The organism is Ectopseudomonas oleovorans, assembly GCF_003052605.1.
In the GTDB taxonomy this organism is placed as follows: Bacteria; Pseudomonadota; Gammaproteobacteria; order Pseudomonadales; family Pseudomonadaceae; genus Aquipseudomonas; species Aquipseudomonas oleovorans_A.
In genome coordinates, this window is sequence record NZ_QASO01000129.1 from 53,417 (window position 1) to 107,051 (window position 53,635).

The 53,635-nt window shown below is 62.3% G+C and carries 56 protein-coding genes, 1 other RNA gene and 3 pseudogenes (1 of these 60 only partly in view); 39 read left to right on the top strand and 21 right to left on the bottom strand.

The genetic code is table 11. The annotated features are described in order from the left end of the window. The 18 genes and pseudogenes from DBO86_RS22955 to DBO86_RS23040 form a co-directional block, all read left to right on the top strand. Nucleotides 1-401, top strand: the 3' portion of a protein-coding gene (locus tag DBO86_RS22955; protein WP_108234948.1) for a DUF1828 domain-containing protein. Its footprint begins 364 nt before the window's first position; only the last 401 of its 765 coding nucleotides appear in the window; its start codon lies off the left edge, out of view; it ends in the stop codon at nucleotides 399-401. 473 nt (nucleotides 402-874) lie between these two features. After that, nucleotides 875-1,111 (top strand): hypothetical protein, encoded by a 237-nt coding sequence (locus DBO86_RS22960; RefSeq protein WP_108234949.1) that lies wholly within the window; start codon nucleotides 875-877, stop codon nucleotides 1,109-1,111. Between the two features lie 79 nt (nucleotides 1,112-1,190). Then, on the top strand, nucleotides 1,191-1,454 hold the full coding sequence (locus tag DBO86_RS22965; protein ID WP_108234950.1) for a hypothetical protein: 264 nt from the start codon (nucleotides 1,191-1,193) through the stop codon (nucleotides 1,452-1,454). A 10-nt stretch (nucleotides 1,455-1,464) separates the two neighbouring features. Beyond that, the gene (locus tag DBO86_RS22970) at nucleotides 1,465-1,929 is read left to right on the top strand and encodes a helix-turn-helix domain-containing protein (protein ID WP_108234951.1); all 465 of its coding nucleotides are present in this window, start codon (nucleotides 1,465-1,467) and stop codon (nucleotides 1,927-1,929) included. After that, entirely contained in the window at nucleotides 1,904-2,218 is a 315-nt protein-coding gene (locus DBO86_RS22975; protein ID WP_108234952.1) for a hypothetical protein, read from the top strand. The genes DBO86_RS22970 and DBO86_RS22975 overlap by 26 nt, the downstream gene beginning before the upstream one ends. A gap of 61 nt (nucleotides 2,219-2,279) precedes the next feature. Continuing rightward, complete coding sequence (locus DBO86_RS22980; protein ID WP_108234953.1) at nucleotides 2,280-2,630, top strand: hypothetical protein; 351 nt, start codon at nucleotides 2,280-2,282, stop codon at nucleotides 2,628-2,630. Next, nucleotides 2,627-2,755, top strand: a complete 129-nt coding sequence (locus DBO86_RS27110) for a hypothetical protein (protein WP_279630325.1) — start codon at nucleotides 2,627-2,629, stop codon at nucleotides 2,753-2,755. Before DBO86_RS22980 ends, DBO86_RS27110 begins: the two co-directional genes overlap by 4 nt. A gap of 322 nt (nucleotides 2,756-3,077) precedes the next feature. Further along, nucleotides 3,078-3,305, top strand: a complete 228-nt coding sequence (locus DBO86_RS22985) for a hypothetical protein (RefSeq protein WP_108234954.1) — start codon at nucleotides 3,078-3,080, stop codon at nucleotides 3,303-3,305. Further along, nucleotides 3,302-4,003, top strand: a complete 702-nt coding sequence (locus DBO86_RS22990; protein WP_108234955.1) for a phiTE_015 family protein — start codon at nucleotides 3,302-3,304, stop codon at nucleotides 4,001-4,003. The genes DBO86_RS22985 and DBO86_RS22990 overlap by 4 nt, the downstream gene beginning before the upstream one ends. Further along, nucleotides 4,000-4,380: a hypothetical protein gene (locus DBO86_RS22995; RefSeq protein ID WP_108234956.1), complete on the top strand. Its 381-nt coding sequence runs from the start codon at nucleotides 4,000-4,002 to the stop codon at nucleotides 4,378-4,380. The genes DBO86_RS22990 and DBO86_RS22995 overlap by 4 nt, the downstream gene beginning before the upstream one ends. Beyond that, entirely contained in the window at nucleotides 4,380-4,598 is a 219-nt protein-coding gene (locus tag DBO86_RS23000; RefSeq protein WP_108234957.1) for a hypothetical protein, read from the top strand. Before DBO86_RS22995 ends, DBO86_RS23000 begins: the two co-directional genes overlap by 1 nt. 312 nt (nucleotides 4,599-4,910) lie before the next feature. Continuing rightward, nucleotides 4,911-6,083, top strand: coding sequence for a hypothetical protein (locus DBO86_RS23010; protein ID WP_108234959.1), 1,173 nt, complete (start codon nucleotides 4,911-4,913; stop codon nucleotides 6,081-6,083). Beyond that, nucleotides 6,080-6,310 carry a hypothetical protein gene (locus tag DBO86_RS23015; protein WP_108234960.1) on the top strand — a complete coding sequence of 77 codons (231 nt, stop codon included), beginning with the start codon at nucleotides 6,080-6,082 and terminating at the stop codon, nucleotides 6,308-6,310. The genes DBO86_RS23010 and DBO86_RS23015 overlap by 4 nt, the downstream gene beginning before the upstream one ends. 52 nt (nucleotides 6,311-6,362) lie before the next feature. Beyond that, nucleotides 6,363-6,722 carry a hypothetical protein gene (locus DBO86_RS23020; RefSeq protein WP_108234961.1) on the top strand — a complete coding sequence of 120 codons (360 nt, stop codon included), beginning with the start codon at nucleotides 6,363-6,365 and terminating at the stop codon, nucleotides 6,720-6,722. A 195-nt stretch (nucleotides 6,723-6,917) separates the two neighbouring features. Then, on the top strand, nucleotides 6,918-8,138 hold the full coding sequence (locus tag DBO86_RS23025; protein WP_108234962.1) for an Arm DNA-binding domain-containing protein: 1,221 nt from the start codon (nucleotides 6,918-6,920) through the stop codon (nucleotides 8,136-8,138). 61 nt (nucleotides 8,139-8,199) lie between these two features. After that, entirely contained in the window at nucleotides 8,200-8,517 is a 318-nt protein-coding gene (locus tag DBO86_RS23030; protein WP_003460950.1) for an Mpo1-like protein, read from the top strand. 281 nt (nucleotides 8,518-8,798) lie between these two features. Further along, a pseudogene (locus DBO86_RS23035) lies at nucleotides 8,799-9,131 on the top strand (phosphohydrolase); the annotation flags it as partial. Between the two features lie 158 nt (nucleotides 9,132-9,289). Beyond that, a complete protein-coding gene (locus DBO86_RS23040) occupies nucleotides 9,290-10,678 on the top strand; it encodes an adenylate/guanylate cyclase domain-containing protein (protein WP_003460948.1) in 1,389 nt (462 codons plus the stop codon). 122 nt (nucleotides 10,679-10,800) lie between these two features. Here the strand turns inward: DBO86_RS23040 and DBO86_RS23045 are convergent, their stop codons facing one another. Next, nucleotides 10,801-11,829 (bottom strand): glycosyltransferase family 4 protein, encoded by a 1,029-nt coding sequence (locus tag DBO86_RS23045; protein WP_003460947.1) that lies wholly within the window; start codon nucleotides 11,827-11,829, stop codon nucleotides 10,801-10,803. Then, a complete protein-coding gene (locus DBO86_RS23050; RefSeq protein ID WP_003460946.1) occupies nucleotides 11,826-12,638 on the bottom strand; it encodes a UDP-2,3-diacylglucosamine diphosphatase in 813 nt (270 codons plus the stop codon). The genes DBO86_RS23045 and DBO86_RS23050 overlap by 4 nt, the downstream gene beginning before the upstream one ends. Before the next feature lie 134 nt (nucleotides 12,639-12,772). Between DBO86_RS23050 and DBO86_RS23055 the strand changes: the two genes are divergently transcribed. From DBO86_RS23055 to DBO86_RS23065, 3 genes are all read left to right on the top strand, one after another. Beyond that, on the top strand, nucleotides 12,773-13,519 hold the full coding sequence (locus tag DBO86_RS23055; RefSeq protein WP_108234963.1) for a helix-turn-helix transcriptional regulator: 747 nt from the start codon (nucleotides 12,773-12,775) through the stop codon (nucleotides 13,517-13,519). A 303-nt stretch (nucleotides 13,520-13,822) separates the two neighbouring features. Next, a complete protein-coding gene (locus DBO86_RS23060) occupies nucleotides 13,823-14,158 on the top strand; it encodes a tRNA-binding protein (RefSeq protein ID WP_108234964.1) in 336 nt (111 codons plus the stop codon). Next, a complete protein-coding gene (locus DBO86_RS23065; protein ID WP_108234965.1) occupies nucleotides 14,155-15,006 on the top strand; it encodes a DMT family transporter in 852 nt (283 codons plus the stop codon). The genes DBO86_RS23060 and DBO86_RS23065 overlap by 4 nt, the downstream gene beginning before the upstream one ends. Nucleotides 15,007-15,030: 24 nt before the next feature. Here DBO86_RS23065 and DBO86_RS23070 read toward each other — a convergent pair whose 3' ends face one another. Continuing rightward, complete coding sequence (locus DBO86_RS23070) at nucleotides 15,031-15,312, bottom strand: Rdx family protein (RefSeq protein WP_003460942.1); 282 nt, start codon at nucleotides 15,310-15,312, stop codon at nucleotides 15,031-15,033. Nucleotides 15,313-15,383: 71 nt separating this feature from the next. Here DBO86_RS23070 and DBO86_RS23075 point away from each other — a divergent pair, with 71 nt between their 5' ends. After that, nucleotides 15,384-17,570: a patatin-like phospholipase family protein gene (locus DBO86_RS23075; RefSeq protein ID WP_003460941.1), complete on the top strand. Its 2,187-nt coding sequence runs from the start codon at nucleotides 15,384-15,386 to the stop codon at nucleotides 17,568-17,570. A 55-nt stretch (nucleotides 17,571-17,625) separates the two neighbouring features. Here DBO86_RS23075 and DBO86_RS23080 read toward each other — a convergent pair whose 3' ends face one another. From DBO86_RS23080 to DBO86_RS23100, 5 genes and pseudogenes are all read right to left on the bottom strand, one after another. Next, a complete protein-coding gene (locus DBO86_RS23080) occupies nucleotides 17,626-19,620 on the bottom strand; it encodes a FimV/HubP family polar landmark protein (protein WP_482764210.1) in 1,995 nt (664 codons plus the stop codon). Nucleotides 19,621-19,976: 356 nt separating this feature from the next. Continuing rightward, nucleotides 19,977-20,408: a MarR family transcriptional regulator gene (locus DBO86_RS23085; RefSeq protein ID WP_003460939.1), complete on the bottom strand. Its 432-nt coding sequence runs from the start codon at nucleotides 20,406-20,408 to the stop codon at nucleotides 19,977-19,979. A 132-nt stretch (nucleotides 20,409-20,540) separates the two neighbouring features. Next, on the bottom strand, nucleotides 20,541-21,701 hold the full coding sequence (locus DBO86_RS23090; RefSeq protein ID WP_108234967.1) for a GGDEF domain-containing protein: 1,161 nt from the start codon (nucleotides 21,699-21,701) through the stop codon (nucleotides 20,541-20,543). Nucleotides 21,702-21,791: 90 nt separating this feature from the next. After that, entirely contained in the window at nucleotides 21,792-23,924 is a 2,133-nt protein-coding gene (gene recQ, locus DBO86_RS23095) for a DNA helicase RecQ (RefSeq protein ID WP_108234968.1), read from the bottom strand. 633 nt (nucleotides 23,925-24,557) lie between these two features. Continuing rightward, nucleotides 24,558-24,734: pseudogene (locus DBO86_RS23100) on the bottom strand (transposase); the annotation flags it as partial. 120 nt (nucleotides 24,735-24,854) lie between these two features. Between DBO86_RS23100 and DBO86_RS23105 the strand changes: the two are divergent. Then, nucleotides 24,855-25,802, top strand: a complete 948-nt coding sequence (locus DBO86_RS23105) for an AraC family transcriptional regulator (RefSeq protein WP_108234969.1) — start codon at nucleotides 24,855-24,857, stop codon at nucleotides 25,800-25,802. A 105-nt stretch (nucleotides 25,803-25,907) separates the two neighbouring features. Here the strand turns inward: DBO86_RS23105 and DBO86_RS23110 are convergent, their stop codons facing one another. The 5 genes from DBO86_RS23110 to dnaX all read right to left on the bottom strand — a co-directional run bounded on the left by DBO86_RS23110 (nucleotide 25,908) and on the right by dnaX (nucleotide 31,026). After that, nucleotides 25,908-27,056, bottom strand: coding sequence for an acyl-CoA dehydrogenase family protein (locus tag DBO86_RS23110; RefSeq protein ID WP_108234970.1), 1,149 nt, complete (start codon nucleotides 27,054-27,056; stop codon nucleotides 25,908-25,910). Between the two features lie 66 nt (nucleotides 27,057-27,122). Next, nucleotides 27,123-27,701, bottom strand: a complete 579-nt coding sequence (locus DBO86_RS23115; protein ID WP_003460933.1) for an eCIS core domain-containing protein — start codon at nucleotides 27,699-27,701, stop codon at nucleotides 27,123-27,125. Between the two features lie 30 nt (nucleotides 27,702-27,731). Further along, nucleotides 27,732-28,331 carry a recombination mediator RecR gene (gene recR / locus DBO86_RS23120; protein WP_108234971.1) on the bottom strand — a complete coding sequence of 200 codons (600 nt, stop codon included), beginning with the start codon at nucleotides 28,329-28,331 and terminating at the stop codon, nucleotides 27,732-27,734. 202 nt (nucleotides 28,332-28,533) lie between these two features. Continuing rightward, entirely contained in the window at nucleotides 28,534-28,860 is a 327-nt protein-coding gene (locus DBO86_RS23125) for a YbaB/EbfC family nucleoid-associated protein (RefSeq protein ID WP_003460931.1), read from the bottom strand. A 48-nt stretch (nucleotides 28,861-28,908) separates the two neighbouring features. Beyond that, a complete protein-coding gene (dnaX, locus tag DBO86_RS23130) occupies nucleotides 28,909-31,026 on the bottom strand; it encodes a DNA polymerase III subunit gamma/tau (RefSeq protein WP_108234972.1) in 2,118 nt (705 codons plus the stop codon). A gap of 463 nt (nucleotides 31,027-31,489) precedes the next feature. On the opposite strand from dnaX, the gene DBO86_RS23135 reads away from it, so the two are divergent. Both DBO86_RS23135 and DBO86_RS23140 read left to right on the top strand, forming a co-directional pair. Further along, nucleotides 31,490-31,711 carry a hypothetical protein gene (locus DBO86_RS23135; protein ID WP_003460929.1) on the top strand — a complete coding sequence of 74 codons (222 nt, stop codon included), beginning with the start codon at nucleotides 31,490-31,492 and terminating at the stop codon, nucleotides 31,709-31,711. A gap of 54 nt (nucleotides 31,712-31,765) precedes the next feature. Further along, nucleotides 31,766-32,053, top strand: a complete 288-nt coding sequence (locus DBO86_RS23140; protein WP_003460928.1) for a DUF3509 domain-containing protein — start codon at nucleotides 31,766-31,768, stop codon at nucleotides 32,051-32,053. 125 nt (nucleotides 32,054-32,178) lie between these two features. Here DBO86_RS23140 and ffs read toward each other — a convergent pair. Together ffs and DBO86_RS23155 are read right to left on the bottom strand one after the other, a co-directional pair. Further along, nucleotides 32,179-32,274, bottom strand: an RNA gene (ffs, locus tag DBO86_RS23145) — signal recognition particle sRNA small type. Between the two features lie 480 nt (nucleotides 32,275-32,754). Further along, nucleotides 32,755-33,150, bottom strand: a pseudogene (locus tag DBO86_RS23155) (transposase). 155 nt (nucleotides 33,151-33,305) lie between these two features. Between DBO86_RS23155 and pcrP the strand changes: the two are divergent. Together pcrP and DBO86_RS23165 are read left to right on the top strand one after the other, a co-directional pair. Continuing rightward, nucleotides 33,306-34,022: an HAD superfamily inactivated hydrolase PcrP gene (gene pcrP, locus DBO86_RS23160; protein ID WP_003460926.1), complete on the top strand. Its 717-nt coding sequence runs from the start codon at nucleotides 33,306-33,308 to the stop codon at nucleotides 34,020-34,022. A 116-nt stretch (nucleotides 34,023-34,138) separates the two neighbouring features. Next, nucleotides 34,139-34,405, top strand: coding sequence for a DUF4404 family protein (locus tag DBO86_RS23165; protein ID WP_003460925.1), 267 nt, complete (start codon nucleotides 34,139-34,141; stop codon nucleotides 34,403-34,405). A 207-nt stretch (nucleotides 34,406-34,612) separates the two neighbouring features. On the opposite strand, the gene queF is transcribed toward DBO86_RS23165, so the two are convergent. From queF to DBO86_RS23195, 6 genes are all read right to left on the bottom strand, one after another. Next, a complete protein-coding gene (gene queF / locus DBO86_RS23170) occupies nucleotides 34,613-35,443 on the bottom strand; it encodes an NADPH-dependent 7-cyano-7-deazaguanine reductase QueF (protein WP_108234973.1) in 831 nt (276 codons plus the stop codon). A 221-nt stretch (nucleotides 35,444-35,664) separates the two neighbouring features. Further along, nucleotides 35,665-38,733 (bottom strand): efflux RND transporter permease subunit, encoded by a 3,069-nt coding sequence (locus DBO86_RS23175; RefSeq protein WP_108234974.1) that lies wholly within the window; start codon nucleotides 38,731-38,733, stop codon nucleotides 35,665-35,667. After that, entirely contained in the window at nucleotides 38,730-39,752 is a 1,023-nt protein-coding gene (locus DBO86_RS23180) for an efflux RND transporter periplasmic adaptor subunit (protein ID WP_003460922.1), read from the bottom strand. The genes DBO86_RS23175 and DBO86_RS23180 overlap by 4 nt, the downstream gene beginning before the upstream one ends. Before the next feature lie 260 nt (nucleotides 39,753-40,012). Continuing rightward, complete coding sequence (locus DBO86_RS23185) at nucleotides 40,013-40,807, bottom strand: ABC transporter permease (protein ID WP_074860880.1); 795 nt, start codon at nucleotides 40,805-40,807, stop codon at nucleotides 40,013-40,015. Next, nucleotides 40,804-41,736, bottom strand: a complete 933-nt coding sequence (locus DBO86_RS23190; protein WP_003460920.1) for an ABC transporter ATP-binding protein — start codon at nucleotides 41,734-41,736, stop codon at nucleotides 40,804-40,806. The genes DBO86_RS23185 and DBO86_RS23190 overlap by 4 nt, the downstream gene beginning before the upstream one ends. A gap of 154 nt (nucleotides 41,737-41,890) precedes the next feature. After that, nucleotides 41,891-42,553: a transglutaminase-like domain-containing protein gene (locus tag DBO86_RS23195; RefSeq protein WP_090337546.1), complete on the bottom strand. Its 663-nt coding sequence runs from the start codon at nucleotides 42,551-42,553 to the stop codon at nucleotides 41,891-41,893. Between the two features lie 215 nt (nucleotides 42,554-42,768). On the opposite strand from DBO86_RS23195, the gene DBO86_RS23200 reads away from it, so the two are divergent. The 12 genes from DBO86_RS23200 (at nucleotide 42,769) to DBO86_RS23255 (ending at nucleotide 53,460) form a co-directional block, all read left to right on the top strand. Then, nucleotides 42,769-45,216 carry an acyl-CoA dehydrogenase gene (locus DBO86_RS23200; RefSeq protein ID WP_074860874.1) on the top strand — a complete coding sequence of 816 codons (2,448 nt, stop codon included), beginning with the start codon at nucleotides 42,769-42,771 and terminating at the stop codon, nucleotides 45,214-45,216. Nucleotides 45,217-45,408: 192 nt separating this feature from the next. Beyond that, nucleotides 45,409-45,816, top strand: a complete 408-nt coding sequence (locus tag DBO86_RS23205; protein WP_003460917.1) for a PA2817 family protein — start codon at nucleotides 45,409-45,411, stop codon at nucleotides 45,814-45,816. Nucleotides 45,817-45,918: 102 nt separating this feature from the next. Next, on the top strand, nucleotides 45,919-46,467 hold the full coding sequence (locus DBO86_RS23210; RefSeq protein ID WP_003460914.1) for a Tll0287-like domain-containing protein: 549 nt from the start codon (nucleotides 45,919-45,921) through the stop codon (nucleotides 46,465-46,467). Beyond that, complete coding sequence (locus DBO86_RS23215) at nucleotides 46,464-46,748, top strand: metal-sensing transcriptional repressor (RefSeq protein WP_003460913.1); 285 nt, start codon at nucleotides 46,464-46,466, stop codon at nucleotides 46,746-46,748. The genes DBO86_RS23210 and DBO86_RS23215 overlap by 4 nt, the downstream gene beginning before the upstream one ends. A gap of 200 nt (nucleotides 46,749-46,948) precedes the next feature. Then, a complete protein-coding gene (locus tag DBO86_RS23220) occupies nucleotides 46,949-47,812 on the top strand; it encodes an MBL fold metallo-hydrolase (RefSeq protein WP_074860871.1) in 864 nt (287 codons plus the stop codon). Between the two features lie 16 nt (nucleotides 47,813-47,828). Next, nucleotides 47,829-49,598: a SulP family inorganic anion transporter gene (locus DBO86_RS23225; RefSeq protein WP_003460911.1), complete on the top strand. Its 1,770-nt coding sequence runs from the start codon at nucleotides 47,829-47,831 to the stop codon at nucleotides 49,596-49,598. Beyond that, a complete protein-coding gene (locus tag DBO86_RS23230; protein WP_003460910.1) occupies nucleotides 49,582-49,962 on the top strand; it encodes a rhodanese-like domain-containing protein in 381 nt (126 codons plus the stop codon). Before DBO86_RS23225 ends, DBO86_RS23230 begins: the two co-directional genes overlap by 17 nt. 165 nt (nucleotides 49,963-50,127) lie before the next feature. Beyond that, nucleotides 50,128-50,340 carry a cytochrome oxidase putative small subunit CydP gene (cydP, locus tag DBO86_RS23235; RefSeq protein WP_003460908.1) on the top strand — a complete coding sequence of 71 codons (213 nt, stop codon included), beginning with the start codon at nucleotides 50,128-50,130 and terminating at the stop codon, nucleotides 50,338-50,340. Further along, entirely contained in the window at nucleotides 50,337-51,902 is a 1,566-nt protein-coding gene (locus DBO86_RS23240) for a cytochrome ubiquinol oxidase subunit I (RefSeq protein ID WP_003460907.1), read from the top strand. The genes cydP and DBO86_RS23240 overlap by 4 nt, the downstream gene beginning before the upstream one ends. Before the next feature lie 10 nt (nucleotides 51,903-51,912). After that, a complete protein-coding gene (gene cydB / locus DBO86_RS23245) occupies nucleotides 51,913-53,052 on the top strand; it encodes a cytochrome d ubiquinol oxidase subunit II (protein ID WP_003460906.1) in 1,140 nt (379 codons plus the stop codon). Between the two features lie 11 nt (nucleotides 53,053-53,063). After that, nucleotides 53,064-53,177, top strand: coding sequence for a cytochrome bd-I oxidase subunit CydX (gene cydX / locus DBO86_RS23250; RefSeq protein ID WP_003460905.1), 114 nt, complete (start codon nucleotides 53,064-53,066; stop codon nucleotides 53,175-53,177). Further along, nucleotides 53,161-53,460, top strand: a complete 300-nt coding sequence (locus DBO86_RS23255) for a cyd operon YbgE family protein (protein ID WP_003460904.1) — start codon at nucleotides 53,161-53,163, stop codon at nucleotides 53,458-53,460. The genes cydX and DBO86_RS23255 overlap by 17 nt, the downstream gene beginning before the upstream one ends. Nucleotides 53,461-53,635: the final 175 nt, after the last annotated feature.

The window sequence follows — 53,635 nt, forward strand, 5'->3', positions numbered from 1 at the left end:
ACATGCTTGTCGTGCCGGTTCCGAAGTTTGAGCGAGCCGTAGGGAAAATACTGGCCAAGCGATTCGGGCCAAAGGTGAGGCGGTCATACTCATTGGTTGGCGCCAGCGGCCACCAACTGACATTCCCGTTCGTGCTGAACCCTGGAACCAGCAATCAGATGATCATCCAGACAATATCTTCAGGCAGCCACGGCAAGCCCAACTGGGGCAGTATCTATGGCACCGTGGGGAAGATGGGCGATCTGAAGAACTCTGGTGACCGCACCAAGAGAACTGTAATTCTTCAGCGCGGCGAAGAAGACGCCACCAACCAAGCCACTGTTGCGCTTGCCGAGACAGCCTCGATTGTCATCTATACCGGGGATGACGATGAGCTTGAACGAGCACTAAAAGCCGCATAGCCAAGCCCCGCCCCGAGCGGGGCTTTTCATTCCCGTCGCATAACCCAGCCCAAGCCCGCCCCGCGCGGGCTTTTTTGTGCATGGGATTTGGCTCTCCACGCCACGAACAAACAAAATAAACATTTTGTGTTGACGAGGTTATAAACACGTTGTTTAATTCATCCCAACGCCGCCGGAAACGACGACCAGGCCGCAAGGCCACCGCTCTTTAACAACCAGCGCCATGAACAGCTAGCCGGGCAACCGGCGAGGCAGCCCCGGCCATCACCTGTGGGGCGACAGAAAGTCAGGTGAACCAACCGCTACGCCGAACGGCGACCGGCGTTCAGAGGTAGGCCACAGAGGGGCCGAGCCTGACGAGGTGCTGACCGAACCGCGCGAATGACCCGAGAGGCGTAGCGAGCAAGACCCGATTTCACTGGCTGGCCTTCCAACGAGGGCCAGACAGGAAACCAACCAGGGAGAGCACAGCCATGTTCGAGGGCATCCACTACAACCGCCACAGCCAGCCAGGGCACACCTGCTGCACGTACTTCTCCGACGACGTTACGGGCGTCTTCGGCTTTCACGTCAACGAGCAACGCGCAGCCTTGAATTGCCAGCTCGGCCCCATTGAGGCCACCCGCTCAAACAGCAGCAGCCACTACTACAGCCACACCCTTGGCCGTCATGTGGCTCGGACTGAAGACGAAGTGCACGACTTCTCCTGATCACGGTTTCACCGGCAGCCCTTCTCACCAGGGGCTGACGGGAAACCCTTCCCCACCAGCATCCACACAGGTGCCCACCATGAACGCACTCACCAAAGCCCGCGACTCCATCGCCGACCTGCTCGACGCCATGCGCCACACCAACCAGGCCCGCATGGCCACCGAGGCGCGCCAGCGCCAGCAACCAGCGCCAGCGCCGCGCGCCACCACGCTCTACGCCTGCGGCCGCGTGTGGCAGGTGCTCGACGCCGACACCGGCCGCCTGCTGGCCCACCGCCCCAGCATGCACGAAGCCGCCGAACTGGCCACCCGCCTCGAGCTGGGACTGCAACTGCACCACTGAGGGCGCCAGCATGCTCCAGAACCCACACTACAGCAGCCACGCCGAACAGCAGGCCGCCCTGGGCAGCGCTGCAAAGCTCGACCCCGAAAAACACCCGCGGCGCTACAAACTGCACCAGGCGCGCGAGAAGTTCAGGCCAACCAAGCGCTGCCATCAGCCCTCCAGCGAAGAGCGCACACCGGCTCTGCTCGAAAGGGCCGAGGCGCTGGCACACCTGGGCCTGACGGAGGCCGCGCGCGAACTGGGCGTCAGCCGCAGCGTGCTCGACCGCCTACGCGCGGACTATGGCATCGAGTTCGCCAAGCCAGCCAGGCGCAACGGCGCGGGGCGCGTCAAGGCCCTGGCCGGTTCCAATCCGACCATGAAAGAGCTCGCCGCCGCGGCGGGCCTTACCTACAACCACACCTACAAGCTCTGCAAGCTGCACGGCATCGAACCCGGAGTGCCCTATGGCCAAGACCCAAAAGGAACGTGACGATGCCGCCGCCCAGCGGCGCAAGGGCGCCCAAGAGGTCGAACTACGCCACCGCGTGCGCCCCGGCATCCTCGCCATCCTCACCGAGCTGATGGAATGGGGCGAACACACCGAGCGCACCGAATGCCTGCAAACGCTACTGCTCAACGTCCACGCCCTGGGCCGCGACCACGCCGCCGCCCTGCTGCAACCGCCGCGCCACGAAATCCACATATCCCCAACCGTGGCGCGCCAGCTCTACCAGCAAGGCGCCGAACAAGCCGGGCGCCTCGATCGGCAAGAGCAGTAAACCACCACCCACCACACCGGCCGCAGCAGCGGCACGGGATCGTTCGTTCTGGAGAAAGCCCATGCAAAAACTCAATGCAACGCCGCTTTGGCAGTGCAGCGAATGTAACAAGGTGCACGACGACGAAGACGGCGCCCGTGAATGCTGCATGCCGGAAATCTACGAGATTTGGCAGTGCCCGGAGTGCAAGAAGGTGCACGACGAAGAACACCAAGCCCATGCCTGCTGCGAACAGCTGGTGCGCTGCCCGAACTGCCTGCGTGACCACGGCGCCGGCAGCCTGATGGCGTTCGCCATCCGCGTCGCCGGCCATTGCAGCCAGTGCAACCCGTTCTTCAGCATCGAGCACACGCTGCAGATCGAAGACCAGTTTGCCGAGTTCACTGGCGACAGCAGGCGGTTGAACTCATGACCAAAGCCTGCTGGTACGTCTGCCTGCCCTGCGGCAAGCGCTTCCCCATGGTCGGCAGCAAATGCAACCACGACGAAGCGCTGGCCTATGCGCTGGGCATCTGGCCCCACTGCTGGGTGGAGTGAACCAGGCGCCGTGTTCGAGGTGTGCGGAGCGTGGAATCAAAACCCGATCAAATAAGAGGCCGCCATGACCTCACTATCACCTTTGGCGCAGGCCGCACTTGAGCGTGCCCGCGCATCTGCGGCAACCGATAAACCAGCCAGAAGCCGACGAAACTGGTCAGAAGATGAGGAGCAGCTGCTCACCCGGCTCTACCCCGACACGCCCATGCCCGAACTGGTGGCGCGCCTCGGCAGGGATGACCGCGCCATCTACAGCAAAGCACGCGCACTCGGCCTGCGCCGCGCGCCTGCACACCGCCAAGGCCTGACACAGAGGTGAGCGATGCCATGCCTCAACGAAAGTCCTGATGAAAGGCGCGCCAGCAGCCAGCAGCCAAACGCACTGGCGCACTACCAGGCCCAGGCAGTCGCCGCGCAGTTCTACGCCGAAGCCATGGCGTTGCTCGAGCAGGCCAAACCCTACGTCAGCCGCTGCAACAGCATCGGCGCCCAACAGCTGAGCCAGACCATCACCCAGTTTCTGGCGGATAACCGGAGAAAGCAGCCATGAGCGAACAGAGCAAAGATGCGGAGCGGGCGGCGTTTGAGGCTTGGCGGCTGGAAAAATTCTGCGCCGGCGTAGAACGACTGAAGAAATGCAGCAACGCGCCAGACGTTTACTACTACTCGGCAGAGCAGGAGGCCTGGAAGGTATGGAAAGCCCGCGCCAGCCTGCCGGTGGGCGTGCCGGAAGGCTACATGCCAATACCGACAGCCGAACAACTGGCCGATGCGCTGGAGAACGTCCGCTGCTTCCACGATATGAGCGCTGAACTGATTGCGCCTCGACTGCTGGCTAATTTGCTGGCCGCCCCAACCGTCAAGGAATCCTTGTCAGTTGCCCCCTCCCTGCCGGCTGCTGGATCGGCTGAACTGATCGCCGAGGCTGAGCGCTGCCTGTTCGTGCTGCGCGAGATTGGCAGCATGGACGCAGACGACATTACCGGCGATGACGTTGACCTGCGTTTTGAAGATGAAGAAGGGCGCGACACGGGCTGCGACGTATCAATCGTGGACTACGCCGAGAAGTCGGCTGACGTGATCGAGAAGATGATCGCCGCCCTTTCCGCGCAGCAGTCCGCGCATGTGAGCGTGCCAAGGGAGTTGCTGGAGCGCATCTGTTGGTCGGTAATCAGCAGCTCCGATCTGCACACACACAACGAAGCAGTGCGCGAACTCCGCGCCCTTCTCAATGGGGGTGAGGCATGAAGCCAGCAGAGTTACGCGCCGAGCTGAAAAAGATCATGCCCGGCTACAAGTGGACGGTTAAGTCCAAGGGAAGCTCTGAAACCTTCCTTGAAGCCGAAGGCATCCAGAGCAGCGGCTTCAATCGTCTATCAACGCTGCGCGTCACCTGGCGCTGCATCAATGGCACGGCTACATATGAGGCGAAGAGCGCCGGCTATGGCACCAAGTCGCCATGGAAGCATGAGACCAAAGAACGCACGCTGGCCAAGGCGCTGCGCAGCCTGCAAGAGCACTACCGCCGCATGGCCAACGACTACCGAAGCCTTGAGCAGGCTTTGCAGGCAGGCCGTGCGAGCAACGAGCGCCCCGCCACTGCCGCCGATGAAGGAGAGGTGTGATGCCAGCCGATAACGTCACAAGCTTCGACTACACCGACCGCCTTGGCATCCAGAAGATGCCGCCAGGCTATTTGCTGATCGGCCTGGATAGCGGCCACTTCATGTGGGAGCGGACGAGCGACGAAGAAGAGTCAGCCATCCACTGGAACAAATGGGAAGTCTGGCGCTGGGCTTGGCAAGACCACAACGATCGCGCAGCAGGAGTTCAAGATGAGTGAGCAAGTGAGGGCAACGACCGACCGCCTATCGCAAGCTATAGCGATACTCGAACAAGAGCGCGCCCGGATTAGCGGGGCCAAAAAGTTCACGGGGAAAGAGTGCGAGACATGCGGGGAGAGCGTCCGATATACAGCGACAGGCCGCTGCGTTGAGTGTGCGTTTCGTAGCACTGAAGAAAGCAGAAAAGTCGCCGAGCTTGATCGGAAACTGCGTGATGCCCTGGCATCAGAGTCACGCGCCTGGGCGCGTGTAGCTGAGCTTGAGGACAAATACGAGCCGCGCGATGACGCGGATATTGCGAGGGTGGCGCTATGAGTGAGCAAGTGAGGCTAAACCATAGCGCTGATGACGTGGATCAGATGCGTAAAGACTGGGCAGAGAGCTTCCACTTCGACGCGCCTGCTGATTTGCCAGGGTTACTCGACGACTACGACGCCCTGTACGCAGAGGCCGAGGCGCTGCGTGTCGCGCTGCTTGAGATCGCATCCGCAAACCCCGCGGAGCGCGGCATCGAGTGGGCAAAGTCATATGCAAGTGACGGCCTCAGGGGCGCGGGTAGCGAGCTGTATGCGCGCTGGCTTGATACGTTCAAAGAGGCCGAGGCGCTGCGGGCTGAGAATGGGCGGCTGCAGGCTGACAGAGACCGGGCGAACCAGTACGCCAACCAGCAGGCACTTGAGTGCAACAAGCTGAGCACCGATCTGGAGGCGGCGCTGGGATTGCTGTTGGAGGCGGCAGAGGACATTGAGAGCTGGGGCGCATACGCCAGTGCGTACTTCCAAGAGAAGCATGACCTGGCCGGCTGCGCGATGAAGTATCGAATAGCTGGAACTGGCGATCAGGAAGACGGCGGCGCCGAGCAAGCAGCTATCGCTGCCATGCCCATCACCGCCACCCAGGCGCCGGAAGTGCAAGCAAGCGGCCCGTATGCGTCCGTGGCTGATGCACTGGCTCAGCGCTATCCGAAGCCGTCTCTGCTCAAGGACTGCAATGTCAGCTACTCGAACAGTTCGCGACCGCTGGCCGAGCAGGGAGAGCGGCAGGAGGTGTGGGCGCGACAATGCGACCTCGACGAATCCGACCCGGCCCTGTTCGTGTCGCGCGAGCGCGTGGAGGAAAGCGGCTATACGGTTCGGCTGACGACGGCCACGCATCCAGGCCCGGACGTGCGGGCGCTGGCTGCCTCTCTTTACCAAGCATGCGGAGCATACGACATGCCGGAGCGCATTCTCGACGCGCTTAGCGCGGCTGCCAATGGCGAACCGTTCACGCACATGATTGATGGCCTTCTGCCTTGCGTGCCGCCATCAGATCAAGAAGTGCGGTCGCTGGTGGAGGCGCTAGAAGAGTGCGCCGCGTCGCTCGCGTGGAACTGCTTCGGAGAGTGTCGAGCTATACACGCTGGGCCAATCATGCCAGCTGCCATGGCATTAGATACGGCCCGCGCCACCCTCGCCGCCCACCGCCAGGCGCAACGCCAATGACCGCGCCCGAGGAAATCCACAACGTCAGTCAAAGCCAGTTCAGCGTCTCGCGCCACTTCGGCGGCTGCACCTACATGGGGCAGTCGTACATCTACGACGCCGGCCAGGACAGACTGATCCGCCGCGACGTGTACCTGGCCAGGCTGAAAGAAGGCAAGGCCGAAGCAAACGCCCTGCGCAATGCAGAGCGCACGCGCTGGACGGAAGCGCAGAAGCACCTGTTCTAACAACCCCATCCCCTTTTCTATCTGCCCACAACGTAGGGCGGGAGGATTTGTTGTGTCTGAATACATCGTGATCAGCCTTAAACACACCAGCCGCCGGCATAAAGCAATCACGCTCTGGCGGCCTGATGACAAGGGCTACTGCTGGACAATGGATCGTGCTGGCATCTATCAGGAAGCGCGAGTTCTTGAGCGTCTCGGTTACTACAACAGCGGATGCTCAAACATCGCAGTGCCTTTGGAGATGGCCAAAACGCTGGCGAAAGAAGTCGAGTACGACACCAAAGAGCACGGCCTTTGCCTGCCCAATAACGCGGCAACATGGAAGCGCCTGCTGGCCGCAGTCATTCGCCCGACGCAGTACCAGGCTCAGCCTGAATACAGGGGCGCGCCGCGATACAAGGAGGCCGCATGAAACTGATCACGCTTGAGAAGTGGGCGGAGGTGATGCCATGGTTCGCTACAAGACCATAGAGCAGTTCGCCCGCGAGTCGGGCTATACACCAGATGCAATCAGAACCAAAATCCGTGACGGGATTTGGCCAAAGCACCAGGTGTGGAAGAAGGCCCCTGACGGACGGGTTTTAATTGACGTAGAGGGTTATTACACATGGGTAGAGATGGGCGAGGCGTCCGGGCGGCTTCTGAAAGTAGTATCGAAATCACCTTCCAGTACCAAGGCCAGCGCTGCCGCGAGCGCCTCAATCTCAAGCCCACCGCCGCTAACCTGAGGCGCGCCGAGCAGCACAAGGCGGCCATCGAGCTTGCAATCGAGCAGGGCACCTTCGACTACAGCGTCACCTTCCCCGAGTCAAAGCGCGCGGCCAAGTTCGCCAAGCCTGTCGATCGACAGAACCTTGGCGAATACTTGGCGGAGTGGATCGATGGCCGGAAATCGCAGCTCAAGGCAAGCACAGCGGCACATTACGAGCGCCTTATAACTGCGCAACTGGTGCCCATGTTCGGCCACCTTCGCCTGAGCGAACTATCGAAGCGCCACGTGCGCGAGAAGCTGTCAGCGCTCTCAGTGTCGAATAAAACGCTGGCCAACCTGCAGAGCTGCCTGCGCTCTGCCCTGGCGGACGCCGTAGAGGACGAGTTCCTGGAAGCCAACCCCATGGCCGGCTGGAACTATCGGAACAAGGAAGTGCTGAAAGAGGACGACGACGTTGATCCGTTCAGCATGGCTGAACAGGCCGCCATTCTGGCGGCTGCGCCTAAGGATTGCAGACCGCAAATCCAGTTCGCCCTGTGGACTGGCCTACGGCCGAGCGAGCTGATTGCGCTGGAGTGGGGAGACATCGACTGGATCGGCAATGAGATCCGCATCGTGCGGGCGAAGACCAGGGCGGCGACTGAGCCGGAATCGCCGAAGACAACCAGCGGCAGGCGCTCCGTGAAACTCCTAGCGCCAGCGCGAGATGCCTTGCTGCAACAGAAGGCAGCCACGTTTCTGGCCGGTGGCCGCATCTTCACGAACCCGGTAAGCGGCGCGCCGTGGGATCACTCGGAGCAGATCAGGAAACTGCTCTGGGCGCCCGTGATGAAGAAGTCAGGCGTTCGATATCGCCGGCCGTACCAGACCAGGCACACCTACGCCTCGATGATGCTCTCTGCCGGCGAGCATCCCATGTGGGTCGCCAAGCAGATGGGGCACAAGGACTGGACAATGATCGCTCGCGTCTACGGGCGCTGGATGCCTTCGGCCGATCTGGAGGCCGGGCAGAAGGCTGTTCAGCTGTTCGCCGGCAATGACAGCACAATGACAACAATGGGCGTAGACCCCGCGCTGTTAGCTGGTGCGCGCAAGGATACTAGACTGGCACCTTAAGTCAGTGGCCCACGGAGACAGCAGGTCTAGACTCGTAGGTGACAATAACAGGAGGTGCGCCATGACCGCCCAGACCACCGAACGCTACCAGAGCTTCGCCGAGTTCTACCCCTATTACCTGCAGGAACACAGTAACCCCGTGTGCCGCCGACTGCACTATGCCGGCAGCCTGCTGGTGCTGGCGATCCTCGCCTACGCCCTGTTCAGCCAACAATGGCTGTGGCTGCTGGCCATGCCGCTGGCCGGTTATGGCTTCGCCTGGGTCGGCCACTTCGTCTTCGAAAAGAACCGCCCGGCCACCTTCGACTATCCGCTGTACAGCCTGATGGGCGATTGGGTGATGCTCAAGGATGCCTTTACCGGCCGTATCCGTTTCTAAGAACCTGGCTGCTCACACTAGGGTCTGTTGCCGTTTCGACGCGAGCCGCGTTGCTGCGCCAAATTGCGCCACGCGAGGCGCGGGATGCAGGTAATGGTCGTTCCCTTGCCAAATCCCGCAACGACGCATAGCGCAATTTGCCGCGCAACCCGAAGGGACGGGCCAGTTTTTGCGTGGTACGTTGTTACTCGACGGCTCATTTGGGCGACCAAACTTCGCCTCTCGCGCCTAGCCCCACGCAAAAACTGGCTCCGTCGCGGCCGTGCGCGAAACGGCAACAGAGCCTAGGCAGCTACAACCACCCGGACATTGCCACAGCCATCCTCAAGCCTTTCGTCAGTGCCGAGAATCACTGGATGGTCGAGAAGCATGGCATTTTCCAGGGCTATTACTTCTTCCACCACCTGGGCATGGATCGCCACCTGCGCGAGCAATTCAAGGATCACCCGCAATACCAGGCGACCATCGAGTTCTGCGCCAAATACGATGCGGCCGCCTTCGACCCGGACTATGAAAGCCTGCCATTGAGCTTCTTCGAGCCCATGCTGCAGCGCGTATTCGCCCGACCGAAGAACTCCATCTATCTGGCTGCAATGGACAATACCAGCGCCTGACCGCTGGCCACTGTTGCGCCACCGCTCGGCGGCCATGCTTGGCTGGCCTCCACCCCCTTGGTTATGATCCCCGCCCAGCGAGCCTCAGGCTCAGGTCTTGCAGACCAGCCAGGCGTCCAGCAGAGACGCCAGAAATCCAGCAGGGACAGTTCCAGCAGATGAAGCCAGCAACCATCAGCCGTGCCAACGGGCTACCGACGCCGCCGTTGCGCGAATACTATTCGCGCGTACTGGCCTATATCGCCACGGCCGCCAGCATCGCCGCCGGCACCTATGTCGGGCACTTCGCCTACGACATTCTGTGGATGGTGCCCTACGCCCTGCTCTACCCTCATCTGGCGCACAATCTCAGCCGCCGTTTCAAGCGCGACTATCCGCAGCAGACCGACCTCGCCCTGCTGTTCTTCGATGCCCTGCACGCCGGCGCGGCCTGCGTGCTGCTCGGCTTCTCTGCCGTGCCCAGCCTGATGTTCCTGCTGATTCTCTGTTTCAGTGCCCTGGTCGTCGGCGGCATGCGCTATCTCGGCCTGGGCCTGCTGGTGGCCGCCAGCGGCATGGCGCTGTGCGCCGCGCTGGTTGGGATTCATCCCAATACCGACACGCCGACGCTGGTGGCGCTGGTCAGCATCCTCTTCGCCACCCTGTACATCTGCATCACTGCCTACTTCGTCAACCAGCAGGGCCTGCGCCTGGCTCAGGTACGCAGCGAGATCAAGCGTGAACAGGAAAAGGCCGCGCGCCTGGCGCGCAACCTGGCCAAGTACCTGTCACCACAGGTCTGGGAATCGATCTTCACCGGCAAGAAGAGCGTGCGCCTGGAGACTCAGCGCAAGAAGCTCACGGTGTTCTTCTCCGATATCAAGGGGTTTACCGAGCTGTCGGAAGAGCTGGAAGCCGAAGCGCTGACCGACCTGCTCAACACCTACCTCAATGAAATGTCGAAGATCACCCTGAAATACGGCGGCACCATCGACAAGTTCATCGGTGACTGCGTCATGGTGTTTTTCGGCGACCCGAGTAGCAACGGCGCCAAGAAGGATGCGGTCGCGGCGGTTTCCATGGCCATCGCCATGCGCAAACACATGAAGGTGCTACGCCAGCAGTGGCGCGCCCAGGGCATCACCAAGCCACTGGAAATTCGCATGGGCCTCAATACTGGCTACTGCACGGTGGGCAACTTCGGCGCCGACACGCGTATGGACTACACCATCATCGGCCGCGACGTGAACCTTGCCAGCCGCCTGGAAAGCGCCGCCGAATCCGGCGAAATCCTGATCTCCCACGAGACTTATTCGCTGGTCAAGGACGTGATCATGTGCCGCGACAAGGGCCAGATCGCCGTCAAGGGTTTCACCCGCCCGGTGCAGATCTACCAGGTGGTGGACTTCCGCCGCGACCTGGGCGCCACCTCCAGCTACGTCGAGCACGAACTGCCGGGCTTCTCCATGTACCTGGACACCAATGGCATTCAGAACTTCGACAAGGAACGGGTGATCCAGGCGCTCAACCAGGCGGCCGAAAAGCTGCGCGACAAGGTCATTCTGTAAGATCGGAACGCCGGCCGCTCGTAGCGCAGCGAACAGTCCGCCGTTCTTTGGCGCAGTACAAATCCAACGGCGCACTGCTTCCAAGCGGCCGGTGTCCCGGTACGCCCTACCGGCAATACGCCCTACGCCTCCAGTGCCTCGGTCAACACTGGCTCGCCATCGATCAGCGGCTGCAATGCCAGAAACTCCAGCGCCGACGCGCGCCAGGACTGCGCTGCCGCCAATTCCGCGCAACGCTTACGATCCAGCTCCAGCGCGCCCAGGCAGGCGGCATGCAGATCCTCGGCCATCACTCCACTGACGCCCTGCTGCAGCACATCCAGCGGCCCGGCCACGGGAAACGCAGCCACGGGTGTACCGCAAGCCAAGGCCTCCAGCATCACCAGGCCATAGGTATCGGTACGCGAAGGAAAGACCAGCACCGAGGCATCCTGATAAGCCTCGGCCAACGCCTGGCCATGGCGGTAGCCGAGAAAGCGCACCAGCGGATACTGTTGTTGCAACGTCTCACGCTGTGGACCGTCACCAACCACACGTTTCTCCCCCGTCAGGTCCAGATCGAGAAAGGCCTGCAGGTTCTTTTCCGGAGCGATGCGTCCGACGTAGAGAAACACCGGTTGCACAGGTCGTGGACGCGTCTCGTCCGGCCGAAACAGCCGGGTATCCACCCCTTTGCACCACAGTTGCAGCCGTTGCAGAGCCCAGTTGGCGAACTCCTGGCGCAGCCGCTCGGTGGTCACCAGCACGGCGTGACTGGGGCGATGGAAAGCGCGTAGAAAGGCATAGCCCCAACGCGGCGCAATCCAAGGCCAGCGGGCGCTGACGTACTCCGGAAAACGCGTATGGATCGCCGTGGAAAACGCCAGCCCACGCTTGACCAGCCAACGCCGCGCTGCCCAACCCAGCGGCCCCTCGGTAGCGAGGTGCACGCAGTCAGGACGAAAGTTGCGAATCGCCGCACCGACGCGCCACAGATCCCACACCAGCGGAATCTCAGGGTAGGTCGGACAAGGCACGGCGCGGAAATCGGCGGGCGATAGCAGCTTGACCTGATGCCCCAGCCCACGCAGTTCGCCGACCAGCGCGGCCAGGCTGGTGACCACACCATTGACCTGAGGCGCCCAGGCGTCGGAGACGATCAGTATCCTCATGCGCCGGTCTCGAGGGCGACAGCCTGCTCCTCGCTGGCCAGTTGCGACTCGGCCAGACGATAGAGCTCGATCTGCCCATCCCAGTGCTCGATCAGCGCCGTGCAGGATTCCACCCAGTCGCCGCAGTTCATGTACTCGACACCACTGACCTGACGGATTTCGGCGTGGTGGATGTGACCACAGACCACGCCCTGCAGGCCGCGCTTGACGCACTCGTGAGCGATGGCCTCCTCGAAGTCGCTGATGAAGTTCACCGCAGTCTTGACCTTGTGCTTGAGGTAAGCCGACAGCGACCAGTAGCCGTAGCCCCAGCGGCTGCGCCAGTGATTGAGCCAGCGGTTGAGGGTCAGGGTGAATTCGTAGGCCGAGTCGCCGAGAAAGGCCAGCCAGCGGTGATAACGGGTAATCACATCGAACTGATCGCCATGGATCACCAGCAATTGCCGGCCATCGGCCGTGACGTGCACGGCCTCGTCGACCAGTTGGATATTGCCCAGCAGCAGGCTGGAGTAACGACGCAGAAACTCGTCATGGTTGCCGGTGACGTAGATCACTTCGGTGCCGTGCTTGCTCATGGTCAGCAGACGGCGGATGACGTTGGTGTGCGCCTGTGGCCAGTAGATGCCGCCGCGCAGTTTCCAGCCGTCGATGATGTCGCCCACCAGGTAGATACGGTCGGCGTGGTAGCGCTTGAGAAAGGCTGCCAGGTGCTCGGCCTGGCAATCGCGGGTGCCGAGGTGTACATCGGAGATCCACAGGGTACGGACACGTTGCTTGCGGCTGGGCTTGGCGAGCTGGACGCTGGTCATGGGCGACCTCCGGCTGGGTTTAGACGAGCTTGAGGGGTCGCGGTGAAAGGCTTGTGACGGGAAAAAGACGGTTCCATGACGCAGCAGCGCCCCGGCCCAGGCGTTACACTGCGGCGGTTGCCGAGGAAACCGCCATGCTCCCGATCCTGTCCCTGCGTCATTACAGCCACGAAGTGCTCAGCCATAGCCACGACCACGCGCAACTGGTGTTCGGCCTGGCGGGCGAGCTGCAATTCGAAGTCGATGGCCAGGGCAGCCAGGTGCTGCGCCATCACCTGGCCGTGGTACCGGCCGAAGCGCGCCATACCTGCGGCAGCCCACGCGGCAGCCAGTGCCTGGTGCTGGACCTGCCGGCCAATGACTGGCTGGAGCGCCAGCTTGGCCACCATGCGAGCGACATCCAGCGTCTGTTGGACAAACCCAACGCACTGCAACTCGATCCCTCGCAGGGGCAGCTACTCAACTGGCTGGCCAGCAGCCCGATCAATGATCCAATCATCGCGGGCCAAGGTGCGGCCTTGCTACTCGGCAGCCTGGCCTGCAGCCGCCAGCATGCCGAGACGACCGGCTTGCCGCTGACAGCCCTGGATCGCTATATCGAACAGCACGCAGCGCATCCGCTGCAGGTGGCAGATCTGGCACGCCTGGCCGGTCTGTCGGTGGCGCGCTTCCATGCGCGTTTCCTCGCCGAGACCGGGCGCACGCCGATGGAACATATTCGCCAACGGCGCCTGCAACTCGCCGAACAGCTGTTGCGTGGCAGCGACCTGGCAGTTGGCGAAATCGCCGCACGGGTCGGCTACAGCTCGCAAAGCGCCTTCACCGCTGCCCTCTCTCGCCATCTCGGCATGACCCCGCGACAGTTGCGCCGCACGCGCTAGCAGCCCCAGCGGCGCACCGCTCTCGTAGTGTGGGTTAGCCGCCTGTCACGCTGGTTGGCTACCCCGCCGAAACCGGTGTGGCGTAACCCACCATCGTCGCCAATCGTTACATCGCCTGGTGGGTTACGCGGCGCGTCACGATGGAAGTGTCTGATCGTTCGAAGGTTAGCGCCGCTAACCCACCCTATGTGCTCCTGCCACCTTCAGACCTGATTGAGAGTCCGACGACAAAACTCGTAGTTCCTGCGACAGACAGCCCTTCGCGAGGCGCCTAGACTGCGCGTCAGTAACCAGGAGTACCCCATGCAAACCATCGAATGGCAGGATTTCGAGAAAGTGGAGCTGCGCGTCGGCACCATTCGCTGCGCTCGTCCCAATGAAAAGGCAGTGAAGCCGGCCTACGTGCTGGACGTGGATCTCGGCGAACTGGGCATCAAGACCTCCAGTGCGCAAATCACCGCGCATTACAGCTGTGGCGAGCTGATTGGTCGTCAGGTGCTGTGCGTGTGCAATTTCGCCCCCAAACGCATCGCCGGGGTACGCTCGGAAGTGCTGGTCACCGGTGTCTATGACAGCGACAACCGTGTCGTCCTCGCCGGGTTCGACCAGCCATTGCCCAACGGTGCGCGCCTGGCATGACGGAACGTAACGCCCTGCTGGCGATTCACCTGGGTGCCCTGCTGTTCGGCCTGTCGGGCATTTTCGGCAAACTGGCGGCGACCACGCCGAACATGATTGCAGGCGGCCGCGCGTTCTTCGCCGTGCTCGCCCTGGGCCTGGCCGCGCTGCTCTGGCGCAGCCGCAATGCGGTTCGCCCGAGCCTACGGCAGATGACTCTGCTGGCACTCGGCGGCCTGCTGCTGGGCACGCATTGGGTCACCTTTTTCGAAGCGGTGAAGGTCTCCGGCGTGGCCATCGCCACCCTCGGCTTCGCCAGCTTCCCGGCCTTCACCGTCCTGCTGGAGGGCCTGCTGTTTCGCGAGCGCACCCGCCCCGGCGAGTTCGCCATGGTCGGCGTGGTATGCGTGGGGCTGATCCTGGTCACGCCCGAGTTCAGCCTGAACAGTGACGCCACAGTCGGATTGCTGTGGGCAGTGTTGTCGGGCTTTCTGTTCGCCCTGCTGTCGCTGCTCAATCGCGCCAGCACCCGTGGCCTCGACCCGGTACAGGCGGCGCTGTACCAGAACGTCGCCGTGTTCATCTGCTTCCTGCCGCTGGCCTGGCCGCTGCTGCCCAGCGTGCGCCCGGTGGACTGGCTGTGGCTGGCCATGCTCGGCATCTTCTGCACCGGCCTGGCACACAGCCTGTTCGTCGCCAGCCTGCGCGTGCTCAAGGCGCGCACCACAGCAGTGATCTTCGCCCTGGAGCCGGTCTACGGGATTCTGTTCGCCTGGTGGCTGTTCAGCGAGCAGCCGACGCTGCGCATGCTGGCCGGAGGCATGCTGATCGTCAGCGCCATCTTCGTTTCGGCGCGGATGGGGCGTTGAACCAAGCGGTGCGCACAGCGCACCCTACCGGTCGTTGTGACCCAGATCGCGACCTGGATCGATCAGATCACGCACCCGCTGCTTGAGCACCTTGGCCTCGGGGAAACCACCATCGGCCTTGCGTTCCCAGATCTGTTGGCCATCGCAGAGGATGCGGAACACGCCGCCGGTGCCCGGCTCCAGGCTGACCCGGCCGAGCTCGTCGGCAAAGGTGCTCAGCAGTTCCTGAGCCAGCCACGCGGCGCGCAGCAGCCACTGACACTGGGTGCAATAGGTGATGACGATTTCGGGCTTCTGATCGGGCATGGCAGCGGCTCTACTGTGGGGCTTGATGCCTATAATAACGGCCTTTGTCTCTGCTCCTGCCGGAATCCATCATGCGCCGCCTGCTCCTTTCGCTGCTTTGCCTGTTCGCTCTGTCCAGCCTGCCTGTCATCGCCGCCGAACGTGTCGGCCTGGTGCTGTCGGGCGGCGCCGCTCGCGGCCTGGCACACATTGGTGTGCTCAAGGCGCTGGAAGAACAAGGCATTCGCATCGACGCCATCGCCGGTACCAGCATGGGCGCCATCGTCGGCGGGCTCTATGCCGCCGGCTATTCGGTGGCTGAGCTTGAGCGCCTGGCGCTGGAACTGGACTGGCAACAGGCGCTGTCCGACTCACCGCCACGCGAGGACATCCCCTTTCGCCGCAAGCAGGACGACCGCGATTTTCTGATCAAGCAGAAACTCAGTTTCCGCGACGACGGCAGCCTTGGCCTGCCGCTGGGCGTGATTCAGGGTCAGAACCTGGCGCTGCTGCTGGAAAGCCTGCTGGTGCATCGCAGCGCCACCCGCGATTTCGATCATCTGCCGATCCCCTATCGCGCCGTGGCCACCGATGTGGTCACGGGTGAACAGGTGATCATGAGCAGCGGCCACCTGCCGCAGGTGATGCGCGCCAGCATGTCGATCCCGGCGGTGTTCGCCCCGGTGGAAGTGGACGGCCGCCTGCTGGTCGACGGCGGCATGGTCAACAATGTGCCAATCGACGTCGCGCGGCAGATGGGCGTCGATTACGTCATCGTCGTCGACCTGGGTATGCCACTGAAACCGGCCAAGGACCTGCTCACCGTGGTCGACGTGATGAATCAGTCGATCAACCTGATGATGCGCAAGAACTCCGAGGCGCAACTCGAAACGCTGGAAGCGGACGACGTACTGATCCTGCCACCTCTGGCTGGCTTCGGCGTCGCCGACTTCAATCGGGGCGAACAGATGATGGAGGCCGGCTATCGCGCCACACAGATTCAGGCAGAGCGTTTGGCTCGCTTGCGCACCGGCAGTGCCGGCAACCCGGCGCTGGCCATGGCGCGCTCGCGCGAACAGCGCACACCGGTGATTCGCGAAATCCACGTGGAGAACGACTCGAAAGTCGGCGATGCAGTGATTCGCCGGCATATTCGCCAACCGCTCGGCGAGCCACTGGACATGGATCGCCTGCAGAAAGACATGGGCACGCTGTACGGCCTGGACTACTTCGAGCGCGTGCAATACCGGGTAGAGCCGCTGGACGAGCGCGGTAGCGCCCTGGTGATCGATGCCCGCGGCAAGCGCACCGGCACCGATTACCTGCGCCTGGGCCTGAATCTGTCGGATGACATGCGTGGCGACAGCCCCTTCAATATCGGCGCCAGTTACCGCATCAACGGCATCAACGAGCTCGGCGCCGAATGGCTGACTCGCTTGCAGTTAGGTGACCGCCAGGAGCTCTACAGCGAGTTCTATCAGCCGCTGGACGCCGGCTCACGTTACTTCGTCGCGCCCTACCTGTTCGGCGAGGCGCAGAACGTCGAAGCGATTCTGGACAACGACCCCATCGCCGAATACCGCCTGGAACGCTACGGCTACGGTCTCAATCTCGGCCGACAGATTGCCAACAATGGCGAGATTCGCTTCGGCATCGCTCAGGCCTGGGGCGAGGCGGATGTCCGCGTAGGCGAGCGCGACCTGCCCAGCTTCAGCTTCAGCGAGGGCTACTACGAACTGCTGTACTCCTTCGACACCCTGGACAACCTCGACTTCCCGCGCACCGGCGAGGATATCGGCCTGATGCTGCGCAAGTACGACCGCGACCTGGGCTCGGACGAGGCATATCGCCAATGGCAACTGAAGCTGGACAAGGCCTACAGCCACGGCCCCAATACCTGGCTGTTCGGCGGTCGCTACGGGCGTACCCTGGATGAAGCGGAGGTGGTCACCTCGGGTTTCATTCTCGGTGGTGCCCAGGAATTGTCGGGCTTTCGTCAGGACTCGCTGAGCGGCCAGAACATGGCCCTGGCACGGATGATCTACTACCGGCGCATGACACAAACCTCGATGCTGCCGCTGAACTTCCCGCTGTACCTGGGCCTGTCGCTGGAGCGCGGCCGTGCCTGGAACAACGACAACGCTTTCGATAGCGGCTATATCAACGCAGCCAGCATCTTCCTCGGCCTGGACACCCCGCTAGGCCCGCTGAACTTCAGCTACGGCTTCAACGACGAGCGGGAGAAGGCGCTGTATCTCAATCTGGGCAAGAGCTTCTGAAACGACCAGGCCGCGACATACGCGCGGCCTCGTCAGGTGTAGCAGCACAAGTCTGTCAGGCGATTTCCGCCAGCAACTGGCGCGCGGCCTTCCTCTGCTCGTCATCGCCGTGATCGATCACCTCGTTGAGGATGTCGCAGGCGGTGGCGATATCGCCCTGTTTGATATAGGCCAGCGCCTGGTTAAGCTGGGCCATGTGCTCCGGATTGCCCGCCAGGTGGTCGATGTCGCCCTGCAGCGCAGCGGTGGCATCGGCATCACCGGCGAAAGCGTCGATGAAGTTGTCATCCAGCGCCGGCACCTCATCACTGAGCACCATTTCCATCTCACTGAAGGCGCTCAACTGCTCGTCTTCATGATGCAGTTCGAACACCTCCGGGAGCTCCTGCAGATTGCTGGCGAACGACGGATCGAACTCCGGTTCTGCAGCAGCCTTGGGTTTGGCCTTGGCGGCAGCAGGGAAAGGGCTGACCAGATCCCAATCGGCATCCAGCGACAGGTCGTCGAGGTTGAGCTGAAAATCAGGTTCGGCCGCAGGCTGCTGCACAGCGATAACCTCGGTCGGTACCTGCTGAGTCACCCGCAGATCAGGATGCCGCGCCTTCAAGGCATCGATGCGTGCGGCGTCGAACGCTTCGGCGCGCAGCACGGCCTCCTCACGCGCGAAGCCCGCCCCGTCGCCCAGCAGCGCCAGAACTTCCAATAGACGGAAGCGCAGATCGCTGCGCTGCGGCTCCTGAGCCAGCGCCTTGCTCAGCTCACCACGGGCCTCGCTGAAGCGACCGTAGGCGATGTAGACATTGGCCGCCTCGAGTGGGTCGACCGGCCCTTGAGCACGCACCGGAGCCGGCGCCGGTACTGCCTTGACCACCGGAGCTGCGCCAACCGCCGCGAGTAGCGGACGAGGCGGTTGCTGCGGTGGCTGCCCCTTGGGTTGTACCTGCACCACCGGCATGGTTTTCTCGCCACGCCGCCGCACGGCCCAGAAAAGCGCACCGAGCAACAGCAGAAGCCCTATACCACCGGCCAACAGGGTCGACCACCAGCCGCGCTCTGCTGCCGCGGGCTCCTCGACACTGACCGGCGCGGCGGCAATGGGCTGGGCGGCCGGCTCGGCGGGCGTGCGCGCAGCCAGCTCAGCCAACTGAGCATCCTTCTGCGCCAATTGCTCCTGCAACTGCTGCAGTTGCAATTGCAGTTGCGCCAAGCCTTGTTGCAGTTGCAGATTTTCCGCCGCCTGGTTGGCCAGCTCCAGATCGACCTGGCGCTGCCTCTCGGCCAGCAGCTCCAGGCTTTCGCTTTGCTGCGGTGCTGGCTCCAGGGCAGCCAGAGGCGCGCTAACGGGCCCTTCGGCAGTGTTTTCAGCGAGCACGGGTGAGGCCTCGGCAGCGACCGGAGCAGCGCTCGGCGGGGCAGCCTCCGCACGGGCGGCATCCGGCAGCAGCAGGTCGGCGCCAGCCTGTAGACGACTTGGATCGCCGCCAGCGAAGGCATTCGGGTTGAGGGCAAGAATGCCCTCCATCAGCGCCTGCTGAGACAGCGTACTGCCCTGCTCACGCAAACGCGCGGCGATGGACCAGAGACTGTCGCCACGGCTGACCTGATGACGGTGCCCAGCAGATGCACGCGGCGGCGTGACCGCTCTGACCGACGAGGCCGGTGCTGCGGTGCGGTTAGAGGGTTGCGATACGGCAGCAGCGCTTGGTGCGGTTACAGCGGAATAAGCCGAAGAACCAGGTGGATCGAGCAGAACCGTATATTCACGTAGTAACTGGCCATTGGGACGCGCCACTTCGACGATGAAGTTCAGGTATGGCTCACGCACCGGACGGTTCGACACCACGCGGATCACACTACGTGATCCCTGCAGAAGCGGCGTGAAACGCAGATCATTGAGAAAGTAGAAGCGCTCCACCCCCGAACGACTGAACACCTCGGCTGGTGCCAGACCGACACGCAGATCCTGCGCGCCCAGATCACCCACTTCCAGCAGCTCGATCTCGGCCTCGAAAGGCTGATTCAGCGCAGAATGCAGCGTGATTTCACCCAAACCAAGCGCCGGAGCCATTCCCGAATAGAGGGCGGACCCCGACGCCAGACCCAACATTAATTGACGCACCCGAGCCATGCGACCTCCAGGGTTATTCGGCTCGAACGCCACCTCCTCGACTTCCTGTCTGAGCATCCCTTGGCCGGGAGGCTGGCGCCCTTGATAGTTCGAGAACGGGCGACAAGGTCCTTGTCGAGGCCGTCTCGAATTGCATTATGGCTACTAATTCACAAAGTAGCGGCTTGGCGGCCAGTTTGCCGATGAAAGCACGGTGCCATCAAGTTGAATCAGTCAAAAATTAGGCAAATAAAAAATACGATCAAAAAAATGATCGGATTTTTGACAGTGCAGGCGGTTCACTTCATCAGGTTGCCGAGCACTCGAGCGTGCACCTGCTGACAGCGACGCAGATCCTCCTCGTCGATACCGGCGAAGACTTCATGGCGCAGCTGGGTGGAAATCGCTTCGATCTTCTCGATCAGAGGCTGCGCATCCGGCTGCAGCGCGATCTTCTTGGCACGGCGGTCTTCGGGTACTGCCACGCGAGTAACCAGCCCCTGACTTTCGAGACTGTCGAGTAGACGCGCCAGCGTCGGCCCCTCTACGCCGACGCTTTGCGCCAATTCACGCTGGGTCGGCATTTCGCTGAAGCGCGCCAGGTGCAGTAGCACCAGCCAGCGAGCCTGGGACAGGCCCAGCCCTACCAGGCGTCTATCGAGTTCGGAACGCCAGGCACGGGATAGCTGGGCAACCTGCATGGCAAAGCGATGTTGATCGGGGTAAGACATGGGCAAGCGGACTCATACAAAGGTCAAAAACTAATTATTAGCCAGCTAGCCATAACCCGATGCGCAGGGCAAGCGCGGATTGCGCCATGAGCGTTGCAGAATGCGACCGGCTCGTTGCGCCCCGACTGCAACTCAGGCCGCCACCCTGTTACGTCCGAAAGCCTTGGCCTCGTATAGCGCTCGGTCGGCCTGCTCGTAGAGCTGGCTCAATTCAGGCTGACTATCCGGACTCAGGCAGGCGACGCCGATAGACATCGTCAGCACATCGGCGCTATCGGAGCCGCGGTGGGCAATGCCCACCTCCTCCAGTGAATGGCGCAGGGCCTCGGCGCGTTGCCTGGCCTCATCGGCACTGATGTCGAACAACAGCAACGCGAACTCCTCACCGCCAAGCCGTACGCCCATATCCAGTGGTCGCCGCGCCGCCTGCTCGATCAGGGCGCCGACACGCTGCAAAGCCGCGTCGCCAGCCTGGTGACCGTAGCAGTCGTTGTAGGCCTTGAAATGGTCGATGTCACAGAGCAGCAACGCAATCGATATACCGTCACGCTGTGCCTGGCGCCACAGGCGCTCGAACTGCCGATTGAAGCTACGACGGTTATGCAGCCCGGTCAGGCTGTCGTGGTAGGCAAGCAGCTGCATCAGATGGCTGATCAGAAAATGCTCACGTGATTTGTATTCCAGGAGGTAGCAACCGACAGCGCCTATAAGATTGCCGAAGACCAGGAACAACAGGTTGTTGATCAACCTCGGAGCAGGCAGCCCTGCGGCCAATTCCGCCAGCACATAGGCGAGCAAAATCACCAGGGAACAGGCAAGAGCCTCGCTCAAGCGCAGGCCGACCAGGAAGTACGCCGCCATGCTCACCAGCAACAGTCCTTCGTAGGGGTAGCCGGGGTCGGCGCGATGGGCAATACCGACAATCATCGCTGCGCCCACGCCGAGTACTAGGATGCAGGTCGTGCTCAGCGGTAGCAGAAGATGGCTGTGGCGACGCCGCAGGATCAGGGTCGCGCAAACCAGCAGGATGACCAGCGCCACCAGGCGCACTGCGATCACCCAGCCCAGGTGCGATGCAGGCACCACCAACATGTCCAACACCGTCAGGGCCAGCCAGATGACCGTGGCGACGCACAGCGCGATACGTTTGAGTTCGAAGCCGTCCTCAAGCATGTGCGCACGATATTCACGCTCGAGAGCGCGGGAAAAACGCAACCGCCGAAACCCCAGGCTCAACTGCTCGGCATAAGGGCTCGGACGAACCTCGTCGTACCAGGCGTGATAGTCAGGCACCCTCACCTCGTTATCTGGCGGCCTGCCCACACCTTAGCCCTGCGATCGAAATGCCGCCAGAATCAGGCTGCCAAGTTTCACCGAGGACACTTAGATCTCGAACTCGGCCTGCAGCGCCGCACGCACGCAGTAGAGCACGGCCTCGTCGACGCGACCGGCGAACAGCGGCGCGACTTCACTCACGGCCGGCAGCTCGCCCTCGCCATCGAGGAAGGTCTCCTGAATCTCGCCCAACAGTTCCTCAGGAAGATCCAGCGCCTGCTCCAGGGTCAGTTGCTGCTGGGCGATTGCCTCGGCTAGCAGGCTGTAGACGTTCTTCTCGGTGCAACCCAACTGGCCGGCGATTTGCGTCGGGGTCATACCGGCGCGAGCCAGGCTGACCAGCTCATGACGCAGATCGGCCACCGGCGGTGGCGTGTCATCCGCGCCGCTGCCATTGAGTACTTCCAGGAAGGCCTGGCCGTAGCGTTCCAGCTTGCGCGCACCGACGCCGCTGACCTCGGCCATTTCACTCAGCGAGCTGGGCTGGCTGCGCAACATTTCCAGCAACGTGGCATCAGGGAAGATCACGTACGGCGGTACGCTGTGCTCTTCGGCCAACTTACGACGCAGACTGCGTAGCGCCTCCCACATATCCCGCTCATGGCCGCGCACCAGTTGGCTTGCGGCGCTACTGGAGGCCTTGGCCGCCTGCGCCGGCTTGGGCTCACGACGCAGTTGCAGGCTGACCTCACCACGCAGCAGCGGCCGGCAGGACTCAGTCAGGCGCAAACCGCCGAAACCGTCCAGATCGACATCGGCCAGGCCGCGGGCGACCAACTGGCGGAACAGGGTTCGCCACTCGACCTCGGAAAAGCCCTTGCCGACGCCGAACACCGCCAGGTGCTGATGGCCGGCGGCGCGAATCTTCTCGTTGTCTCGGCCGAGCAGAATGTCAACCAGATGGCCGACACCATAGCGCTGGCCGCTGCGATAGACCGCCGACAGCGCCTGGCGCGCCGGCTCGGTGGCATCCCAGGTCTCGACGCCGTCGATGCAGTTATCGCAATGCCCGCAGGGCTGAGCCAGTTCCTCGTCGAAATAGCCCAGCAACGCCTGGCGGCGGCAGCGTGTCTCCTCGCACAGGGCGAGCATGGCGTCGAGCTTGTGCTGCTCGATGCGCTTGTGGCGCTCGTCACCTTCGGAATTGTTGAGCATCTGCTTGAGGAAGATCACATCCTGCAGGCCGTAAGCCATCCAGGCATCGGCCGGCAAGCCGTCACGGCCGGCGCGACCGGTCTCCTGGTAGTAGGCCTCCAGCGACTTGGGCAGATCCATGTGGCAGACGAAGCGCACGTTGGGCTTGTCGATGCCCATGCCGAAGGCGATGGTCGCCACCATGATCAGGCCTTCCTCATTGAGAAAGCGCTTCTGGTGATAGGCGCGCAACTCGTTGGGCAGGCCGGCGTGATAAGGCAGCGCCGGAAAGCCCTGGCTGCTGAGAAAGTCGGCGACCTCCTCGACCTTCTTGCGCGACAGGCAGTAGACGATACCGGCATCACCCTTGCGCGCGGCGAGAAAACCCAGCAGCTGCTTGCGCGGCTGATCCTTGGGCTGGATGCGGTAGAAGATGTTCGGCCGGTCGAAGCTCGACAGAAAGCGCTCGGCGTTGTCCAGGTGCAGACGCTGGACGATTTCCTCGCGGGTACGTTTGTCCGCGGTGGCGGTCAGGGCGATACGCGGTACATTGGGAAACAGCTCAGCAAGCTGACCGAGCTGCAGGTACTCAGGCCGGAAATCATGCCCCCACTGCGACACGCAGTGCGCTTCATCGATGGCAAACAGGGCGATATCCAGGCCCTGCAGGAAGCTCAGCATGCGCGGCTGCACCAGCCGCTCGGGCGCCAGGTAGAGCATTTTGATCTGCCCGCGACGGATACGCTCGGCAATCTCACGCTGCTCGTCAGGGCCCAACGTGGAGTTCAGCGCCACGGCTGCCACACCCAACTCCTCGAGGGTGGCCACCTGATCGTCCATCAGCGCGATCAACGGAGAAACCACCACTACCAGGCCCTCGCGCATCAGTGCCGGCACCTGGAAGCACAGCGACTTGCCGCCGCCGGTAGGCATCAACACCAGGGCATCGCCGCCGCCTGCCACGCGCTCGATGATCGCGGCCTGGTTGCCGCGAAAGGCGTCGTAGCCGAAAACGTCTTTGAGAATGCGCATGGCGTGGTCGAGCATGAAGGCCTCCAAATCTGGCCGCGCATTATGCCGCAGGATGGCAGGCAACAGGGCGCCTACCCGTCCGAAGCCGCTGAGTCGCCGCTTTCAGAGCGCGCCGCGCTGGCGCTGGGGCGGCGGTTGACTAGAATCCACCCTCGTGTGCGACACGTTGAACGTGTCGTGCTTGGTTTGGTTAATGCGCCTAGGCACCTTAATCCCTTGCTATCAGGGGGGGTTGAAGCCCGAAAAAGCATTCAACAAACCGGCTCAGCCTGGTTAATCCACACCCTGGAAGCGCTTCGTTTTGGCGGGGATGGATAACAAAAGCTGTATCTGTTCACACCCTAAAATGGGTCAATGAGCGGTTACAGAAACAGAATAGTAACGTTCAGCTATCATCGAATTGCTACTAAAAATGTCTGACCCGAGGGTGAATTTGCCCTCCGGGCAGAACTCATCCGCGCACGTCTGGCAGTGAGCCAATTCACCGTCGTGAAACGTTGGGGGGATGTTGAACCAAGCACGGAGCGAAAAGCTCCGAATCGCATTGCTCAACTTCGCTGGCATAGGAAGCACCGAGCCTGGCATGTACCTGCCAGTTCATTAGATCGGCATGCGTCAGGGGCCAACCCTGGGGTGTGAAGCCGGATTAACCTTATTCCAGTTCCCGAACGCTTCGGGGAGATCTCTCCAGGGGCATCCCGTGCGCATGCGGTACAGCATGCCCTCCACGGTCATTCGTAGATCACGCTTGTTGTAGATGGCCTTGCGCAGCAGAATTTCCCGCAGCTTCGACCAATGCCCATCACTGAGCAATAATCGGGGCATTGTAAACTCGTATCGATGTTGGGTCAGAGCTTCAACGATACGTATTTTCTCATATATATCAACTTATTAGCGCAAAACGGCAACAGCCCCTAGGCTTCGCTGACTTTCCGGAGGCGCGCCATGCAGTCACCCATTCACACCGCCACAACTCTCGACACCCCCCTTGCCGAACTGAGCCATGAAATGGCGCGCCTAGTCGATCGCTTCGCCCCCGAGGACGGCTTGCACCTCACAGCGATTCCTGGCCTGAAGCTGGCACGCGCCACGACACCCAGCCTGCCGATGCAGACAGTCTACGACCCCTGCCTGTGCATCATCGCCCAGGGCCGTAAAGAGATACGTCTGGGTGACGAACTCTACGTCTATGATCCGTTGAATTATCTGGTGGCGTCGGTGGTGCTGCCGGTAACCGGCCGGGTTATCGAGGCCAGCCCGGATCACCCCTATCTGAGCATCGCTCTGGAGATTGATCCCGCGCTGATCAGCAGCCTGCTCACCGAAATGCCAGCGATTCCGGCCCCGGACGCGGCTTCCCAGCGGGCGCTGTTTCTCGATCGCATCGACCCACGCTTGCTGGATGCGGTGATCCGCCTGCTGCGCCTGCTGGAAACCCCATCCGACATCGCCATGCTGGCGCCATTGGCATTGCGCGAGATTTTCTACCGCCTGCTGCTCAGCCCGCAGGGCCATCGCCTGCATGAAGTGGTGATCGCCGACAGCCAAAGCCAGCGCATCTCCCGCGCCATCGAGTGGCTGCGCAAGAATTTCGATCAGCCGCTGCGGATCGAGGAACTGGCCCGCGAGGTGAACCTGAGCCCCTCGACCCTGCACCATAGATTCAAGACGGTCACAGCGTTCAGCCCGCTGCAGTACCAGAAGCAGCTACGCCTGCAGGAGGCTCGCCGACTGATGCTGTGCGACAACCTCGAAGCGGCAGCGGCCAGCTACCGCGTCGGCTACGAAAGCCCATCGCAGTTCAGCCGCGAGTACAGCCGTCTGTTCGGCGATCCGCCGCAACGCGACATCGCCCGCCTGCGCCAGGCCGCGCAGAACCAGGTCGCTTCCTGATAACCGCACAAGGACCATGCCGCCCGTGGGAGGCGCTTCAGCGGCGAGCTTTTCCGCCCTTTTTGAGGATGATCGCGGCTAAAGCCCCACCCACTGCGCGTCCGGCTACAGCCCCATCTGCTTGGCGATGATCTCGTTCATGATCTCGCGCGTACCGCCGCCAATGGAGAGGATTCGATTGTCGCGGTATAGGCGCTCGACCAGGGTTTCGCGCATGTAACCCATGCCACCCATGATCTGCACCGCATCGTAGGTCAGGCGATCAGCAATATCGGTGGCGAAGTTCTTGGCCATGGAAATCTCCTTGATCACGCTCCTGCCGGCGGCCATTTGAGCGGCCTGGCAGTAGGTGAACTCGCGGGAAACCTCCAGTTGCGTGGCCATCTCGGCCAGGCGGTGCTTGAGCACCTGGAACTTGCCCACCGGCTTGCCGAACGCCTGGCGCTCGCGCGCCCATTTCAGCGACTCCTGCAGGGCCAGTTGTGCGGTCATGTTGGCCATGATCGCCAGGCTCAGGCGCTCGCTCTGGAAGTTGGCCATGATGCAGGCGAAACCGGCATTCTCCACGCCGATCAGGTTCTCCACCGGCACCTTGCAGTCGTCAAAGAACAGTTCGGCGGTATCCGACGCCCACCAACCCATCTTCTTCAGCTTGCGACCGACGCTGAAACCCGGCGTGCCCTTCTCCACCAGCAGCAGGCTGACGCCACCGAAGCCCTCACCGCCGGTGCGCACCGCCACCGTGTAGTAATCGGCACGCACGCCGCTGGTGATGAAGGTCTTGCTGCCATTGACGCGGTAGTGATCGCCATCGCGCACAGCGCGGGTCTTGAGATTGGCCACGTCGGAGCCACCGGTGGGCTCGGTCACCGCCAGCGCCATGATCTTCTCGCCGGCCAGTACCTGCGGCACCACGCGCTCACGCACGACGGGCTTGGCCCATTTGACGATGGGTGGCAGGCCGATATCCAGCGAACCGAGCCCGGCCACCAGGCCGCCGGAGCCACTGCGCATCAGTTCCTCGCTGGCCGCCACTTTGGCGAACACGTCTCCCTCGTGACTGCCGCCTAACTGCTCTGGGTAGCCGATACCGAGAATGCCCGCAGCGCCGGCCTTGAGGTACAGCTCACGAGGAAACTCCTCTGCCTCTTCCCACTCGTCGATATACGGCAGGATTTCACGCTCGACGAAACGCCGGACGGAATCACGAACCAATTGGTGGGACTCATCGAAATACGACAGAGAGGCGGCCATGCGGGTACTCCCGTTATTATTTTGGCCACCCTAACCTAGCGCTTGCTTGGTTTTCAAGCGAGCGTTTCATTTCTGCTCGCGCAACGCCTTTCTCACCCGCTCGCCCATCTCGTAGGCTGGCCCTTCCACCGACTGGAAATTGCGCGTGTAACGCTGGGCGAAGCCATCGGTGCCCCACTCGCGGTATTGCTGCACATGCCACAATTCATGCGCCCACAGCGCCGCATCCTGCTCAGCGGCAGCGGCGTTGCGAAACACCACCACATCGACCAGCGTCACGGCCTGCACATCGGGGTTCTGCAGCATGACGGTGGCGGCGTCCATCTCGTCGGTGATGCCCACGCGAAAGCGCACTTCATCAAGCAACGCATCGTCGTAGAACGGCGCGAGCTGGGCACGAATCATCAGAGGGATAGGTTCGGTGCCGGCTCGCAGTGCTGCCTGGCGAGATTGCAGCAACCAGGCTTCGAGACGCGCCGCCGCCATATTCAGGCCATTTTCACGCACCCGTACCGGATCGGGCACGCACAAGCAGGAAGCGCCCAGACACACCTGTACCTGCCCGTTCGGACATTGAGCCTGTGCGGCCAGAGGCGCCCCGAGCAGGAGCAGCAGAGCAATACGGCGCAGAGTGTCGGTGGTCACTGGCACTCCGAATCGAGAGGGTTTGACTGCTTACAGGCTGATCGGGCGCCGACCAGCCAAGGCATGGGCCAGGGTGCCGCCGTCGACCAGTTCCAGTTCGCCACCGAGCGGCATGCCATGGGCGATGCGCGAGGCGACCAGACCTTTGCCAACAAGAACTTGGGCGATGTAGTGCGCCGTGGCCTCGCCTTCCACCGTCGGGTTGGTGGCCAGGATCACTTCGCTGAAAGCACCGGCATCGATGCGCTCCAGCAGCGCAGGAATACCGATGGCCTCTGGCCCCAGACCATCAAGCGGTGACAGATGCCCCTTGAGCACGAAGTAACGGCCGCGAAAACCAGTCTGTTCCACTGCGTGCACATCCATTGGACCTTCCACCACACACAGCAGGCTGTCGTCGCGGCGCTCGTCCAGGCACAGCTGGCAGATTTCGTCCTCGCTCAGGCTGCGGCAGCGCTTGCAGTGCCCCACGCCTTCCATCGCCGCATTCAGCGCCTGCGCCAGACGCAGACCGCCACTGCGATCGCGCTCGAGCAACTGCAACGCCATGCGTTGCGCGGTCTTCTGCCCAACACCGGGCAGGATGCGCAGAGAGTCGATCAACTGGCGAATCAGGGGGCTGAAGCTCATGGCGTTCCTGCAAGGGTGAGCGGGGAAAGATCTGGTGGGCTAAAGCCCACCCTACGGATTTGCAACGAGCAGATTCCCGGATTGCATCTCATTGGGCTACGAGCCGGCCCAGTCGACACGGCAAGAGTGGCGATCAGGCAGCGTGCAGGGCAAGTTCGCCGGCAACGCCGCCATGTGCGTCGACTGGACGGCACGAAGCCTATCAGAAGGGCATTTTGAAGCCGGGGGGAAGCTGCATCCCTGCGGTCATGCCAGACATTTTTTCCTGGCTGTTCTGCTCAACCTTGCGCACGGCATCGTTGACCGCTGCAGCAATCAGGTCTTCCAGCACTTCCTTGTCTTCCTGCATCAGGCTGTCGTCCAGGGTGATGCGCTTGACGTCGTGACGACCGGTCATCACCACGCTGACCAGGCCGGCGCCGGACTGGCCGGTAACTTCAGCGTTGGCCAGTTCTTCCTGCATCTTCTGCATTTTTTCCTGCATTTGCTGAGCCTGCTTCATCAGGCCTGCCATGCCACCTTTCATCATGTCGGTATCCTCGGTGTTCGGGGTTAAACAAGTCGTTGAAACGACCGGTTAGCTGGGAGTATCGATAGGTTCGATGCTGTCGTCGCGCACCTTGGCGGAGAACTGTTGAATCATCTGCTGCACCAGTGGATCGGCATGGATCGACGCTTCAGCGCTGCGCTGGCGCTCGGCACGACGACGGGCTGCCGCCTGTGCCGGAGTTTCCTGCTCGGGCTTGCACAGCTCGATGCGCAGTCTGATGCTACGACCCTGCTGCTGGTTCAGCGCCTCATTAAGACGGCGCTGCTGGGTCGGGTTGAACAGCGCACTGTGCGCCGGGTCCAGGTGCAACAGCCAGTCATCGCCGTTGGCTTCGATGAGCGTACAGTTGGCCGCAATGCTGCCGGTCATGCCACCCAAACCCAACTGGGGGAACAACGACAACCATTCCGCCGCCAGACCGGTAGCCGGCTGGGCGGCCGGCAGGGGTTCTTCGATCGTCGGCATAACGGCTTCAGGCTGGCCAAAGTCGTAGTCGAGCGTTTCGGCATCCATTTCGACATAGTCGTAGTCACCGGGTGGCGGCTCGTCATCATTGCCGTCCGTATCGGCCATGGGCTGCACGATTTCGCTCGCCATGGGTGCAACTACAGGCGCTGCGGCTGACTCAGCCGCCACAACGGGTGCGGCCACAGCTGGCTCGGTAATGGCAACAGGCTGAGCGGGCACCACAACCTTCTCGGGCACCTCGGTCGTGTCCCATGGCACATCGACGACTGCTGCCGCCTCAGGAGCGGCAGGCTCGGGCTCGGGCTCGGGCTCGGGCTCGGGCTCGGGCTCGGGTGACAGGCTGGCGGCTGGCGCCACAGGGATGTCAACCACAGGCGCCGGTTCGGCTACGGCTGGCTCTGAGAGCGCAGCGGCGACGGACAGGCTGGACTCGACGAGAGCTGGAGCGGCGGATAGCGGCACCTCCGCACTTGCCGGCACAGAAACCATGGGAGCCGACATAGCGCTGCCGGCCACTGGGCTTTGTTGGGGGTCAGCAGTGGCCTGGCTGATCCCCAAGGGCTTTAGCGTGACCTTGGGCGCATCGTCGGCGCCCGCCGGGCGGAAAGCCAGCATGCGCAGCAGCACCATTTCGAAACCACCGCGCGGATCCGGCGCCAGCGGCAGGTCGCGGCGGCCGATCAGCCCCATCTGATAATAAAACTGCACATCTTCAGCCGGCAGCGCCTGGGCCAACTGTAGTACGCGCTCACGGTCGCCCTGGCCATTGTCCACGGCTTCTGGCAGCGCCTGAGCGATGGCCACGCGATGCAACACGTTGAGCATTTCCGCCAGCACGCCATTCCAGTCCGGCCCCTGCTCGGCGAGATGCCGCACCGCCTCGATCAGCGCCCGCGCATCGCCTTCGATCAGGGCATGCAACACGCCGTAAACCTGACCATGGTCAAGCGTACCGAGCATGGCGCGCACGTCGGCCGCCAGCACCTTGCCCTCGCCGAAGGCAATCGCCTGGTCGGTCAGGCTCATGGCGTCGCGCATCGAGCCATCGGCAGCACGACCGAGCAACCACAGGGCATCGTCCTCGAAGGGGACGTTCTCGGCGGTCAGTACATGGGTCAGGTGCTCGACCACCCGCTCCGGCGGCATATTCTTCAACGAGAACTGCAGGCAGCGCGACAGCACGGTAACCGGCAGCTTCTGCGGGTCGGTGGTGGCGAGCAGGAATTTGACGTGGGGCGGCGGCTCCTCCAGGGTCTTCAACAGGGCGTTGAAGGAACTGGTGGAGAGCATGTGCACTTCGTCGATCAGGTAGACCTTGAAGCGCCCGCGACTCGGCGAGTACTGCACATTGTCGAGCAGCTCACGGGTGTCTTCGACCTTGGTGCGGCTGGCGGCGTCCACTTCGATCAGGTCGACGAAACGCCCCTCATCGATTTCCCGACATACCGAGCAGGTGCCGCAAGGGGTGGAACTGATGCCGGTTTCGCAGTTCAGGCACTTGGCGATGATCCGCGCAATAGTGGTCTTGCCCACACCACGCGTGCCGGTGAATAAATAGGCATGGTGCAGGCGCTGGCTGTCCAGGGCGTTGATCAGGGCTTTGAGCACATGCGTCTGGCCGACCATTTCGCGGAACGAGCGCGGACGCCATTTACGTGCAAGAACCTGATAACTCATGGAAAACCGTCATATGAGGAAAGCAAAAGTGGGCTAATGCTAGCGGAGCAACCGGCAAATTGCATCCGCCACCCGCATGTGTGGAGCTGCATCACCCTGACTTGAGAAATAGTGCTGGTTATTTCTTGCACAACGCATTATCATCCGCGCCGTTCGTACCACGCTGCAAGTCAAAAAGGCCTTCGCGCCCCCTCGCTGGTTTCCCGGTTCAACGTCTAGCGCTGTTTCGCGCTACCGCCCTACCCGATCCCATCCGCTGACTGATCAGGCCGACTCGCCACTTACTGGCGCAGATCCTCCGCCTGCCTCCGACGTACCGACCACGCCTAAGAACCGTAACATTGGAACTTTATCGTGCTAACCAAGCTCCGATGGTTCGACATGCTATGGCCGCTTTTCGGCCAACCACATGGAGCTACACCACGCGCAACGAAGCGCACATGCTTTAAGGAAGTACCTAAGAATGAATGCTCAACATCAAATTCAGAAAGCCATCAGCACCCTGACTCACGCCTTCGCGCCGTTCGACTGCCGCATCCAGGCAACGCGCAAGGGCAGCTTCAGCTTCACCCTGGTCGACAAGACCGGTATCGCCCAGTACAGCCAGCGTCTTTACCCAGGCCAGTACAGCGACGAATCGCTGCAACAGGTGATCGAGCGTACCCGCCAGTCGCTCACTGCCTGAACTAAGTCATCATCCTGAGGTCGAAGGAGATCAACCATCAGGATGGAGTAGGACATGGAACTCACCAACCAACAGCTCGTCGATCACCTGTTCAATCCGTTGCGTGTCAGCTTCAGCTCACCGCGCCCGGACGGCAGCATCATCCTCGCCCTGCTCGACGAGAGCGACAGCACTGTCTACAGCCGCGTCCTGGCCAAGCCACAGATCAACGACCAGAATGCCTTCGCCCAAAGCCTGGAAGAAATCCGCCTGGAACTGGCTGTACGCGCCGGCAATATCCCAGCCGATCTGCGCAAGATGCTCAAGGAACAGGACAGCGTGTTGAATTACCGCATCGCCTGAACCTGCAAACAGCCGAAAGCCCGTGCCCAAAGCGCGGGCTTTTTATTGCGCACAGCAAAAACCGCCAGATGGGCGCTGAAGATATTGATATAGAAGGGTGCAAGGGCTTGGAAACTGGAGGTGGACCCTGCCAGCCACACCCCGGCACACAATGTTCCCGCTGTGGCTGCTCCCTTCCGGGATGCCCAGGTTAACGGGTAATCGTTGCGAGAGGCTTGGAGACCCCGCCATTCCTGACTTCTAGCGCTTTCTGCTCGTCGCACGACTATCAATCGGAGATCACATTCTATAGCGAGGCCTTTAGCCTTTGGGAGCGCTTTGGATCACCGTTTCGGATCACTTCTGGATCCCTTTAGGATCACCTGGCCACACCCCAACCGGCTTTTTTTTGACAAAAATGCGAGCCCCTATCCATCGAGCCGTCCCACTCGATTCCCCCAGTACCCACCTCTCCTCGCCTGAAAAACGGGGCACCCGCCCACCTAATGACTTGACTCAGCCGACACCCAAAATCCGGCTCGTCTCAGTAACGAGGAGGAACCACGCACTATGGAAAAACTGCAGGTATTCACACCAATCGCGATCCTCGCTGGATCTGTCTTGATAGCCCTCAAACGTCGCAGCCAGCGTAATAGACTTCAATGGTCACGCTTTGATCGTCTCGCAGACATCTACATACCGAAGCCCAGAAATGCACATCCTTATCCCGAGGATCGCTTCGCGTTACATACCCGAGGCAGGAGCCGTATGCGGTAGTTCCGCACGCACGGATCTGTGCGGGGGGCGGCAGGTAACTGCCGTCCCTGCCGCGACCCGACGAACCAGCGAAAAAGCAGGTTGTAGCCCAGTTGCTCCATGAGCATGCGCTCGCTGCGCAGCGAGTAGAACAGCTACAGCAATTGCGCCCGCATCAGCTTCTCCGGGGCAACCGAGGTGCGGCCGGTGTCGGCATACAAGGTGTCGAACAGAGCACTCATCCGTTGCAGGGCGGTGTTGGCCAGCTTGCGGATGGCGCGCAGGGGATGATTCACCGGCACGAAGTCATCGAGCTTGGCGACAGTGAACAGGGACTCCTGGGTGATATCGGCCCCAGGCATGGAAATCGAGGGCTCCGGCAGATTGGAGCCGATATCGTAAACCACACGTCGCAAAACCAGACAGGACGTGGGCGAATTTCAACAAGCTGCTAGCGGTCACATTACGGTCATCCGTCGGCGTTAAATTGGCCTAGGCCAATGCCACGGATGATCCCATGCCCTCCCCCTGCACCGCCCTGATCTTTCAACTGTCCGGCTGCCTGGTCGACTTCGGCGCTCGCACGCTACCTGTCGCGCTGCAGCGACTGCATCCCGAGCGCACAACCGCGAACCTGGCCGGTACCCCGCAACAGGCGCTGGATGCATGGTTAGGCAAGTCGGCAACCAGCACACAACTGCAGACGCTGCAACAGGCGCTGAGCGAGGTGGCCGGAGAGCATGCCGAACTGACCCCGGGTGCAGCACAATTGCTGCAAACCCTGCATGCGAACGGCACGCCCTGCGCCTGGCTGGATGACCTGCCAGCCGACGCCAGCCTGCGCCTGGCCGAAGCGCTGCCCACGCCCATCGAAGCGGTGCTGGCGCGTCAGACCAGGCCGTGGCCAGCGCCGGACAGTTGCTGGCAGGCATTGAGCCAGCTGGACGTCGAGCGCCTGGATGGCTGTGTTGTCGTCAGCGGTAATCCGCTATTGCTGCAAGCCGGGCTCAATGCCGGCTGCTGGACCATCGGCCTGGCGGCCTGCGGGGCACTGTGCGGCTACGCCCTGGCCGACTGGCAGGCACTGGGCGCGAGCGATCAGGAACACCTGCGCGCCGAGGCCACGCTGCAGCTCTATCGTCTGGGCGTGCACTCGGTGGTCGATCATCTGGGAGAAATCGAGGCCAGCCTGGACGATATCGGCGTGCGCCGGAGCAAGGGCGAAAAGCCCTGAGCCTTTGACTCTGATCAGGCAAAGCCGGCCCGCTTGGATTAACCTTCAGGTACGGGTTGAAAACTTCCAGCGCCGCTGGGGGTCAATGCCTAAGCTGATTCGATAAGGAGAACTCTATGCCAGCAAGCGACCTGCAGCAGCAACTGGAAGCCCTCCAGCAACACCTGGCCCAGGACACGCCGCTCAGCGAGGAAGAACGCGCATCGCTTTACCTGCTGACCCAGGAAATCGAAGTCCAATTGGCGCGTGAAGCCGCCTCAGCGCCTGACGCCACGCTGATCGATGGCGTCAATCTGGCGGTGGAACGTTTCGAGGCCAGCCACCCTACCCTCGCCGGCACCCTGCGCAACATAATGCAGAGCCTGGCCAATATGGGCATCTGAATGCCCTGCCCCCGGCTCAGGCCCGGCGTTTCAAGCAAAATGTCGACGCTTGGCCAATGCCACTTAGCCAAGCGTCGATGCATCGAACGTGTAGGAGCGGCGCCCCGCCGCGAACCTGAGCGGGGCTGACGCGAAAAGCTTCGCCCCGGGGCGGGGTTCCTACAAAGGCCGCATTGGCAGCATTGTCTAAGCGGCATTTTTCATGGGTTACTGGCGCGCCAGGCGGCCATTTTCCGGCGTGAGCGCCTCGGTGCTGCGATACGGATTGATGTCCAGCCCACCACGGCGCACGTAGCGCGCATAGACAGTCAGCGCCTGCGGCTGCAGCAGGCGTTGCAGATCGAGGAAGATGCGTTCGACGCACTGCTCGTGAAAATCCGCGTGCTGACGGAAGCTCACCAGATAGGCCAGCAGGCTGGCATGATCCAGCGCGGCACCGCGATACTCGACGACCAGGCTGCCCCAATCCGGCTGACCGGTAACCGGGCAGTTGGATTTGAGCAGATGACTGTGCAGGCTCTCCTCCACCACGCGATCGGCGTCGCAGCGCAGCAGCTCGGGTTGCGGGTGGTCGTACTGGCTGACGCTGATATCCAGTTCGTCTATGCACTGACCCGGCAGCGTCGCCACGCCTTCTTCAGCAACCTCAGTCAGCGAGCGCAAACGCACCGCCACTGGCTTGCCGGCCACCGTCGACAGATCGTGCACCAGCGTCGCTTGCAACTCATCCCAACTGGTGAAAGCCGACTGGTTCAGGGAATTGAGGTACAGCTTGAAGGACTTCGACTCGATGATGTTCGGCGAGTCTGCGGGGATGGCGAACTCACCGATGGCTACCACCGGTTTGCCGGACGGCAGCAGCCAGGACAACTCGTAGCAGTTCCAGTAATCCACACCCTGATACGGTAGGTTGGCGCCTTCGAGGCCCAGCTCTGCCCACTTGGTGGTGCGCGAGATGGGGAACAGCAGCTCTGGACTGTATTCGGCGATGTACTGGCTGGACTTGCCCAGCGGGGAATGTTCGGCGGGGTGCTGCATGGCGCGCAATCCAGGGTGGCGAAAAACCGCGCAAGTTTAACGGGTTGAGCGCCGCGTCGCACCCGCGAAGCACTACGCCAAGCACTTGTAGGAGCGAGCTCTGCTCGCGAATCGCCTTACAGCCAGCAGCTTCGCGAGCAGAGCTCGTTCCAACAAAAATAGTAGCCCAGTGAACTGTGAGAGGCTGCAAAAGCTCGCCGCTAAAGCGCCTCCTACAGGATTCAGACCGCCACCGGCTCCTCCTCTATCTTGAGCAGTGGCGCCCAGCGCCTCAGCAGCAGGTACAGCGTCGGAATCACGTAGAGGGTGAAGAAGGTGCCGACCAGCAACCCGCCGACGATCACCAGGCCGATCTGCTGGCGGCTTTCCGCGCCGGCTCCGCTGGCGATGGCCAGCGGCAGCGAACCCAGCACCATGGCGCCGGTGGTCATCAGGATCGGCCGCAGGCGCTGCACCGAGGCCTCGATCACCGCCTCGCGCAGGGCCTTGCCCTCGCGCAGCAGGTGGTTGGCGAACTCGACGATAAGGATGCCGTGCTTGGTGATCAGGCCAATCAGGGTCACCAGGCCGATTTGCGAGTAGATATTCCAGGTGCCGCCGAACAGCTTCAACGCCAGCAAGGCCCCGGCCATCGACAAGGGCACACTGAACAGAATGATCAGCGGGTCACTGAAACTCTCGAACTGCGCCGCCAGCACCAGGAAAATGAAGGCCAGGGCCAGGGCGAAGATCAGCAGGATGCCCGAACTGGATTCCTTGAAATCACGCGACGTGCCGGTGTAGTCGTACTGCGTCTCCGGCGGGAACACCTCGCGCGCCACACTTTCCAGGTGATTGAGCGCCTCGCCCAGGGTGTAACCCGTACCGACGTTGGCGCTGATAGTCACAGCACGCAGCTGGTTGAAATGATTGAGCTCGCGCGGCGCCACGGTCTCACGCACCTCGATCAGGTTAGACAGCTGCACCATGCCACCGTCGCGGTCACGCACGTAGACGCGATCCAGATCCTGCGGGTTGCTGCGGTCGACGTCCTGCAACTGCACCAGCACGTCATACTGCTCGCCATTCTGCTTGAAGCGGGTCACCTGACGACTGCCGAACAGACTTTCCAGGCTGCGGCCGATCACCGACACATCGGTGCCAACGGCAGCGGCCTGCTCACGGTTGACGGTAATCTGCAACTGCGGCGAGTTGAGCTTGAGGTCGCTGTCCAGGCCCTCGACCCCCGGATAGTCGCGCATGCGCTCCATCAGTTGATCGACGTAACCCTGCAGTTCGGTGTACTCCATGGACGAGCGCACGACGAAGTTGATCGGCTGGTTACGCGCACTCTGCCCCAGCGGCGGGCGGTTGACCGGAGTGACGCGCATACCGGCGATATCCTGCAACTGCGGCAGCAACTCGTTGCGAATCTCGAACTGGTTACGCGAACGATCGCCCCAGTCCTCCAGCTTCATGAAGGAAATGCCCTGGGCCACGGTCGGAAAACCCGCAATGACCAGATAGCGATTGGTCTCGGGAATGCTCGCGTAAGCGGCCTCGACCTCACGGGCGTAGCGCGCCGTGTAATCGATGGTGGCACCGTCCGGGCCATTGAACACGCCGACGATGGTGCCGGTGTCCTCGGTTGGCGCCAGCTCGGAGCGCAGGCCGCCGAACAGCCAGGCACACAGCACGAAAGCCCCCAGCAGTACAGCGAGCACCAGCGGCCAGGCGCGCAGGGCGCGATCCAGGCTGTGCTTGTAGCTGTAGGTCAGGCCGTTGAGGAAACCTTCGATCAGGTTGTACACGCGACCATGGCGCTGCTCGTGCGAGTGAGGTTTGAGCATCACCGCGCACATCATCGGCGTCAGCGTCAGGGCAACGAAGCCGGAGACCAGTACCGAGCCAGCCAGAGTCCAGGCGAACTCGGTGAACAGCTTGCCGGTAGTCCCCTGCATGAAGCCGATGGGGGCGAACACGGCAGCCAGGGTCAGGGTCATGGCGATCACCGCGAAGGCGATCTCGCGGCTGCCCTTGAAGGCCGCCTGCATGGGTTTCATCCCGGCCTCGATATGGCGATGGATGTTTTCCAGCATGACGATGGCGTCGTCCACCACCAGACCGATGGCCAGCACCATGGCCAGCAGGGTCAGGGTGTTGATGGTGAAGCCCATCAGCGACATCAGGGCGAAGGCGCCGATAAGCGACACCGGAATGGTCACCAACGGGATCAGCGTCGCGCGCAACGAGCGCAGGAAGATGAAGATGATCAGAATGACCAGCGCCACGGCTTCCCAGATGGTGGTGAAGACGTTGTCGATGGATTCGCGGATGAACTGCGAGTTGTCGTTGGCCACGGTCATGTTCATGCCGTCGGGCAACAAGGCCTGAACGTCATCCCAGGCCGCCTCGAGCCCGTCGGAGATATCCAGCGGGTTGGCCGTGGCCTGTTTGACCAGGCCCAGGGTTACAGCCGGCAGACCGTTGAAGCGCACCACGGTGCGCTCGTCGCGCGGCCCCACTTCGGCGCGGCCAACATCGGACAGGCGCAGCAGATAGCCTTGCGAATCATCGAGAATCAGCTCGTTGAACTGCTCCGGCGTGCGCATATCGGTTTCCGACAGCACGCTGAACTCGCGCTCGCGCGACTCGATGCGCCCGGCCGGGATTTCCACGTTCTGCCGGCGCAGGGCATCTTCCACGTCCTGCACGGTGAGGTTGTGTGCGGCGAGCTTCTCCGGATCGAGCCAGATACGCATGGAGAAGGTTCGGGCGCCACGCACCTGCACTTCGGAGACGCCGGGAATGGTCTGCAGGCGATCCTTGATCACCCGTTCCAGCAGGTCGGTGATCTCCATGGCGCTGTGCTGCTGGCTGTGAAAGGCGATCCACACCACCGGCTGGGCATCGGCCTCGACCTTCTGCACGATGGGTTCGTCCACCTCATCCGGCAGCAGGTTGCGCACCCGCCCCAGGCGGTCACGCACGTCGTTGGCCGCCTCGTCGGCGCTGCGGCCGAGGCGGAACTGTGCGGTGATCTGGGTGTTTTCCGCGCGACTGATGGAGGTGACGAAGTCCAGCCCCTCGATGCCGGAGAGTACGTCCTCCACCGGCTGCGCCACCTGCGACTCCATGATCTCCGGGCTGGCCCCTGGATAGGTGACCTGCACGGTGACGATGGGCACGTCGATATTGGGGTATTCACGCACATTGAGGCACTCGTAAGCCATCAGCCCCAGCAGCACCACGATCAGCGACAGAACAGTGGCGAATACCGGCCGGCGAATGCAGACGTCGGAAAGTGTCACGGCTGGCGCTCCCCGCTCTTGGTGCGTACGGCCAGCCCTTCGCGCACACGCTGCCAACCGGCACTGATGATGGTTTCGTCGCCCTGCAGGCCTTCACGCACCTCGACCAGGCCGTCGAATCGCTTGCCCAGCGTCACCTCACGGCGCTCGACCTGGCCATCGACCACCAGGTTGACCAGCAACTTGTCGCCCTGCGGCATCACCGCCTCTTCCGGGATAACCAGCGCATTGGGCCGCTCTTCGAGAATCACCGAAACGCGGACGAACTGTCCGGGACGCAGGCGGCGGTCATCGTTGCCGATATGCGCGCGGATCGCCTGGCTGCGCCCGGCCTCGTCGAGGCGCGGGTTGATGGCGTAGATCTCGCCACGAAAGCGTTCGCCCGGGTAGGTATCGAGGGTGATTTCCACGGTCTGGCCGAGGCGCACCTGGGCCACGGCCTTCTGCGGAATACGGAAGTCGACCTTGAGCGGGTCAAGCACCTCCAGGTTGACGATGTTCTGCCCGGCACTGAGGTAGTCACCGACGCTGGCCTGGCGCAGGCCGAGCGTGCCGTCATGAGGCGCCTTGATCTGGGTCTTGTCGAGCCGCGCCTGGGCCAGGGACTGACTGGCACGCGCGGCCTGCAGCTGGCTCTGCGCCTCGTCCAGCGCCTGGGCGTTGCTCGCACCACGCTGAAACAGCATCTGCGCACGCTGGTGGTTTTTCTCGGCCAGATCAAGATTGGCCCGCGCCTGGGCGAATTCGGCGCGGGCAATCGCATCATCGAGGCTGATCAGCAGGTCGCCAGCGGTCACCGCCTGGCCCTCGCGAAAATGCAGGGTGGCCAGGCGCCCTTCCACTTCCGGGCGAATCATCACCGACTCGTCGGAGCGTAGCGAACCGAAGGTGATCAGCTCGTCACGCACCTCCATTTGCCGTACCGGCACGATCTCGACCATTGGCCCTTCGGCAGCCAGCGCAGGTGTCGTGAACAAGCCCAGACACAGCCATGGAAGAGCACGCAACAGCACGGTCATGATCAGCCCCTTTTTCTTGGTAGAGGCGGAGTCTAACCGGCTGCTGCATTACTGACAGGGACGCAAGTTATTTCGCTATGTTTTTTCGGTCGTCGCCACATTCTGTAGGAGCGGCTTTAGCCGCGAGCACTCAAGCGCAGCCCGGATGAAATCCGGGGAGCACAGCAGCCATCCCCCGGATTGCATGCGTGCTACACATTAACGTTTAGGCGCGGTGGCGCCGCGAGAATCGCGGATAAATCCTACATGAGCGGCAAACGTCACTGACGCATGCCACGACCGCTGACCAGCAGACGGATGCACAGGGTATAGAGCACAGCGGTGGCCAGCAGCATGAAGCCGACTGCCACGCCGATACGGATGTCGGACACCCCGAGAATGCCGTAACGGAAGGCGTTGACCATGTGCAGGATCGGGTTGCCCAGCGACACCGTCTGCCAGAACGGCGGCAACAGGGTGATGGAGTAGAACACCCCGCCCAGGTAGGTCAGCGGCGTCAGCACGAAGGTCGGGATGATCGAAATGTCGTCGAAGTTGCGCGCATACACCGCGTTGACGAAGCCACCAAGGGAGAAGATGGTCGCCGTCAGCAGCACCACCAGCACAGTAACACCCAGGTGATGCACCTGCAGGTGGGTGAAGAACAACGACAGCAGGGTGACGATGAAGCCCACCGCCAGCCCGCGCAGCACGCCACCGACGACGAAACCGATGAGGATGGTATGCGGTGACACCGGCGACACCAGCAACTCCTCGACGTTGCGCTGGAACTTGCTGCCGAAGAAGCTCGACACCACGTTGCCGTAGCTGTTGGTGATCACCGACATCATGATCAGCCCCGGCACGATGTACTCCATGTAGCTGAAGCCACCCATGTCGCCGATCTGCCGGCCGATCAGGTTACCGAAGATGACGAAGTACAACACCATGGTGATTGCCGGCGGCAGCAGCGTCTGCGGCCAGATACGCAGGAAACGGCGCACCTCACGGTGAACGATGGTGCGCAGGGCCACCAGATTGGCGGCGAACTCGCTGTTAAGGTACTGAGAAGTCATTGCGCCACCTTGGCCAGGTTCTTTTCCACCAGAGAGACGAACAGCTCCTCCAGGCGATTGCTCTTGTTACGCAGGCTGAGTACCTCGACCTGCTGCTGCGCCAGCTGCTGGAACAGTGCATTGAGGCCCTGGCTCTTCTCCACCTGCACCTCCAGGGTGTGGTGGTCGACCAGGCGCACCGGATAACCGCTCAGGTTAGGCGCCTCGCTATAGGAATCCTTGAGGTCGAGCAGGAAGGTCTCGACATGCAGCTTCTTCAACAGATCCTTCATGCTGCTCAGCTCGACGATACGGCCGTGGTCGATGATGCCGATGTTGCGACAGAGCTGCTCGGCCTCCTCCAGGTAGTGGGTGGTCAGAATGATGGTGGTGCCCTGCTTGTTCAGCTCGGTGAGGAAGCTCCACATCGAACGGCGCAGCTCGATATCCACCCCGGCAGTCGGTTCATCGAGGATCAGCAGGCGAGGCTGGTGCACCAGAGCGCGGGCGATCATCAGGCGGCGCTTCATGCCACCGGACAGCTCGCGTGAAGCCACGTCGCGCTTGTCCCACAGGCCGAGTTCGGTCAGGTACTGCTCGGCGCGCTCCTTGGCGATCGAGCGCGGAATACCGTAGTAGCCGGCCTGGGTGACGACGATGTCGAACACCTTCTCGAACTGGTTGAAGTTGAACTCCTGCGGCACCACGCCCAGGCAGCGCTTGAGCGCATAAGGCTCGCGGTCGAGGTCATGGCCGAACACGCTGACCGTGCCGCCACTCTTGTTCACCAGCGTGGAGAGCACACCGATGGTGGTGGATTTGCCGGCACCGTTGGGGCCGAGCAAGGCGAAGAAATCCCCTTCGGCGACGTCCAGATCGATGCCGTGCAGGGCCTGGAAGCCGTTTCCGTAGGTCTTGGTCAACTGGCGAATGGTCAGGGCGGAGCTCATGAAGATGGGATTTCCCGCGCGAGAGTGAGGTGGTTATAGATGAGGGCGGACACCGGCGATTGCAACCTGGTGTTTCATCCGCTCCTCACTGGCATGCACCCTACCGACCCTGGCGCGCAGAGAAAAGGCCATCCTGGCGATCTTGATTATCGACTCAGTCGATAACACTGGCCTCGCGCTGCATATCACCACCGAGCTGCAGCGCCCCGGACTCGAACAGATGCGGGTAGCAGCCGCGCAGGTGATCAAAGAATAGTTGCTCCGGCAGATCCTCGAACTGACCGTGGTCGACCAGGTACTCCATGTAGCGCTCACCCTGGTCGTTGTAGGGGTGGAAGACGCTGTCATGCACGCCGTCGAACTCCAGCGGCGCCACCTTGAACACCCGGCATAGCGCCTCGTTGAACGCCGGCGTGGCCTTGACCCAGCGCCCGTCCAGATACAGTTCGGTGTAGCCATGCATGGCGAACACCTCGCTGCGCAGCAGTTCCAGCAGGCGCGGCGTGGACAGGTGATTGCGCACATCGGCCAAACCGATACGCGCGGGAATCCCACAATGCCGGGCACAGGCAGCGAGCAGATTAGCCTTGGGCACGCAGTAGGACTCACCGGCCGCCAATGCATGACTGGCCTTCAATGTCTGCGCATCGAGGCTGAAGGCATAGGGGTTGTAGCGAACCTCGTCACGCACCGCCAGATACAGGGCCACGGCCTGACTGGTCGGTTCTCGTGACGCACCACGCCAACGTTCGGCGAACTCGACTACCGCGCGATGGTCACTGTCAATGAAGCGGACGGGACGTAGACAGTTCTGCATGGCGAGGGCTCCTGAAGTTTGCTTCAGTCTAATCCCGTCAATTGCGCCACCTTGACGACGATCCGGCCAAGCTCACCGCCCCTGCCGCCATTTATGGCCCGCCATCCCTGGCTGCCACCCTGCGGGTCGGCGCTACGCGACGTTAAAAATGGCTCCCGGCCATTTTTTATGGCTATGCTCGGGGCGTCGCCCGCTCGAATCATGGAGGAATGCACATGCTCGCCATCTGGTTGTTGGTTCTGCTGCTCGGGGTCGCCTACCTGGCCCATAGCCGTACCGCCGCCCTACCCGCCCTCGGCATCACCGCAGCCTATCTGGTGGCCATGGCGCTGTTCAGCCCGGTACCGGGCTGGTTGCAACTGCTGCTGTGGATTGTCACCGGCGCCGTCGCCTCGTTCATCCTGCTCGGCGATCTGCGCCGGCAACTGTTCACCAGCCCGCTGTTCGCCTGGTTCCAGCGCGTACTGCCGCCGATGTCGGCGACCGAGCGCGACGCTATCGAAGCCGGCACGGTGTGGTGGGATGGCGAGCTGTTCAGCGGCAAACCCGACTGGGACAAGCTGCTGGCCTACCCCAAAGCCAAGCTGAGCGAAGAGGAACAGGCGTTCATCGACGGCCCCACCGAAGAACTCTGCGCGATGATCAGCGACTGGCAGGTCGGCCAGCAGATGGATCTGCCGGAGAAAGCCTGGGAGCACATCAAGCAGCATGGCTTCTTCGCCCTGATCATTCCCAAGGAGTACGGCGGCAAGGGCTTCTCTGCCTACGCCCACTCGCAGGTGGCGATGAAGCTGGCGACCCGCAGCGGCGACCTGGCCTCCACCGTGATGGTGCCCAACTCCCTCGGCCCGGCCGAACTGCTACTGCATTACGGCACCGATGAGCAGCGCCAGCACTACCTGCCGCGCCTGGCGCGCGGCGATGACATTCCCTGCTTCGCCCTCACCGGCCCGCTGGCCGGCTCCGACGCCGGCGCCATACCGGACACCGGGATCATCTGCAAAGGGCAGTACAACGGCAAGGAAGTGATCGGCCTGCGCCTGAACTGGGAAAAGCGCTACATCACCCTCGGCCCGGTGGCCACCCTGCTCGGCCTGGCCTTCAAGGCCTACGACCCGGATCACCTGCTCGGCGACAAGGAAGACCTCGGCATCAGCCTGGCGCTGATCCCCACCGACACCCCCGGCGTGGAAATCGGCCGCCGCCACCTGCCACTGGGCGCTGCCTTCATGAACGGGCCGAACTCGGGCAAGGACGTGTTCATTCCACTCGACTACTTGATCGGCGGCCAGGAGTACCTGGGCAAGGGCTGGATGATGCTGATGAACTGCCTGTCGGTCGGCCGCTCCATCTCCCTGCCCGCAGTCGGCACCGGCGCGGCCAAGTTCACCAGTCTCGCCACCGGCCAGTACGCCCAGTTGCGTGAGCAGTTCAACGTGCCGTTGGCCGCTTTCGAGGGCATCCAGGAGGCCCTGGCGCGCATCGGCGGCAACGCCTGGCTGATGGACAGCGCGCGCATCCTCACTGCCAACGCCGTCGACCTGGGCGAGAAACCCTCGGTGCTGTCGGCGATCCTCAAGTACCATCTCACCGAACGCGGTCGCGAGTGCATCGGCCACGCCATGGACGTGCACGGCGGCAAGGGCATCATCATGGGCCCGAACAACTACCTGGCCCGCTCCTGGCAGGGAGCACCGATTTTCATCACCGTCGAGGGCGCCAACATCCTCTCGCGCAACCTGATGATCTTCGGCCAGGGCGCCATCCGCTGCCATCCCTACGTGCTCAAGGAAATGGCCCTGGCCGACCGCGAGGACAAGGATCAGGCACTGTCCGAGTTCGACACACTGCTGATGAGCCATATCGGTTTCGCCGTCGGCAACGCCGCCAGCAGCTTCCTCTTGGGGCTGACCCTGAACCGCCTGGGCCAGGTACCCGGCGACGATCTCAGCCAGCCCTACTACCGCGCCCTCAATCGTCTGGCAGCAGCCTTCGCCCTGTGCGCCGACAGCAGCATGATGCTGCTCGGCGGCGACCTGAAACGCCGCGAGCGCCTGTCCGCCCGCCTCGGCGATGTGCTCAGCCACCTCTACCTGGGTTCGGCCGCACTCAAGCGCTACCACGACCTGGACTACCCGGAAGCGATTCGTCCGCTGCTGCGCTGGGCCATGGAGGAAAACCTCTACCACGCCGAACAAGCGCTGGATGACCTGCTGAGCAACTTCCCCAACCGCCTGTTCGGCTGCCTGCTCAAAGTACTGGTGTTCCCTCTGGGCCGCCGCCACCAGGGCCCGAGCGACGCACTGGACGCCGAAGTGGCGGCAATCATCGGCCGCCAAGCCGGCGATCCTGCTCTGGAGTCGGTGCTGGAAGGTTGCTACCGCCCGCAGGCCGATCAGGATTCGGTGGGCGCCCTGCAGCATGCGCTGAACCTGGTGCAGGCCAGCCAGGACGCTCGCAAGCGCCTGCATCAGGCGCTCAAGGACGGCAGCCTGCAACCAGCGCCGGGCCAGGACACCATCGAAGCGGCGATCGCTGCCGGCATCCTCGACGGCGAACAGGGCCAGCGCCTGCAAGCGGCCGAGGCGGCTCGGCGTCGAGTGATTGACGTCGACGACTTCGCCAAGGAAGAGCTCACGCTGGAGAGCGGCAAGGTACGCTGACTCGAGCCGCCTGTGGGAGGGGCTTTAGCCGCGAGCTTCATGCGTCGCGACTACGACTGCAGGGATGCAGGAGGTAGAGCGAAGCAGGATGCCCGAGCCGAAAGCTCCTCCCAGGAAAGCCAGCCATGCAGGACAGCGGGCGCCAGGAACTCTATACTCCTGCGCCCGTTTTACCCTTCAGGAACCTGCACCATGGCCAGCCATATCGAACACCACCTCGCCCTGCTCAATCACCTGCGCGGCATCCTCGTCGCCCTGGGCGAAGCCGAACAGGTGCTCGACGACAGCCACGCCCTGTTCCTCGAGCGCTACGACGAACTGCTCGCCGAATTGCCGCGCGACCCGGTTTCCAGCCAATACCTGGGCCAGGATCTGATCAGCCAGGTGTTCCACCGCTACCCACAGATCGCCCACCTGGTACCCCGTGATCTGCTGTGGTTCTTCGGTGGCGACTGCCTGCACTTCATGCCCGACGAAGAAATCACCCTGTACCAGGCCCTCGACGAGCGCCGTTTCGAAGCCGAAGAGAACGACGAGCCCTTCGACTGGAACCTGGAAAAACAGCTGCTGGCCCTGCCCACTGACGGCGCCAAGCACTGATCCACCGCTAACACCTATTGGTCAGAATGTCGCAGATGACGGCGGTGACAGCCGTCATCTTTTATGCATAAATACCCCCACCAGTATTTATGAGGTTCGACCATGCGCCCATTTCTACTCGCTACCCTGCTCGTTAGCACCGCCGCACAAGCAACCGCCCCCTGGCAAGACGAGGCGGCGGCGCAGATCCCACCATTCGCCGAGCACTTGCTGGGTACGGTACGCCAGGCCATCACCGATGGCGGGCCAACTGCAGCAGTACAGGCCTGCCAGGCATTGGCGCCACAGATCGCCAGCGAGCACAGCCAGCAAGCGTGGCAACTGGGCCGCACATCGCTCAAGGTACGCAACCCGGACAACACCCCCGATGCCTGGGAGCGCAGCGTGCTGGAACGTTTTGCGGAAGCCGCGATAGCCGGAACGCCGGTCAAGGAATTACGCTACAGCGAAGAGGTCGACGGCGAATATCGCTACATGCAGGCCATTGCCGTAGGCGAGCCTTGCATGGCCTGTCACGGCACCGCGATCAAAGCAGAGGTACAAGAGGCCATTGATCAGTACTATCCGCATGATCAGGCCCGCGGCTATCAGATCGGCGAACTGCGTGGCGCCTTTACCCTGACTCGCCCCCTCGCACAGGAAACGCCATGACCGAGACTACCGACCTGCATTTACGCATGCTCGAACAGCAGCAAGCGATGCTCAAGCGCCTGGCCCGTGTCGAAGGCCAGATCCGTGGCATCCAGGCGATGATCAAGCGTGGCGAGGATTGCGCCGCCATCGCCCAGCAGTTCTCGGCAGCTCGTAGCGCCCTGGACAAATCCTACCGACTGATGCTCACCTGCCTGATCGAAGAAGCCATGCTCGACCCCGAGCAGGATACCGAGGCCTCACTGCAGCGAGTGCGCGAGATTTTCACCAAGTACACCTGACACACGCCCCCTCTGGCGCGCCGCTCGCGCGCGCCTGCCTCTGCCAGTGCCCGGCACCTCAAAAAACGCACAAACCGGTTATGGCCGACCTGAACAAGGTTGCGACATCTTATTACTTAACAATCTATGCATAGAACCAAAACACAGTTAAGCTAAATCTTAATTAAATACTCCCATGGGTATATGAGAGGAGCCTGACCATGCGCCCGGATGTCGTCGAATTCTTCGATCCTGTCACCTACACCTACAGCTACGTGATCATCGATCCTGCCACGCAACACTGCGCCATCGTCGACTCGGTGCTGGACTACGACCCGGCCTCCGGGCGCACCTCACACGCCAGCGCAGACCGCATCATCGCCTTCGTCAAGGAGCGCGATCTGCACGTTGAGTGGTTGCTGGAAACCCATGTGCACGCCGACCACCTGTCCGCCGCGCCTTACCTCAAGCGCGAACTGGGCGGCAAGCTGGCCATCGGTGAGCACATCACCGTAGTGCAGAACACTTTCGGCAAGCTGTTCAACGCCGGCACCGAGTTCGCCACCGATGGCAGCCAGTTCGACCGGCTGCTCCACGATGGCGATACCTTCCATATTGGCGAGCTGCACGGTAGAGCCATCCACACTCCTGGCCATACCCCGGCCTGTATGACCTACCTGATCGGTGACGCTGGTTTCGTTGGCGACACTCTGTTCATGCCCGACTACGGCACTGCGCGCTGCGACTTCCCCGGCGGCGACGCGCACATCCTCTACCAGTCGATCCAGCGACTCTTCACCCTGCCCGACGAAACCCGCCTGTTCATGTGCCATGACTACAAAGCGCCGGGGCGCGAGGATTTTCGCTTCCAGACCACCATCGCCGAAGAACGTGCGCACAACGTCCACGTTCATCAGGGCATCGCCGAAGCCGACTTCGTCGCCATGCGCCGCCAGCGCGACGCCACCCTGGACATGCCCACCCTGATTCTGCCGTCGGTGCAGGTCAACATGCGTGCAGGGCAACTGCCACCGGCCGAAGCCAATGGCACCCGCTACCTGAAAATCCCTTTGGATGTGCTGTAGAGCGGCAGGAAAAGAAATGAAACTGAGCCACTGGCTGCCCTGCCTGGACTGGGGCAGACGCTACGACCGAGGCAGCGCAACGCAGGATGGACTCGCCGCACTGATCGTCACCCTGATGCTGATTCCGCAGAGCCTGGCCTATGCCATGCTCGCGGGTCTGCCACCGGTGACCGGCCTCTACGCCAGCATCCTGCCGCTGCTGGCCTACGCCCTGTTCGGCTCCAGCCGCACTCTGGCGGTTGGTCCGGTGGCCGTGGTTTCACTGATGACCGCCGCCACCCTGGCGCCACTGTTTCCGGCCGGTAGCGCCGAATACGTCGGCGCCGCCATGCTCCTGGCCCTGCTCTCGGGACTGCTGCTGGCAGCCATGGCCATGCTGCGCCTGGGCTTTATCGCCAACTTTCTCAGCCATCCGGTGGTGTCCGGCTTTATCAGCGCCTCGGGCATTCTCATCGCTGTCGGCCAGCTCAAGCACCTGCTCGGCGTCTCGGCGTCCGGCGAAAATCTGCCGCAGTTGCTGCCACAACTGATCCAGGCGCTACCTGGCACACACGGACCGACGCTGCTGATCGGCGTGCTCAGCCTGGCATGGCTGTGGTGGGCCAGAAGCCGACTGAAGCAACTACTGCAAGGCCTTGGCCTGTCGCCGCAACTGGCCAGTAACCTGGCCAAGGCCGGGCCGGTACTGGCGATCATCGTCGCCATTGCCGCTGTCGCACTGCTGCAACTGGAGCAAGCCGGGGTCAAGGTGGTTGGCCTGGTGCCGCAAGGGCTGCCAGGGCTGACGCTGCCGACAATGGATCTCGACCTGGCCATACAACTGCTGCCAGCGGCGCTGCTGATCAGCCTGGTGGGCTTCGTCGAATCGGTCTCGGTCGGCCAGACCCTGGCGGCCAAACGCCGCCAGCGCATCCAGCCGGACAACGAGCTGCTCGGCCTTGGCGCGGCGAACATCGCCGCATCCTTCAGTGGCGGCTTCCCCGTCACCGGCGGTTTCGCCCGCTCGGTGGTCAATTACGATGCCGGCGCCCGCACGCCCATGGCCGGCGTATTCACCGCCCTCGGTATCGGCCTCAGCGTGATGCTGCTGACGCCTCTGCTGCACGACCTGCCACAAGCCGTGCTGGCGGCGACCATCATCGTCGCTGTGCTCAGCCTGGTCGACCTCAAGTCGCTGCAGCACACCTGGCGTTATTCGCGCCAGGACGGCGCCGCGCAGATTGCCACCCTCCTCGGTGTGCTGCTGATCGGCGTCGAGGCCGGTATCCTGCTTGGCGTCGGCCTGTCGCTGCTGCTGTTTCTCTGGCGCACCAGCCAGCCACATATCGCCGTGGTCGGCCAGGTACCGGGTAGCGAGCATTTTCGCAACGTCGAACGCTTCGCCGTGATCGAGAGACCCAGCGTGTTGTCGCTGCGTGTCGACGAGAGCCTGTATTTCCCCAATGCCCGCTATCTGGAAGACCGCATCGGCGAGCTGATCGCCAGTCGGCCGCAGGTACGTCACCTGGTGCTGATGTGCTCGGGAGTCAACCTGATAGACGCCAGCGCCCTGGATTCGCTGCACGCCATCGTCGAGCGCCTGCATACCGCCGGTGTGCAACTGCACCTGTCCGAGGTCAAGGGGCCAGTAATGGATCAGCTACGCCGCTCCGACTTCCTGGAGCGCTTCGGCGGCCAGGTATTCATCAGTCAGTTCGAGGCGCTCAAGCAGCTCGCCCCCGCGCCTCCATCGCCAACTTCTCAGCCACTTTCCATGCAAGGAAATACTCATGAAAAGCGCTCATGATCTGGTCCTCGCCGCCAAGACTCGCATCACTGAAGTCGATCTGTCGCAGGCCGAAGCAGCCATCCGCGATGCCGACCTGCTGATCGACGTGCGCGAGGCGGATGAATACAGCGCCGCACACATTCCCGGCGCCATCAACATTCCACGCGGTCTGCTGGAGTTCAAGCTGAGCAACGATGCGCAACTGGCCGAGCGCACGCTCAAGCTGGTTCTCTATTGCAAGAACAGCGGTCGCTCGGCGCTGGCTGCCGACGCGCTGCGGGAGATGGGCTATCGCAATGTGCTGTCTCTGGCCGGCGGTATCGAGGCCTGGCAAGCGGCCGGTCGAGAACTGCTGACGCCCACCCTGCCGGCGTTCGACTGAGTGATTGGCGGCTGCCACTGCAGGCATTGATCCGCTAATCGACATTCTCCTGACCTGCATCAATCTCCATCGCTACATACCCCCACGAGTACTCTGTAACATTAGGACACATCCACTCTGCCGGTGCGGCCTCACCGCCCGCACCGGCACACGCGGAGCATCGAGATGCCCGATCGCGAACCTTCCTCCCCCTGGCGCATTCCGCTAGTACGCGAAATCGCCGTGATCCTGCTGATCAAGCTGACCCTGCTGCTGAGTATCAAGGCCATCTGGTTCAACGAACCGACAGTCCCCGAGGACGGCCAGCAGCGCGTCGAGCATCACCTGTTTGGTCAGCCTGCCCCACTTTCTATACACACCGAGGAGACACCGAGATGATCTCGGAATCAGTCGTCGACCTTTCACGCCTGCAGTTCGCCATGACAGCGATGTATCACTTCATCTTCGTCCCCCTGACCCTGGGCCTGGCCTTCCTGCTGGCGATCATGGAGTCGGTCTACGTGATGACCGGCAAACAGGTCTACAAGGACATGGTCAAGTTCTGGGGCAAGCTGTTCGGCATCAACTTCGCCTTGGGCGTCACCACCGGGCTGACCATGGAGTTCCAGTTCGGCACCAACTGGGCCTACTACAGCCACTATGTCGGTGACATCTTCGGTGCGCCGCTGGCCATCGAAGGACTGATGGCCTTCTTCCTCGAATCCACCTTCATCGGCCTGTTCTTCTTCGGCTGGGACCGCCTAAGCAAGCTGCAGCACCTGACCGTGACCTGGCTGGTGGCAATTGGCTCGAACCTTTCGGCGCTGTGGATCCTCATCGCCAATGGCTGGATGCAGAACCCGGTAGGTGCCGAGTTTAACTTCGAGACCATGCGCATGGAACTGACCGATTTCGGTGCCCTGCTGTTCAACCCGGTGGCGCAGGTCAAGTTCGTGCATACCGTGGCGGCGGGCTATGTCACCGGTTCGATCTTCGTCCTGGCCATCTCCAGCTATTACCTGCTGAAGAAACGCGATCAGGGTTTCGCCCGTCGCTCCTTCACCATCGCCTCGGCCTTCGGTCTGGCCTCGATTCTCTCGGTGATCGTCCTCGGTGACGAGTCCGGCTACGAGATCGGCGACGTGCAGAAGACCAAGCTGGCGGCCATCGAGGCCGAGTGGGAAACCCACCCAGCACCGGCGGGCTTCACCCTGTTCGGCCTGCCCAACCAGGACGAGCAGCGCACCGACTACGCGGTGAAGATCCCCTACGCCCTGGGGCTGATAGCCACCCGCTCGCTGGATAAGAAGGTAAAGGGCATCAAGGACCTGCTCATCGAGCACGAGGCGCGCATCCGCACCGGCATGACCGCCTACGGGCTGCTGGAGCGCCTGCGTAACGGCGACAAGTCGGCCGAAACCATTGCTGCCTTCAACGAAGTGAAGAATGACCTGGGCTATGGCCTGCTGCTGAAGAAATACACCACCAATGTGGTCGATGCCAGCGAGGCACAGATCAAGCAGGCCGCGCTGGACACCATTCCCAACGTGTTCAGCCTGTTCTGGAGCTTCCGCATCATGGTCGCCAGCGGCTTCCTTATGCTGGCGCTGTTCGCCTGCGCCTTCTGGGCCTCGGCGAAGAAGAACGAAGAAAGCAAACCCTGGCTGCTCAAGTGGGCGCTGTGGAGCCTGCCACTGCCCTGGATCGCCGCACAGACCGGCTGGTACGTGGCTGAACATGGCCGCCAGCCCTGGTCGATTGGTGAGGTGCTGCCGACCCATCTTTCCGCCTCCAGCCTGTCGTCCGGTGACGTCTGGGGCTCGCTGATCGCGCTGATCGCCTTCTACAGCCTGCTGCTGGTGGTGGAGATGTACCTGATGATCAAGTTCGCCCGCCTTGGCCCATCGAGCCTGCACAGCGGACGCTACCACTTCGAGCAACAGCAGCCGGCCCACGCCTGAGGACTTCGTCATGTTCGACTACGAAACCCTGAAACTCGTCTGGTGGGTGCTGATCGGCGTGCTGCTGATCGGTTTCGCTCTCACCGATGGCTTCGACATGGGCGCCATGGCGCTGATGCCTTTCGTCGGCAAGACCGACAACGAGCGCCGCGTCGCCATCAACACCATCGCCCCGCACTGGGACGGCAACCAGGTGTGGTTCATCACCGCTGGCGGCGCGCTGTTCGCCGCCTGGCCGATGGTCTACGCGGTGGCCTTCTCCGGGCTGTACTGGGCCATGTTACTGGTGCTGTTCGCCCTTTTCTGCCGCCCGGTGGGCTTCGACTACCGCAGCAAACTGGAAAACACCCGCTGGCGCAGCGCCTGGGACTGGGCCCTGTTCGTTGGCGGCGCGGTACCGGCGCTGGTTTTCGGCGTGGCCTTCGGCAACCTGTTCCTCGGCCTGCCGTTCCAGCTCGATGACATGATGCGCTCGAGCTACCACGGCTCCTTCTTCGCCCTGCTCAACCCCTTCGCCCTGCTCTGCGGCGTGGTCAGCCTGAGCATGCTCTGCGCCCACGGCGGCGCCTGGCTGATGATGCGCACCGAAGGTGACCTGGCCGCACGCTCGCGCACGGCCACTTACCTCAGTGCGCTGGTATTCCTGATCGGTTTCCTGCTGGCCGGCAGTTGGCTGGCACTGGGTATCAAGGGCATGAGTCTGGCGGGTGCGTTCGATGCTGGCGCGGCACTGAACCCGCTGCACAAGCAGGTGCTCGCCGACAATGCCGGCTGGCTCGGCAATTACAGTCGCTACCCACTGACAATGGGCGCCCCCGTGCTTGGTGTGGTCGGCGCACTGCTGGCGATTCTCGCCAGCACCTGGCGTCTCGCCGGCCTGACCTTCATCGGCAGTAGCCTGATGATCGTCGGCACCATCTGCACCGCCGGCTTCGCCCTATTCCCCTTCGTCTTCCCGTCGAGCCTTGATGCGGCCTCCAGCCTGACGGTGTGGGACGCGGTATCGAGCCAAAAGACCCTCGGCATCATGTTCGTGGTCGCCTGCATCTTCGTACCGATCATCCTCATCTACACCCTCTGGGGCTACGTGAAGATGTGGGGCAAGCTCAACGACCGCAGCATCGAAGCCAACCCCCACAGCCTGTATTGAGGAGAAACGCGATGTGGTACTTCACCTGGATTCTTGGCGTGCTGCTGGCCTGCAGCTTCGGCATCATCAACGCACTATGGCTGGAAACCACGCAGGATCTCGATAGCAATGGCGAACATGAGTGATATCGCCCTGAGCGAGCGTACGCCCTTGCGCGCGCTCTCCTGGCTGCTGGCTACACCGCTGGCGCTGCTGCTGTTGATCCACCCCGGCGCCATGCTCGACAGCCAGGGCCGCTACAGCCATTCGTTACTGATGCTGGTGATGTGGGGCGTATCCAACGCCTTCATCCACGGCGTCGGCTTCGCCCCGCGCCACTGGCTGTGGCGCGCCATATTCTCACCCTGGTTGGGCTGGGGATTGTGCGGGCTGGGCTATACCCTGCTGTATCTGGCACGAACGGCCTGAACGCAAACGACAGAATCGGGTAGGAGGCGGGGTCACCCCCGCCGTCCTCCCACACCACCGTACGTACGGCTCCGTATACGGCGGTTCCTGCCTACTGACAAACAGCATCAGTGAGCTTGGTTCCGTTGATGTGTCGCCTGCGGTAGCTAAGCGCCCAGACCGGCCCTCGGAGTTT

Bases quoted from the DNA above. Each gene is read 5' to 3' on its own strand.
- DBO86_RS22960 (WP_108234949.1), top strand. From the start codon at position 875: ATGTTCGAGGGCATCCACTACAACCGCCACAGCCAGCCAGGGCACACC.
- DBO86_RS22965 (WP_108234950.1), top strand. From the start codon at position 1,191: ATGAACGCACTCACCAAAGCCCGCGACTCCATCGCCGACCTGCTCGAC.
- DBO86_RS22970 (WP_108234951.1), top strand. From the start codon at position 1,465: ATGCTCCAGAACCCACACTACAGCAGCCACGCCGAACAGCAGGCCGCC.
- DBO86_RS22975 (WP_108234952.1), top strand. From the start codon at position 1,904: ATGGCCAAGACCCAAAAGGAACGTGACGATGCCGCCGCCCAGCGGCGC.
- DBO86_RS22980 (WP_108234953.1), top strand. From the start codon at position 2,280: ATGCAAAAACTCAATGCAACGCCGCTTTGGCAGTGCAGCGAATGTAAC.
- DBO86_RS27110 (WP_279630325.1), top strand. From the start codon at position 2,627: ATGACCAAAGCCTGCTGGTACGTCTGCCTGCCCTGCGGCAAGCGCTTC.
- DBO86_RS22985 (WP_108234954.1), top strand. From the start codon at position 3,078: ATGCCATGCCTCAACGAAAGTCCTGATGAAAGGCGCGCCAGCAGCCAG.
- DBO86_RS22990 (WP_108234955.1), top strand. From the start codon at position 3,302: ATGAGCGAACAGAGCAAAGATGCGGAGCGGGCGGCGTTTGAGGCTTGG.
- DBO86_RS22995 (WP_108234956.1), top strand. From the start codon at position 4,000: ATGAAGCCAGCAGAGTTACGCGCCGAGCTGAAAAAGATCATGCCCGGC.
- DBO86_RS23000 (WP_108234957.1), top strand. From the start codon at position 4,380: ATGCCAGCCGATAACGTCACAAGCTTCGACTACACCGACCGCCTTGGC.
- DBO86_RS23010 (WP_108234959.1), top strand. From the start codon at position 4,911: ATGAGTGAGCAAGTGAGGCTAAACCATAGCGCTGATGACGTGGATCAG.
- DBO86_RS23015 (WP_108234960.1), top strand. From the start codon at position 6,080: ATGACCGCGCCCGAGGAAATCCACAACGTCAGTCAAAGCCAGTTCAGC.
- DBO86_RS23025 (WP_108234962.1), top strand. From the start codon at position 6,918: ATGGGTAGAGATGGGCGAGGCGTCCGGGCGGCTTCTGAAAGTAGTATC.
- DBO86_RS23030 (WP_003460950.1), top strand. From the start codon at position 8,200: ATGACCGCCCAGACCACCGAACGCTACCAGAGCTTCGCCGAGTTCTAC.
- DBO86_RS23040 (WP_003460948.1), top strand. From the start codon at position 9,290: ATGAAGCCAGCAACCATCAGCCGTGCCAACGGGCTACCGACGCCGCCG.
- DBO86_RS23045 (WP_003460947.1), bottom strand. From the start codon at position 11,829: ATGAGGATACTGATCGTCTCCGACGCCTGGGCGCCTCAGGTCAATGGT.
- DBO86_RS23050 (WP_003460946.1), bottom strand. From the start codon at position 12,638: ATGACCAGCGTCCAGCTCGCCAAGCCCAGCCGCAAGCAACGTGTCCGT.
- DBO86_RS23055 (WP_108234963.1), top strand. From the start codon at position 12,773: ATGCTCCCGATCCTGTCCCTGCGTCATTACAGCCACGAAGTGCTCAGC.
- DBO86_RS23060 (WP_108234964.1), top strand. From the start codon at position 13,823: ATGCAAACCATCGAATGGCAGGATTTCGAGAAAGTGGAGCTGCGCGTC.
- DBO86_RS23065 (WP_108234965.1), top strand. From the start codon at position 14,155: ATGACGGAACGTAACGCCCTGCTGGCGATTCACCTGGGTGCCCTGCTG.
- DBO86_RS23070 (WP_003460942.1), bottom strand. From the start codon at position 15,312: ATGCCCGATCAGAAGCCCGAAATCGTCATCACCTATTGCACCCAGTGT.
- DBO86_RS23075 (WP_003460941.1), top strand. From the start codon at position 15,384: ATGCGCCGCCTGCTCCTTTCGCTGCTTTGCCTGTTCGCTCTGTCCAGC.
- DBO86_RS23085 (WP_003460939.1), bottom strand. From the start codon at position 20,408: ATGTCTTACCCCGATCAACATCGCTTTGCCATGCAGGTTGCCCAGCTA.
- recQ (WP_108234968.1), bottom strand. From the start codon at position 23,924: ATGCTCGACCACGCCATGCGCATTCTCAAAGACGTTTTCGGCTACGAC.
- DBO86_RS23105 (WP_108234969.1), top strand. From the start codon at position 24,855: ATGCAGTCACCCATTCACACCGCCACAACTCTCGACACCCCCCTTGCC.
- DBO86_RS23110 (WP_108234970.1), bottom strand. From the start codon at position 27,056: ATGGCCGCCTCTCTGTCGTATTTCGATGAGTCCCACCAATTGGTTCGT.
- recR (WP_108234971.1), bottom strand. From the start codon at position 28,331: ATGAGCTTCAGCCCCCTGATTCGCCAGTTGATCGACTCTCTGCGCATC.
- DBO86_RS23125 (WP_003460931.1), bottom strand. From the start codon at position 28,860: ATGATGAAAGGTGGCATGGCAGGCCTGATGAAGCAGGCTCAGCAAATG.
- dnaX (WP_108234972.1), bottom strand. From the start codon at position 31,026: ATGAGTTATCAGGTTCTTGCACGTAAATGGCGTCCGCGCTCGTTCCGC.
- DBO86_RS23135 (WP_003460929.1), top strand. From the start codon at position 31,490: ATGAATGCTCAACATCAAATTCAGAAAGCCATCAGCACCCTGACTCAC.
- DBO86_RS23140 (WP_003460928.1), top strand. From the start codon at position 31,766: ATGGAACTCACCAACCAACAGCTCGTCGATCACCTGTTCAATCCGTTG.
- pcrP (WP_003460926.1), top strand. From the start codon at position 33,306: ATGCCCTCCCCCTGCACCGCCCTGATCTTTCAACTGTCCGGCTGCCTG.
- DBO86_RS23165 (WP_003460925.1), top strand. From the start codon at position 34,139: ATGCCAGCAAGCGACCTGCAGCAGCAACTGGAAGCCCTCCAGCAACAC.
- queF (WP_108234973.1), bottom strand. From the start codon at position 35,443: ATGCAGCACCCCGCCGAACATTCCCCGCTGGGCAAGTCCAGCCAGTAC.
- DBO86_RS23180 (WP_003460922.1), bottom strand. From the start codon at position 39,752: ATGACCGTGCTGTTGCGTGCTCTTCCATGGCTGTGTCTGGGCTTGTTC.
- DBO86_RS23185 (WP_074860880.1), bottom strand. From the start codon at position 40,807: ATGACTTCTCAGTACCTTAACAGCGAGTTCGCCGCCAATCTGGTGGCC.
- DBO86_RS23190 (WP_003460920.1), bottom strand. From the start codon at position 41,736: ATGAGCTCCGCCCTGACCATTCGCCAGTTGACCAAGACCTACGGAAAC.
- DBO86_RS23195 (WP_090337546.1), bottom strand. From the start codon at position 42,553: ATGCAGAACTGTCTACGTCCCGTCCGCTTCATTGACAGTGACCATCGC.
- DBO86_RS23200 (WP_074860874.1), top strand. From the start codon at position 42,769: ATGCTCGCCATCTGGTTGTTGGTTCTGCTGCTCGGGGTCGCCTACCTG.
- DBO86_RS23205 (WP_003460917.1), top strand. From the start codon at position 45,409: ATGGCCAGCCATATCGAACACCACCTCGCCCTGCTCAATCACCTGCGC.
- DBO86_RS23210 (WP_003460914.1), top strand. From the start codon at position 45,919: ATGCGCCCATTTCTACTCGCTACCCTGCTCGTTAGCACCGCCGCACAA.
- DBO86_RS23215 (WP_003460913.1), top strand. From the start codon at position 46,464: ATGACCGAGACTACCGACCTGCATTTACGCATGCTCGAACAGCAGCAA.
- DBO86_RS23220 (WP_074860871.1), top strand. From the start codon at position 46,949: ATGCGCCCGGATGTCGTCGAATTCTTCGATCCTGTCACCTACACCTAC.
- DBO86_RS23225 (WP_003460911.1), top strand. From the start codon at position 47,829: ATGAAACTGAGCCACTGGCTGCCCTGCCTGGACTGGGGCAGACGCTAC.
- DBO86_RS23230 (WP_003460910.1), top strand. From the start codon at position 49,582: ATGAAAAGCGCTCATGATCTGGTCCTCGCCGCCAAGACTCGCATCACT.
- cydP (WP_003460908.1), top strand. From the start codon at position 50,128: ATGCCCGATCGCGAACCTTCCTCCCCCTGGCGCATTCCGCTAGTACGC.
- DBO86_RS23240 (WP_003460907.1), top strand. From the start codon at position 50,337: ATGATCTCGGAATCAGTCGTCGACCTTTCACGCCTGCAGTTCGCCATG.
- cydB (WP_003460906.1), top strand. From the start codon at position 51,913: ATGTTCGACTACGAAACCCTGAAACTCGTCTGGTGGGTGCTGATCGGC.
- cydX (WP_003460905.1), top strand. From the start codon at position 53,064: ATGTGGTACTTCACCTGGATTCTTGGCGTGCTGCTGGCCTGCAGCTTC.
- DBO86_RS23255 (WP_003460904.1), top strand. From the start codon at position 53,161: ATGGCGAACATGAGTGATATCGCCCTGAGCGAGCGTACGCCCTTGCGC.